General features: G+C 27.8%; 60 protein-coding genes, 1 tRNA gene and 1 other RNA gene (1 of these 62 running past the window's edge). 41 read left to right on the top strand and 21 right to left on the bottom strand.

Annotation, left to right across the window (positions count from 1 at the left end):
* A protein-coding gene (locus tag bpSLO_RS00310; protein ID WP_025407529.1) for a PASTA domain-containing protein crosses the window boundary here: on the top strand, window positions 1-199 show its final stretch. 860 nt of this gene lie to the left of the window's left edge; the window shows 199 of its 1,059 coding nt (coding positions 861-1,059); the start codon falls outside the window, past its left edge; the stop codon is at window positions 197-199.
* Window positions 200-306: 107 nt separating this feature from the next.
* On the opposite strand, the gene bpSLO_RS00305 is transcribed toward bpSLO_RS00310, so the two are convergent.
* The gene (locus tag bpSLO_RS00305; RefSeq protein WP_025375115.1) at window positions 307-1,029 is read right to left on the bottom strand and encodes a 16S rRNA (uracil(1498)-N(3))-methyltransferase; all 723 of its coding nucleotides are present in this window, start codon (window positions 1,027-1,029) and stop codon (window positions 307-309) included.
* 82 nt (window positions 1,030-1,111) lie between these two features.
* Between bpSLO_RS00305 and trxA the strand changes: the two genes are divergently transcribed.
* From trxA to secG, 8 genes are all read left to right on the top strand, one after another.
* On the top strand, window positions 1,112-1,465 hold the full coding sequence (trxA, locus tag bpSLO_RS00300; RefSeq protein WP_025375114.1) for a thioredoxin: 354 nt from the start codon (window positions 1,112-1,114) through the stop codon (window positions 1,463-1,465).
* 88 nt (window positions 1,466-1,553) lie between these two features.
* Window positions 1,554-2,000 carry an rRNA maturation RNase YbeY gene (ybeY, locus tag bpSLO_RS00295; protein ID WP_025375113.1) on the top strand — a complete coding sequence of 149 codons (447 nt, stop codon included), beginning with the start codon at window positions 1,554-1,556 and terminating at the stop codon, window positions 1,998-2,000.
* Complete coding sequence (locus tag bpSLO_RS00290) at window positions 2,000-2,776, top strand: hemolysin family protein (protein ID WP_025375112.1); 777 nt, start codon at window positions 2,000-2,002, stop codon at window positions 2,774-2,776. The genes ybeY and bpSLO_RS00290 overlap by 1 nt, the downstream gene beginning before the upstream one ends.
* Window positions 2,773-4,758, top strand: a complete 1,986-nt coding sequence (locus tag bpSLO_RS00285) for a tetratricopeptide repeat protein (RefSeq protein ID WP_025375111.1) — start codon at window positions 2,773-2,775, stop codon at window positions 4,756-4,758. Before bpSLO_RS00290 ends, bpSLO_RS00285 begins: the two co-directional genes overlap by 4 nt.
* A 73-nt stretch (window positions 4,759-4,831) precedes the next feature.
* Window positions 4,832-5,839 (top strand): type I glyceraldehyde-3-phosphate dehydrogenase, encoded by a 1,008-nt coding sequence (gap, locus tag bpSLO_RS00280; RefSeq protein WP_025375110.1) that lies wholly within the window; start codon window positions 4,832-4,834, stop codon window positions 5,837-5,839.
* Window positions 5,840-5,867: 28 nt separating this feature from the next.
* On the top strand, window positions 5,868-7,046 hold the full coding sequence (locus bpSLO_RS00275) for a phosphoglycerate kinase (protein ID WP_025375109.1): 1,179 nt from the start codon (window positions 5,868-5,870) through the stop codon (window positions 7,044-7,046).
* Between the two features lies 1 nt (window position 7,047).
* Entirely contained in the window at window positions 7,048-7,812 is a 765-nt protein-coding gene (tpiA, locus tag bpSLO_RS00270; protein WP_025407530.1) for a triose-phosphate isomerase, read from the top strand.
* 10 nt (window positions 7,813-7,822) lie between these two features.
* Window positions 7,823-8,185 (top strand): preprotein translocase subunit SecG, encoded by a 363-nt coding sequence (gene secG, locus bpSLO_RS00265; RefSeq protein ID WP_025407531.1) that lies wholly within the window; start codon window positions 7,823-7,825, stop codon window positions 8,183-8,185.
* Window positions 8,186-8,248: 63 nt separating this feature from the next.
* On the opposite strand, the gene ung is transcribed toward secG, so the two are convergent.
* Entirely contained in the window at window positions 8,249-8,920 is a 672-nt protein-coding gene (gene ung, locus bpSLO_RS00260) for a uracil-DNA glycosylase (RefSeq protein ID WP_025375106.1), read from the bottom strand.
* A gap of 79 nt (window positions 8,921-8,999) precedes the next feature.
* Here ung and bpSLO_RS00255 point away from each other — a divergent pair, with 79 nt between their 5' ends.
* Entirely contained in the window at window positions 9,000-9,656 is a 657-nt protein-coding gene (locus bpSLO_RS00255) for a TrmH family RNA methyltransferase (protein ID WP_025375105.1), read from the top strand.
* Here the strand turns inward: bpSLO_RS00255 and bpSLO_RS00250 are convergent.
* Window positions 9,643-10,218: a VUT family protein gene (locus bpSLO_RS00250; RefSeq protein ID WP_246989709.1), complete on the bottom strand. Its 576-nt coding sequence runs from the start codon at window positions 10,216-10,218 to the stop codon at window positions 9,643-9,645. The two genes, bpSLO_RS00255 and bpSLO_RS00250, sit on opposite strands and share 14 nt — an antisense overlap.
* A gap of 159 nt (window positions 10,219-10,377) precedes the next feature.
* Window positions 10,378-11,064, bottom strand: a complete 687-nt coding sequence (locus tag bpSLO_RS00245) for a queuosine precursor transporter (protein ID WP_025375103.1) — start codon at window positions 11,062-11,064, stop codon at window positions 10,378-10,380.
* 155 nt (window positions 11,065-11,219) lie between these two features.
* Here bpSLO_RS00245 and ssrA point away from each other — a divergent pair.
* Window positions 11,220-11,585: a transfer-messenger RNA gene (gene ssrA, locus bpSLO_RS00240) on the top strand.
* A 45-nt stretch (window positions 11,586-11,630) separates the two neighbouring features.
* On the opposite strand, the gene bpSLO_RS00235 is transcribed toward ssrA, so the two are convergent.
* Window positions 11,631-11,703: transfer RNA gene (locus bpSLO_RS00235), tRNA-Gly, on the bottom strand.
* Window positions 11,704-11,858: 155 nt separating this feature from the next.
* Here bpSLO_RS00235 and bpSLO_RS00230 point away from each other — a divergent pair.
* Complete coding sequence (locus tag bpSLO_RS00230; protein ID WP_025375102.1) at window positions 11,859-12,221, top strand: DUF3276 family protein; 363 nt, start codon at window positions 11,859-11,861, stop codon at window positions 12,219-12,221.
* An 8-nt stretch (window positions 12,222-12,229) separates the two neighbouring features.
* Here bpSLO_RS00230 and bpSLO_RS00225 read toward each other — a convergent pair whose 3' ends face one another.
* Entirely contained in the window at window positions 12,230-12,775 is a 546-nt protein-coding gene (locus tag bpSLO_RS00225; protein WP_025407532.1) for a ribonuclease HII, read from the bottom strand.
* A gap of 57 nt (window positions 12,776-12,832) precedes the next feature.
* On the opposite strand from bpSLO_RS00225, the gene bpSLO_RS00220 reads away from it, so the two are divergent.
* The 4 genes from bpSLO_RS00220 to phoU are packed head-to-tail and all read left to right on the top strand — an operon-like array spanning window position 12,833 to window position 17,405.
* Entirely contained in the window at window positions 12,833-15,286 is a 2,454-nt protein-coding gene (locus bpSLO_RS00220; protein ID WP_025407533.1) for an AAA family ATPase, read from the top strand.
* Between the two features lie 27 nt (window positions 15,287-15,313).
* Window positions 15,314-15,700 (top strand): hypothetical protein, encoded by a 387-nt coding sequence (locus bpSLO_RS00215; RefSeq protein WP_025375099.1) that lies wholly within the window; start codon window positions 15,314-15,316, stop codon window positions 15,698-15,700.
* The gene (locus bpSLO_RS00210; RefSeq protein ID WP_025375098.1) at window positions 15,697-16,722 is read left to right on the top strand and encodes a hypothetical protein; all 1,026 of its coding nucleotides are present in this window, start codon (window positions 15,697-15,699) and stop codon (window positions 16,720-16,722) included. The genes bpSLO_RS00215 and bpSLO_RS00210 overlap by 4 nt, the downstream gene beginning before the upstream one ends.
* Window positions 16,723-16,733: 11 nt before the next feature.
* The gene (phoU, locus tag bpSLO_RS00205) at window positions 16,734-17,405 is read left to right on the top strand and encodes a phosphate signaling complex protein PhoU (RefSeq protein ID WP_011772005.1); all 672 of its coding nucleotides are present in this window, start codon (window positions 16,734-16,736) and stop codon (window positions 17,403-17,405) included.
* Between the two features lie 46 nt (window positions 17,406-17,451).
* Here phoU and bpSLO_RS00200 read toward each other — a convergent pair whose 3' ends face one another.
* On the bottom strand, window positions 17,452-18,297 hold the full coding sequence (locus tag bpSLO_RS00200; RefSeq protein ID WP_038452302.1) for a CheR family methyltransferase: 846 nt from the start codon (window positions 18,295-18,297) through the stop codon (window positions 17,452-17,454).
* 183 nt (window positions 18,298-18,480) lie between these two features.
* On the opposite strand from bpSLO_RS00200, the gene bpSLO_RS00195 reads away from it, so the two are divergent.
* From bpSLO_RS00195 to bpSLO_RS00170, 6 genes are all read left to right on the top strand, one after another.
* Window positions 18,481-19,989 carry a peptidylprolyl isomerase gene (locus tag bpSLO_RS00195; RefSeq protein ID WP_246989707.1) on the top strand — a complete coding sequence of 503 codons (1,509 nt, stop codon included), beginning with the start codon at window positions 18,481-18,483 and terminating at the stop codon, window positions 19,987-19,989.
* A 49-nt stretch (window positions 19,990-20,038) separates the two neighbouring features.
* Window positions 20,039-21,490: a pallilysin-related adhesin gene (locus bpSLO_RS00190; RefSeq protein ID WP_025407534.1), complete on the top strand. Its 1,452-nt coding sequence runs from the start codon at window positions 20,039-20,041 to the stop codon at window positions 21,488-21,490.
* Between the two features lie 5 nt (window positions 21,491-21,495).
* Window positions 21,496-22,269, top strand: a complete 774-nt coding sequence (locus bpSLO_RS00185) for a lysophospholipid acyltransferase family protein (RefSeq protein WP_025375094.1) — start codon at window positions 21,496-21,498, stop codon at window positions 22,267-22,269.
* Window positions 22,256-24,052, top strand: a complete 1,797-nt coding sequence (locus bpSLO_RS00180; protein ID WP_025375093.1) for a DNA topoisomerase IV subunit B — start codon at window positions 22,256-22,258, stop codon at window positions 24,050-24,052. Before bpSLO_RS00185 ends, bpSLO_RS00180 begins: the two co-directional genes overlap by 14 nt.
* Entirely contained in the window at window positions 24,052-25,938 is a 1,887-nt protein-coding gene (locus bpSLO_RS00175) for a DNA topoisomerase IV subunit A (RefSeq protein WP_025407535.1), read from the top strand. Before bpSLO_RS00180 ends, bpSLO_RS00175 begins: the two co-directional genes overlap by 1 nt.
* 130 nt (window positions 25,939-26,068) lie before the next feature.
* The gene (locus bpSLO_RS00170) at window positions 26,069-26,593 is read left to right on the top strand and encodes a P13 family porin (RefSeq protein ID WP_246989704.1); all 525 of its coding nucleotides are present in this window, start codon (window positions 26,069-26,071) and stop codon (window positions 26,591-26,593) included.
* A 215-nt stretch (window positions 26,594-26,808) separates the two neighbouring features.
* On the opposite strand, the gene smpB is transcribed toward bpSLO_RS00170, so the two are convergent.
* Window positions 26,809-27,258 carry an SsrA-binding protein SmpB gene (smpB, locus tag bpSLO_RS00165; protein WP_011771997.1) on the bottom strand — a complete coding sequence of 150 codons (450 nt, stop codon included), beginning with the start codon at window positions 27,256-27,258 and terminating at the stop codon, window positions 26,809-26,811.
* A gap of 2 nt (window positions 27,259-27,260) precedes the next feature.
* Window positions 27,261-28,730, bottom strand: coding sequence for an SUMF1/EgtB/PvdO family nonheme iron enzyme (locus bpSLO_RS00160; protein ID WP_025407537.1), 1,470 nt, complete (start codon window positions 28,728-28,730; stop codon window positions 27,261-27,263).
* Window positions 28,731-28,922: 192 nt separating this feature from the next.
* Between bpSLO_RS00160 and lepB (bpSLO_RS00155) the strand changes: the two genes are divergently transcribed.
* Genes lepB (bpSLO_RS00155) through bpSLO_RS00145 form a run of 3 tightly spaced genes read left to right on the top strand, consistent with a single transcriptional unit; the run spans window position 28,923 to window position 30,962 of the window.
* The gene (gene lepB, locus bpSLO_RS00155) at window positions 28,923-29,903 is read left to right on the top strand and encodes a signal peptidase I (RefSeq protein WP_025375089.1); all 981 of its coding nucleotides are present in this window, start codon (window positions 28,923-28,925) and stop codon (window positions 29,901-29,903) included.
* Window positions 29,904-29,905: 2 nt separating this feature from the next.
* The gene (gene lepB, locus bpSLO_RS00150; protein ID WP_025407538.1) at window positions 29,906-30,541 is read left to right on the top strand and encodes a signal peptidase I; all 636 of its coding nucleotides are present in this window, start codon (window positions 29,906-29,908) and stop codon (window positions 30,539-30,541) included.
* Window positions 30,531-30,962 (top strand): DUF188 domain-containing protein, encoded by a 432-nt coding sequence (locus bpSLO_RS00145; protein ID WP_025375087.1) that lies wholly within the window; start codon window positions 30,531-30,533, stop codon window positions 30,960-30,962. The genes lepB (bpSLO_RS00150) and bpSLO_RS00145 overlap by 11 nt, the downstream gene beginning before the upstream one ends.
* Here the strand turns inward: bpSLO_RS00145 and bamB are convergent.
* Together bamB and bpSLO_RS00135 are read right to left on the bottom strand one after the other, a co-directional pair.
* Window positions 30,948-31,979 carry an outer membrane protein assembly factor BamB gene (bamB, locus tag bpSLO_RS00140; RefSeq protein WP_025375086.1) on the bottom strand — a complete coding sequence of 344 codons (1,032 nt, stop codon included), beginning with the start codon at window positions 31,977-31,979 and terminating at the stop codon, window positions 30,948-30,950. The genes bpSLO_RS00145 and bamB overlap by 15 nt on opposite strands.
* A 6-nt stretch (window positions 31,980-31,985) precedes the next feature.
* Complete coding sequence (locus tag bpSLO_RS00135; RefSeq protein ID WP_025375085.1) at window positions 31,986-32,621, bottom strand: BB0027 family outer member beta-barrel protein; 636 nt, start codon at window positions 32,619-32,621, stop codon at window positions 31,986-31,988.
* Window positions 32,622-32,780: 159 nt separating this feature from the next.
* Here bpSLO_RS00135 and bpSLO_RS00130 point away from each other — a divergent pair, with 159 nt between their 5' ends.
* The 9 genes from bpSLO_RS00130 to bpSLO_RS00090 all read left to right on the top strand — a co-directional run bounded on the left by bpSLO_RS00130 (window position 32,781) and on the right by bpSLO_RS00090 (window position 40,935).
* Complete coding sequence (locus bpSLO_RS00130; RefSeq protein WP_025407539.1) at window positions 32,781-33,686, top strand: bifunctional 5,10-methylenetetrahydrofolate dehydrogenase/5,10-methenyltetrahydrofolate cyclohydrolase; 906 nt, start codon at window positions 32,781-32,783, stop codon at window positions 33,684-33,686.
* Window positions 33,687-34,418, top strand: coding sequence for a YebC/PmpR family DNA-binding transcriptional regulator (locus bpSLO_RS00125; RefSeq protein ID WP_025407540.1), 732 nt, complete (start codon window positions 33,687-33,689; stop codon window positions 34,416-34,418). It begins immediately after the preceding gene.
* A gap of 27 nt (window positions 34,419-34,445) precedes the next feature.
* On the top strand, window positions 34,446-34,925 hold the full coding sequence (ruvC, locus tag bpSLO_RS00120; protein WP_038447978.1) for a crossover junction endodeoxyribonuclease RuvC: 480 nt from the start codon (window positions 34,446-34,448) through the stop codon (window positions 34,923-34,925).
* Window positions 34,926-35,003: 78 nt separating this feature from the next.
* Window positions 35,004-35,594 (top strand): Holliday junction branch migration protein RuvA, encoded by a 591-nt coding sequence (gene ruvA, locus bpSLO_RS00115; RefSeq protein ID WP_025375082.1) that lies wholly within the window; start codon window positions 35,004-35,006, stop codon window positions 35,592-35,594.
* A 54-nt stretch (window positions 35,595-35,648) separates the two neighbouring features.
* Window positions 35,649-36,692: a Holliday junction branch migration DNA helicase RuvB gene (gene ruvB / locus bpSLO_RS00110; RefSeq protein ID WP_025375081.1), complete on the top strand. Its 1,044-nt coding sequence runs from the start codon at window positions 35,649-35,651 to the stop codon at window positions 36,690-36,692.
* Window positions 36,682-37,719: a tRNA preQ1(34) S-adenosylmethionine ribosyltransferase-isomerase QueA gene (queA, locus tag bpSLO_RS00105; RefSeq protein WP_025375080.1), complete on the top strand. Its 1,038-nt coding sequence runs from the start codon at window positions 36,682-36,684 to the stop codon at window positions 37,717-37,719. Before ruvB ends, queA begins: the two co-directional genes overlap by 11 nt.
* A gap of 68 nt (window positions 37,720-37,787) precedes the next feature.
* Window positions 37,788-39,452, top strand: a complete 1,665-nt coding sequence (locus bpSLO_RS00100) for a diphosphate--fructose-6-phosphate 1-phosphotransferase (protein ID WP_025407541.1) — start codon at window positions 37,788-37,790, stop codon at window positions 39,450-39,452.
* Window positions 39,453-39,456: 4 nt separating this feature from the next.
* Window positions 39,457-39,954, top strand: coding sequence for a hypothetical protein (locus bpSLO_RS00095; RefSeq protein ID WP_025375078.1), 498 nt, complete (start codon window positions 39,457-39,459; stop codon window positions 39,952-39,954).
* Entirely contained in the window at window positions 39,955-40,935 is a 981-nt protein-coding gene (locus tag bpSLO_RS00090) for an RluA family pseudouridine synthase (RefSeq protein WP_025375077.1), read from the top strand.
* Here bpSLO_RS00090 and bpSLO_RS00085 read toward each other — a convergent pair.
* Window positions 40,932-41,900, bottom strand: a complete 969-nt coding sequence (locus bpSLO_RS00085) for a YitT family protein (protein WP_025375076.1) — start codon at window positions 41,898-41,900, stop codon at window positions 40,932-40,934. The genes bpSLO_RS00090 and bpSLO_RS00085 overlap by 4 nt on opposite strands.
* A gap of 128 nt (window positions 41,901-42,028) precedes the next feature.
* Between bpSLO_RS00085 and bpSLO_RS00080 the strand changes: the two genes are divergently transcribed.
* On the top strand, window positions 42,029-42,418 hold the full coding sequence (locus tag bpSLO_RS00080) for a rhodanese-like domain-containing protein (RefSeq protein WP_025375075.1): 390 nt from the start codon (window positions 42,029-42,031) through the stop codon (window positions 42,416-42,418).
* Complete coding sequence (gene udk / locus bpSLO_RS00075) at window positions 42,411-43,031, top strand: uridine kinase (RefSeq protein ID WP_025375074.1); 621 nt, start codon at window positions 42,411-42,413, stop codon at window positions 43,029-43,031. The genes bpSLO_RS00080 and udk overlap by 8 nt, the downstream gene beginning before the upstream one ends.
* On the opposite strand, the gene priA is transcribed toward udk, so the two are convergent.
* The 7 genes from priA to cdaA are packed head-to-tail and all read right to left on the bottom strand — an operon-like array spanning window position 43,028 to window position 49,306.
* The gene (priA, locus tag bpSLO_RS00070; RefSeq protein ID WP_025407542.1) at window positions 43,028-45,004 is read right to left on the bottom strand and encodes a replication restart helicase PriA; all 1,977 of its coding nucleotides are present in this window, start codon (window positions 45,002-45,004) and stop codon (window positions 43,028-43,030) included. The genes udk and priA overlap by 4 nt on opposite strands.
* Entirely contained in the window at window positions 44,997-45,575 is a 579-nt protein-coding gene (locus tag bpSLO_RS00065) for a hypothetical protein (RefSeq protein WP_025375072.1), read from the bottom strand. Before bpSLO_RS00065 ends, priA begins: the two co-directional genes overlap by 8 nt.
* Window positions 45,568-46,305 (bottom strand): tRNA pseudouridine(38-40) synthase TruA, encoded by a 738-nt coding sequence (truA, locus tag bpSLO_RS00060; protein WP_025375071.1) that lies wholly within the window; start codon window positions 46,303-46,305, stop codon window positions 45,568-45,570. The genes bpSLO_RS00065 and truA overlap by 8 nt, the downstream gene beginning before the upstream one ends.
* Window positions 46,306-47,154 (bottom strand): DUF2225 domain-containing protein, encoded by an 849-nt coding sequence (locus tag bpSLO_RS00055; protein WP_025375070.1) that lies wholly within the window; start codon window positions 47,152-47,154, stop codon window positions 46,306-46,308. It lies immediately after the preceding gene.
* Window positions 47,155-47,157: 3 nt separating this feature from the next.
* Window positions 47,158-47,535 carry a holo-ACP synthase gene (acpS, locus tag bpSLO_RS00050; protein ID WP_025375069.1) on the bottom strand — a complete coding sequence of 126 codons (378 nt, stop codon included), beginning with the start codon at window positions 47,533-47,535 and terminating at the stop codon, window positions 47,158-47,160.
* A 1-nt stretch (window position 47,536) separates the two neighbouring features.
* Window positions 47,537-48,532 carry a CdaR family protein gene (locus tag bpSLO_RS00045; protein WP_025375068.1) on the bottom strand — a complete coding sequence of 332 codons (996 nt, stop codon included), beginning with the start codon at window positions 48,530-48,532 and terminating at the stop codon, window positions 47,537-47,539.
* 3 nt (window positions 48,533-48,535) lie between these two features.
* A complete protein-coding gene (gene cdaA / locus bpSLO_RS00040) occupies window positions 48,536-49,306 on the bottom strand; it encodes a diadenylate cyclase CdaA (protein ID WP_025375067.1) in 771 nt (256 codons plus the stop codon).
* A 78-nt stretch (window positions 49,307-49,384) separates the two neighbouring features.
* On the opposite strand from cdaA, the gene bpSLO_RS00035 reads away from it, so the two are divergent.
* The 3 genes from bpSLO_RS00035 to trpS all read left to right on the top strand — a co-directional run bounded on the left by bpSLO_RS00035 (window position 49,385) and on the right by trpS (window position 52,470).
* A complete protein-coding gene (locus tag bpSLO_RS00035; protein WP_025407543.1) occupies window positions 49,385-50,242 on the top strand; it encodes an HAD family hydrolase in 858 nt (285 codons plus the stop codon).
* 96 nt (window positions 50,243-50,338) lie between these two features.
* Window positions 50,339-51,412, top strand: a complete 1,074-nt coding sequence (locus bpSLO_RS00030) for an AI-2E family transporter (RefSeq protein WP_025407544.1) — start codon at window positions 50,339-50,341, stop codon at window positions 51,410-51,412.
* Window positions 51,413-51,414: 2 nt separating this feature from the next.
* Window positions 51,415-52,470 carry a tryptophan--tRNA ligase gene (trpS, locus tag bpSLO_RS00025; protein ID WP_025407545.1) on the top strand — a complete coding sequence of 352 codons (1,056 nt, stop codon included), beginning with the start codon at window positions 51,415-51,417 and terminating at the stop codon, window positions 52,468-52,470.
* Between the two features lie 70 nt (window positions 52,471-52,540).
* Here trpS and bpSLO_RS00020 read toward each other — a convergent pair whose 3' ends face one another.
* Window positions 52,541-54,334, bottom strand: a complete 1,794-nt coding sequence (locus tag bpSLO_RS00020) for a phosphoglucomutase (RefSeq protein WP_246989698.1) — start codon at window positions 54,332-54,334, stop codon at window positions 52,541-52,543.
* 154 nt (window positions 54,335-54,488) lie between these two features.
* Between bpSLO_RS00020 and bpSLO_RS00015 the strand changes: the two genes are divergently transcribed.
* Window positions 54,489-55,943 carry a UTP--glucose-1-phosphate uridylyltransferase gene (locus bpSLO_RS00015; protein WP_025407546.1) on the top strand — a complete coding sequence of 485 codons (1,455 nt, stop codon included), beginning with the start codon at window positions 54,489-54,491 and terminating at the stop codon, window positions 55,941-55,943.
* Window positions 55,906-56,973 carry a glycoside hydrolase family 3 N-terminal domain-containing protein gene (locus tag bpSLO_RS00010; protein ID WP_025407547.1) on the top strand — a complete coding sequence of 356 codons (1,068 nt, stop codon included), beginning with the start codon at window positions 55,906-55,908 and terminating at the stop codon, window positions 56,971-56,973. Before bpSLO_RS00015 ends, bpSLO_RS00010 begins: the two co-directional genes overlap by 38 nt.
* A 57-nt stretch (window positions 56,974-57,030) precedes the next feature.
* Here the strand turns inward: bpSLO_RS00010 and bpSLO_RS00005 are convergent, their stop codons facing one another.
* Window positions 57,031-57,564 (bottom strand): hypothetical protein, encoded by a 534-nt coding sequence (locus bpSLO_RS00005; RefSeq protein ID WP_246989695.1) that lies wholly within the window; start codon window positions 57,562-57,564, stop codon window positions 57,031-57,033.
* Window positions 57,565-57,671 lie beyond the last annotated feature (107 nt).

The raw sequence follows: 57,671 nt of genomic DNA, 5'->3' as shown, positions 1-57,671 counted from the left end.
TTTGACTTATAAATTGGATATGTACCCATCTAGTGTGGATATAATGGTTAAGATCAAGGATCCTAGTGGAAGTAGTTTTTTGCTTTATTCTTTTAGATCTAAGGGCGGACTTATTAAATTGCCTTATGAGGCATTAAAAGGTTCGATAATTGAACTTTATATTTATGATAGGCTTGTGAATCAAACAGTAGTAAACTGAGTTTGTTTGCTTTATTTATATTTTTTTTCACTTTTAAATTTACTTTAAAAGTGAAATGTTTGATAATGTGATTATTTATTTGATACATATTTAAGATGTTAAGAATATTATTTACTATTCATTTTTGATGTGATAATAACTGATGCTACGATTGTGGCCGTTTCTGTTCTTAAAATATTTGATGAAATGTTATAGGCATTAAAATTAAATTCTTTGATTAAGTTTATTTCTTTTGTTATAAATCCTCTTTCTGGGCCAATAATAACAACCGTATTCTTTGTTTTTATATTTAAGTCAACTAATTTGTTTTTGCTTTCTCTTTCAAGTAATATTTTTGTGGTATTAGATCCCTCATATTCTGTGTTCTTTAAAACTTCTCTTAGATTATTAAGAATTTTGACTTTTGGTATGTAGGTAATTCCACCTTGCATGGCACCTTCTATTAGATATTTTTCATATTCCCTTTCTTTAAAGAGTTTGGAAAATGAATAAGATTTTTCGCTAAGTAAAGCATTAAAAAAAATCAGTTCAGATATTCCGATGCTTCCAAGATGTGTGATTATTCTTTTTGCTGCAATTGGTCGCACTAAACCAATTATTACTTTTAACTTTTTTAGTTTATTTGACTTTGCTATTTTATGATTTTCTCTAAAAAAAAGTTTTATATCTTTTTGATATACGCATGAGTAGATGTGTTCTTCCCCAATAATACCAAATTTAAATGTTTCATTATTTTTAAGTTTTAATATCTCATTAATGTGTTTTACTCTTGAATCATTGAGTATTAATCCGTTTTTAAGTTCATCTGGGTTGATTAATATTAAGTTCATTTCTATATGTAATCCTTTATTAATTATATTGTATATATTGTATTTATGTTATAATGAAAAATCGAGTGATTTAGGAGAAAATATGGCAATTAGTTTAACTAAACAGGAATTTATTGATAAGGTTTTTGATTATAAAAATAATAAAGAGTGGGATTTTAAGGGAAAAAAACCTGCAATAATTGATTTTTATGCTGATTGGTGTGGTCCATGTAAAATGCTTGCTCCGATTTATGATGAACTTTCAAAAGAATATGGAGATAGGATTGATTTTTATAAAATCAATACTGATAAAGAACAGGAAATTTCTATGGCGCTTGGTGTTCAAAGTCTTCCTACTATTATTTTTGTTCCTGTTGGAGAAAAGCCAAAGGTTTCTGTTGGTTTTATTCAAAAAGATTCTTTTGAAGATGCAATTAAAGATTTATTTAAAGTTTAGCATGTGTAAAGAATTTTAATAAAAAATTAAAATCTTGTCTGTTTATATAATATTTTTTTAAGTTATAATTATTCTAGGATATAGTGAATTGATAAAAGAAGAGTTAAACTTATGGGCAGAAGGTGTTGAGTTTAAACATTGGGATGCTTATTATAATTTTATTTTATCTGTTCTAGATTTTCTTTATATTAAAGAATATGAACTTTCTGTTATCTTGTGTAATAATGAGTACATTCAAAAGTTAAATAGTCAATTTAGACAAAAATCCGAACCTACTGATGTTCTCTCTTTTAATTATCTTGAAGAGAGTGGACAAATAGATCATAAAATACAAGGTGATCTTATAATATCTCTTGAATATTTAGAGTTTAGTTCTTTGGAGTTTAATGTTGAACTGTACGATGAGCTTCAAAGGAATACTATACATGGTATTTTACATTTAATAGGATATACTCACAAAACAAATGACTTCCAAAATGAAGAGATGTTAATTATTCAGGAGAAAGTTTTAAGAGAAACCAGAAGGGTATTTTGATGTTCAAGTTTTTGAGTTTTAAAAATAAAAAAATAAGAGATGATGATTGTAAAAATATTGAGGAAAAGTCAAAATTTGAAACATCTTTGCTTAAGAATTTTAATTCTCTAAAGGAAACAATTGTTAAGGAAATTATGATTCCAAGAATAAGTGTGGTTTTTGTTGATTATTCTGGGAGTAAAGATGAAATTTTAAAAGTTGTGACATCTAGCAATCATTCAAGATTTCCCGTTTATAGAGAAACAATAGATGATATTATTGGGATAATTCATACGAAAGATATACTTTTGCATATGTGGAAGAGAGATTTTTATGAAATAGATCTAAGAGATATTATGCGAAAGGTTATGTTTGTTCCTGAGAGTAAGAAGATTGATTCACTTTTAAAAGAGTTCCAGGAAAATCATGTTCATATTGCTATTGTAGTTGATGAATATGGGGGAGTTGCAGGTCTTGTCACTCTTGAAGATATTCTTGAGGAGATTGTAGGAGATATTCAAGATGAGTTTGATAATGAGCTTGATGAAATAGTACCTCTTGATGATGGGAGTTATCTTTGTACCGCTAGAGTTTTGATTGAAGATTTAAATGAAAAGCTTGGATTAAGTCTTCCAGATGGGGACTTTGATACTCTTGGGGGATTTGTTTATGATTTATTCGGAAGGATTCCTTTGAAAAATGAGAAAATAAAATATAATAATTTAACATTTACCATTAAAAATATGCATCAAAGAAACATTAAAGTAATAAAAATTTCCCAGAAGGAAGGTTTATGAATTTGAAGAGATTTTTGACAATGCTTTTAATTTTTAATTTAAATTTTGGGAGTTTAATAGGTGATACTACAACCGCAATCAAATATTATCAAAAGGCACAAACATATTATCTTATGCAAAAATATTATGATGCTATTGACGAACTTCTTGAGGCTGTAAAGATTAATCCTAATTATTATGAGGCATATAAGTTTATTGCAGAAATTTATTATCTATTGAAGATATATAATCAGGCTCAGTTTTTTATAGAGAAAGCCTATAAAATGTCAAATGGTGATACTGAATATAAGATTCTTTATGCGAATATATTGCTTAAAAATAATGGAACAGCACAGGCTAAGAAATTTTATTCGGAAGTTTTAGCAAAGCAAAAAAATAATATTGATGCTTTAGTGGGACTTGCTTCAATTTTTGAGGAAGAAGGATTGCTTATTGCAGCTGCTAATTATTATCTATCTATTCTTGAGTATAATCAGACAAATTATAATGCATTTGAGCGTCTTATGAGCATTTATGAAAAATTAAACATGAATGATAAGGCGCAGCATTTAATAAACAAAGTAAGGGGTAATTTTACTTCTTTGCCAGATTTTCATAAAAGGGTGGCAGAATTTTCTATTAAGACTAATAGTTTAGGAGTTGCTGAGAAATATGCTCAAAATTACTTAATGTTAGTAAGAACTACTTATAGAGATTTTGGACTTGTTGATGCTTATCGTTTACTTGCCCTTGTTTATTTATATCAGTCTAAGTATGAAGATGCAACCGATTTTCTTCAAAAGGCAATACTTGTTGATCAAAATTCTGATGAACTTTATTATTTGCTTGGTTATTCTTATTTGAAGCTTGAAAAAGTTGATAAAGCCGTTTTAAACTTTGAGAGATCTAAGAGTATGAAAAAGGACTTGGAATTTTATGATATAGCTCTTGAAGAAAGTTTTTTTGTATCTAATTTTAGGAGTTCGTTTCAAAAAAATAATGGTGCTAATATAGGAATTTCTAAAAGATATGAAAATGAGGGATTAAAGGCTTTTAAAAATTTAAACTTAGATAGAGCAGTATTTAATGTAAGGAATGCTATTGATATTTATCCTGATAATGATAGTGCTAGGTTTTTACTTGCTAAAATTTATAAATTTATGAAATTAGATGTGATGGCTTATGAGGAACTATATTATTTAATAGAGCATAGAAAGGTTACAGATACTAAAATTTTAGATTTTTATGATGTAGTTGCATTTGAGATTAGAAGTTCTTTATTTTTTAAATATGGTTATAAGACCATTGGTGATTTAAATAGGCTTTATAATAATCAAACAGTTTATAGAGTAGGTATTTTTACTCAAAATGAGAACAAGGTTTTTGGTGCAAATGATTTAATTTTAAAATATGCTGAGAGAATACTTGATCGTAATTTAAATATAGAAGTAGTTAATTATAGATTCGATTATAATAAAGATAAAGATTATTTGGTAAGTAGTTTTTCTGAAGAATTTTCTTATGCAAGGAATAATAATCTTGATTTGTTTTTGATGTTCGATCTTGATGTAGATGTTTTTAAAAATTCGGCTAATTTAAGAGTAGATATTTTTTCAGGTAAGACGGGTGTTAAAGTTAAGTCTTTCGATTATAATTCTGGAGGAGTTCTGTATTTAAGTGATATTTTAAGTTCTTTTTCTAGAGATTTTAATGATTATTTACCTAAAAAGGGAGAGATCCTTCAGATTAAGAGAGATGATGTTCTCATTAATCTTGGACATGTGAATGATGTGAAAAAAGGTGATGTTTTTTTAGTTCTTAAAGAAGGAGCTTTAAAGTATACTAGTGATAGTTCTAGTTTTATTAGCTATAGTAAGTCGGATATTTTAGGTGAAATTTCTATTGAAGAGATTGGTGATTACATTTCCAGAGGGCTTTTAAAAGCACCTACTCTTTTAAGAGATTATATTCAGGAAGGATATACAGTTTTTATAAAAAAATAGTTTGACACTTGTGGTTAATTAATTTATGATTTAATAATTCTAATAGATAATACAAAATAGATGGAGGAGTTGTATGAAGCTAGCTATTAATGGCTTTGGGCGTATAGGTAGAAATGTTTTTAAAATTGCTTTTGAGAGAGGAATTGAAGTTATTGCAATAAATGACTTAACAGATCCTAAAACACTTGCTCATCTTTTAAAATATGATTCAACTTTTGGAATATATAATAAAAAAGTAGAAGCAAGAGATGGAGCAATTATAGTAGATGGAAAAGAAATAAAAATTATTGCTGAACGCGATCCAAAAAACCTTCCTTGGGGCAACCTTGGAGTTGATGTTGTAATTGAATCAACAGGTGTGTTTTCATCAGCAACAAGTGATAGAGGTGGGTATCTTGATCATGTTGAGCATGCCGGTGCTAAAAAAGTAATTTTGACAGTACCTGCTAAGGATGAGATTAAGACAATTGTACTTGGTGTAAATGATCATGAGATTACTTCTGATTTGAAAGCTGTTTCTAATGCTTCATGCACAACAAACTGTCTTGCACCTCTTGCAAAAGTTTTGCATGAGACTTTTGGGATTGAACAAGGTCTTATGACTACTGTTCATGCTTATACAAATGATCAAAAAATCCTTGATTTGCCACATGCTGATCTTAGACGAGCACGAGCTGCGGCTCTTTCAATTATTCCTACTTCAACAGGTGCTGCTAAGGCTGTTGGACTTGTTTTACCTGAACTTAAGGGTAAACTTAATGGTACTTCTATGAGAGTTCCTGTTCCAACAGGTTCTATTGTCGACTTTACAGTGCAACTTAAGAAAAAAGATGTTACAAAAGAAGAGATCAATTCTGTGCTTAAGAAAGCATCAGAGTCTAGAGAACTTAGTGGTATTTTAGGATATACAGAAGATCCAATAGTATCTTCAGATATTAAGGGAAATTCTCATTCTTCAATAGTTGATGGTCTTGAAACAATGGTGTTATTAAATGGTTTTGTAAAAGTACTCTCATGGTATGACAATGAATTTGGGTATTCTACGAGAGTAGTTGACCTTGCACAAAAGTTAGTGAAATAAGAAAAAAATGGTCTTGAGGTAGTTATAAATGTCAATAAAAACGATAAAGGATTGTGACTTTTCAGGCAAGCGTGCTTTAGTAAGATGTGATTTTAATGTTCCCTTGAAAGAAGGGAACATTACTGATGATACCAGAATTAGGGCTGCATTACCTACAATAGAGTATCTTAAGTCTCAAGGAGCCAGTGTTGTTCTTATGAGTCATTTGGGTAGGCCAAAGGGAGAGAAAAATCTTAAATATTCTCTTATGCCTGTTGCTAAAAGGTTATCAGAATTATTGGGACAAGATGTTAAGATGCTACCTGATTGCATCGGTGATGAAGTAGCAAACACTGTTTCTTGTATGAAAAATGGAGATATTGTTTTACTTGAGAATTTAAGATTTTATAAGGAAGAAGAAGAAAATTGTGATGCTTTTGTAAAGAAATTATCTCAAAATGGTGATATTTTTGTAAATGATGCTTTTGGAACTGCTCATAGAGCACATGCTTCTACAGCCGGACTTGCAGCTTATTTACCAGCCGTTGGTGGATTTTTAATGGAAAAAGAAGATGAATTTTTGGGCAAAATTTTAAGAAATCCTGAAAGTCCATTTGTTGCAATAATTGGCGGTTCAAAAGTTTCTTCAAAAATTGCAGTATTGGAATCTCTTTTGCCAAAATCAAATGTAATGGTAATTGGTGGTGGAATGGCATATACCTTTTTAAAGGTAGAAGGGTATTCTATTGGAAAGTCTCTTTTAGAGAATGAATATATTGATGTGGCTTCATCTTTTTTAAAAAAGGCAAAAGAATTAGATGTAAAAGTTATTTTACCACTTGATCATGTTGTTGCAAGTGAATTTAGGGAAGATTCTATTCCCGAGTATGTTGATTCTGTTGATATCCCTAATGATAAGATTGGTATGGATATTGGAGAGAAAACTTTGAGAAAAATTGAAGAAGTTCTTGTTAGTGCAAAGACTGTGATTTGGAATGGGCCTCTTGGGGTCTTTGAATTTAATTCTTTTTCTAAAGGTACAGCAAAGGTTGCAGAATATGTTGCAAGTTGTTCTGGAATCACGGTTGTTGGTGGAGGAGATTCAGTGGCTGCTGTGAATAAATTTAATTTATCTGAAAAGATAACCCATGTTTCAACAGGGGGTGGAGCTTCTCTTGAATATCTTGAGGGAAAAATTTTACCAGGTATAAAAGTGTTGGAGAAGTAAAATGAGAAAGATATTTTTAGCGGGAAACTGGAAAATGCACTATACAAGTATGGAAGCCGCAGGTGTTGCTAAACAAATTGTAGACGGAGTTAAAAATATTAAGGATAATGTTGTGGTTATGATAACACCCACATTTACATCTCTTTGTAAAGTTTGTGAAGTTACAAGAGGAAGTAATGTTCTTCTTGGTGCGCAAAATATGTCTTATGAGGATAGTGGAGCAAGAACAAGTGAAATTTCGCCTTCTATGCTTTTGGAATTTGGGGTCGATTACGTAATACTTGGGCACTCTGAATGTAGAACTTATCTTGGAGATACTGATGAAGTAGTAAATAAAAAAGTTCTTGCAGGACTTAAACATCCATTTAAATATTTGATTCTTTGTATTGGGGAAACTCTTGAGGAGAGAGAGAATAATAAAACTTTGGATGTTGTTTTAAATCAGATTAGAAAAGGATTAATTTCTGTGTCTGAATCTGATCTTAAACGAATAATTTTAGCTTATGAGCCTGTATGGGCAATTGGAACTGGAAAAACAGCAACAAAAGAAGAGGCCCAAGAAATTCACAGAGCAATTAGGCGTGAGATTGAATCATTGTATTCAGCTTCAGCGGCAAGTAACATTATTATTCAGTATGGTGGTTCTGTTAACATTGATAATGTGGAAGACCTTATGGGTGAGAGTGACATTGATGGAGCATTGATTGGTGGTGCATCTTTAAAGGCCGATTCATTTTTGAATATAGTTAATAAGGTGGCCAAATAAGGGGTTTATTTTGGAGTTATTTAGATTTTTAATTTTTGTCTTTTTTATTATTACTTCATTTATGATTATTTTGTTAGTCTTATTTCAAGATGAACAAGGTGATAGTATTGGAGGCGTATTTGGAGGTGGTAGTTCTTCTATTTTTGGAGCAAAATCTTCAAATATTGCGATAAGAATTACAGCATTCTTTATTACGCTTTTCTTTATTTTTGTGATAGCATTGTCTTTTATTAATACCAAAAGAGTTGATAACAGTTTGTTAAAGGACGTTAAGACAAATGAAAAAAGTTCAACATTTTGGAATGATGATACAAATCAAAATGAAGAAAATGAAGATGCTGTTAATGAAGATACTTTAAAGAAAGAAGAATAATAAAATCTAAGTTAGAATGACTTGTCTGATAGGCTATTGAAATTAAATATTAGGCAAGTTAGTCTATTGAAAGTCTATTGAATTTTTATTGTGTTCTTTTAGATATTTTAAAGTTTGACTAAAATGATTTGAGCCTAAAAAACCATTATGTGCAGAATAAGGGGATGGGTGGCTTGTTTCAAGAATTAAATGTTTGGATGCATCTATTAATTCTTTTTTTCCTCTTGCAAAATTACCCCATAACATAAACACAACATTATTTAGATTTTTTGAAATAATTTTTATTACTTCGTTTGTAAAAATTTCCCATCCAATATCCTTGTGAGATGATGGACGTCCTTCTTCTACTGTTAATATTGAATTTAGTAAAAATACGCCTTGTATTGCCCATCGTGTTAGATCTCCATTTGGAATAGTTTTAATTTTTAAACTTCTCTCTATTTCTTTAAAAATATTTTGTAGTGATGGGGGTATTTTGATATCTGAATTAACAGAAAAGGCTAAACCATTAGCTTGTCCTTTTCCATGATATGGATCTTGTCCAAGTATTACTATTTTTATATCTTTGAATGGCAAAGAATCAAATGCATTAAATATTAATTTTGGTGGTGGAAATATTTTGTCCTTTTTAGTTTTATATTCGTTTTTTATGAAATTCACAAGCCTTTTAAAATAGCTTTTGCAAAATTCGCCTTTTAACGTTTCTTTCCAAGATTCTTCTATCTTTACTTCCATTCTTATATTATATAAAAAATAAATTGTTTTTTAATATTTGAATTGGATTTTATTATTTTTTTATATAAAATTGTATTTTGTGAGTAATGATATCTTGAAGAGAATAGAAATTTTGTCTGAATTTATCACGCAAAGAAGGCGAGAGAAAATAGATGAAGTTTTAAGTAATCGCACAAATTATTTGACACTTGTACTTGAAGATATTTTTCAGCCTCAAAATGCAAGTGCAACGATGCGTACGATTGAAATTTTGGGACTTAGTAATATTCATATTATTGAGACCAATAATAAATATACTTTAAATCCAGGTGTTGTTCTTGGAGCTTCAAAATGGATAGATATAATTAAATATAAATGTGTTAAATCTGCATTTGATAATCTGAAGGGTAATGGATATAAAATAGTAGCTACATCGTTAGATAATGAGGCTATATTTCTCGAGGATTTTCCAATTGATTATAAAATGGCAATATTTTTTGGAACAGAATTAACAGGTCTTAGTAATACAGTCTTAGAAAATGCTGATTTGCATTTAAAAATCCCAATGTATGGGTTTACTCAAAGTTATAATCTTTCTGTAGCCGTTTCAATAGTCTTTTATTCATTGATTAGTCGTTTAAGAAAAAGTTCTATTAAATATTTGTTGAATGAAGATGAAAAATTGGTTTTAAAACTTGATTATTATAGAAAAATTGTAAAAAAGTATCAAACTATTGAGAAACTTAAGCTTTTCTAACTTTCAAAGCATTTAAAAAATAATAGATAAAAGTATCAATGATCATGATTGTGATAGTAAAAATCCATGAGCTTTCTACCATGTTGATATTATTGCCAGGATATAATTGTGCTATCATATGCATTGAGATGTTAGCTAATATATAAGCTATACATGCGGAACATAATCTTGACAAATTATGATTTATCAATTTATTGATAATGTTGTTCTTTTGTAATGTAGAATATATTTTTATGTTAACATAATTACATAAATATATAATATATGTTCCAGTGAAAATTATTGCAGTATAGGAAGCGTTGTTAAACAATACTTTTAAATGTATATTAGAAGTGTCAAATTCATTTTGTTGAAAATATAATGTAAAATGAATCATTATTACAAAGGTTATATGTATAAACATGTTTAATGTTGTTGACTCTATTGCTAATTTATCATTGTATTTTTCTGTAATTAGGTTTAATGAGCAAAGAATTGAGAGAAATATTATTCCTACTAGGCTTATTTGCTGTTCGAATATAAATACTTTTTTCAATATAATGAGATTTGAAAGTATTGTCATAATGATGTTAAAACAAACAAGACCCGATTTTCCAAATAGATAGTATAACAATGTTAATTGTAGGTATACAAATACTAGTAAGGTCGTCCATAAAATCATGTCCATCACATCATTAATTATAACATAGATTGATAGGCAATAGTTAAAGGGATATTTCTGTTATATTGAATTTTTTTTGTTTTGATATACACATTTTGCAATGTAAATGAAAGGAGTTCCTAGTATGCCCGCAAATCCTTTAATGAAATATGTGGAAATTACTATATCTAAATAAGCTTCTTTTGGGAATATATTAAAATATGTTGCAATACTTACAAAGATTATTGTATCTATTAGTTCGCTTACTAAAGTTGAGCCGTTGCTTCTTATAAATAAGAATTTTGGGAATTTATCTTTAATAAATTGGTATAGGTATATGTCATTTAGTTGAGATATGATGTATGCGATAATTGATGCAACTAATAGAATTGGAATTGAAGAAAAAATGCTTTCTAGGCTTTTTAAATATATATCGGAACTACTTGTTGAAAAATAAAGTTGAATATTTGTGATGAATGCAAAAGCTATGAAGCTTATAAATCCAATATAAACTGCTTTTTTTGAGATTTTTCGACCATAAAATTCTGATAAAATATCTGTTGCAACATATGATGAAGCATAAATAATATTACCAAGTGTGGCATTAAATCCAAATATTGTGATTTGCTTTAAAACTTGAATATTTGCGATAATTACAGATGATGTTACCCATGCGAACAATCCCTTTTTTCCAAAAAGTTTGTATATAATAATTAAAATTGAATAAGTACAGATTAACATAATGAACCATAAAATTTCGTTATTCAAAAGGACTCCTTGCATCATTTATTATTTTATTTTTTATTACATATATTGTTGAATATATTAGGACCATTATAAGCTTTTAGATGTTGTTTTGCAAATTGGATTGTTTTGCCTTTTTAGGTGCATTTATGTTATACTTTCTCTTTAAAGTATGAACAGGGGATGTTTTGGATTTGACTAAAAACTTTAGTAGCATAAATTGCAAGCAGAGGGAATCTCTTAAAACTTCTTTAATAAATGCAAAAAATAATAACTTTACAAGTTCAAATCTTGTAATGGCTGCTTAAATTAGCAGAGAGTTCTGTTGGATTTTGCTTTGAGATTCAGCTTATACTCTTTCAAGACATCAAAGCTTGCTTAAGAATATTTCAAGTTGATTTTTAGGGACTTTTAAACTTGAGAGTAATTTGGTGGTTTGCTAGTTTATCCAAACCTTATTACTTTTTTTAAAAACACTAGCTAAGCTTGTAGATATTTATGATATTATTTTTAGGACGCGGGTTCAATTCCCGCCATCTCCAATATTGTTATACATTAGAATACACATTTATTTAAAGTATTATTTGAAAAGCGTCCTATCGGAATCGAACCGACATCATTAGCTTGGAAGGCTAAGGTAATTAACCATTATACGAAGGACGCATAAAGAACAGAGTTGATTTTATAAAAAAAATGTACTTTATGTCAATTGATTTTATTATTAATTTTGGCTAGTATTTTTTTTATTTAGTAAGTACAATTATGTTAACTTTTGTGTGGGTTGATATAATATAAAGACTTTTTGTGTGGAGGACTTAATGGGCGAGAGAGGGGAAGTATATTCTGATAAGTTATTTACAAATTCTGATAGAACTTATTTTTTTAATGTCAAAGAAAATAGGAAGGGCGATTATTTTTTGAATATTGTAGAGAGTAAGAGAAATGTTAATGGAGATTTTGAGAGACATTCGGTTTTTGTTTATGAAGAAAATATTGAAGAATTTGAGTCAAATTTATTAAGAGCTATTTCTGTTGTTAAGAAAAAAATTTCTAAGAATTCGGTTACAAGAGGGGAATATCATAATGATTTTGATCGACACAGAGAAAGGAGTAAAAACGGTAATTTTAGTTTTGACAGGAATTATCGTTTTTCAGATAAATCTAGAGATGAGAATAATTAAAATTTTATTTAAATGAGTTGGAAGCTTCTTCTGTGAAGCCTTGAAATTCCATATTTTTTTATTGCGTTTTTATGTTCCTTTGTTGGATATCCTTTGTTTTTTTTAAGTGCATATAAAGGATAAATTTTATCGTATTCATCCATCAATTTATCTCTTTGTACTTTTGCAATGATTGATGCTGCTTTTATCTCATTAATCATAGAATCTCCTTTAATTATTGCTTGGATTTTTTTAGCTTTTATTTTTGGAATAAATTTTCCGTCTACAAGTACCAAATCACAGTCTATATTTAATTTTTCATATGCAATTTGCATTGCAAGGAGCGAAGCATGATGAATATTGATTTTATCAATAATATCATTAGGTACTTCTGCAAATGCATAATATGAATTTTCGAGTATTAATGATGATAGATATTCTCTTTTTGTTTTGTTAAGTTTTTTTGAATCATCTAGTGCATTTAAAAATTTGGGATTTCCTTTAAAAATAACAACTGCACTTAAAACAGGTCCGAAAATACAACCTCTTCCCACTTCATCAATTCCACAAATCATCACTATTGATTATAATATGAAATTGTTCTTAGTAAATTAATTTAATTGGGAGTGGCTTTGTTTTTAGAAAAAATAGGACTTTTCGGTTTTAAATCTTTTGTTAAAATGCAGGAGTTAAAATTAAATAGTAGTTTTAATTTTATTGTTGGGCCTAATGGTTGTGGAAAAAGTAATTTGTTAGATGCAATTCGTTTTTGTATAGGGGAAGATAATTTAAGTGTTTTAAGAGTTAAATATATAACAGATTTAATTTCTGCTACTAAGTCTGGAGAATCTAATTTTGCTGAAGTAACTCTTTTTTTTAATAATGAAGATTTATCTGTGAGTGATTTTAGGGATAGATTTTACATTAGAAGAAGACTTTATAAAGATGGTACAAGTGAATATTTTTTGAATAATGATACTTTAAATCTTAAAAGTTATGAAAGTCTTATCAATAAGTTAAGGCTAAAGAATTCACCTTATATGTTTATTAATCAAGGTAAAATTGAAAAAATTTCTTCAAGTGGAAATATTAATTTAAAATCTTTAATAGAAGAGGCGAGTGGAATAGATATACTGAGAGTTGAAGAAGAACAGGCATATAAGAGATTGGAAAAGTCAAAAGAAAATTTGAATTCTCTTTTGACTTTAAGAGATGAATTGAATGAAAAATATGAAAAGATCAAAAATGATTTTTTTCTTAAGGGTAAGTATCAAAAATTAAAGACGGATTTAGAGATATTGGAGAAGAATTTAAGATTAAAAAAATTATTTAATATTAATTTTGAGTTAAATGAACTTAAGAGCAGATTGGATATTAAGGATATAGATAAGATTTTATCTTTAAATAGCTTTTCTATTGAAAGTGTTAAGGAAAAGTTAGAATTTTATTCTTTTAGAGAAAAAAATGTTATTAAGAATATTGAGGTAATTAAGAAAGAAATTGAAACTTTAAAATCAAAATTGCTTGAAATAGAGATCAAGATTCAAAAATTAGAACATGACAGAAAAGGAAAATTGAACTTGGCAAATATTTTTATGAGCAATAAAGTGCAAATTGAATCGGTAAAGGTTGGCATAAATGAAGAATTAATGGATTTAAATAATTCACTTCAATCTAAGAAGAAAGATTTTTTTGCTGTTACTGATGAAATAAATAGGTATACTAGAAGTTTTTTTGAACTTGTTGATTTAGTTTTATCAATTTCTAAAGAGAGTAACATAGAAGAATTTGAACTGTTAAAGAAAAATATTTTGAATTCTTTAAAATTTTTTGAGGATACTTTAAGTATAAAATATATTAAAGAAATTAGGGAAAATTTACTTAAGTATATAGTTAAAGAAGATAAGCTTTTAAATTTATTAAAGGAAAAAATTGAACCTATCTTTGAGCAGAATGTTGATTTAAGGAAATTTCTGCTTGCAAAAAATAATTCTAAGACTAGTCTTGCAAAGGAAATCACTACTATTGAGGGGCTGGTGTCGAATAAAACGGCCAAATTAAACGAGATATTAGGAGAAATTGAATATACAGAGCTTTCTAGGCTTAAGAATGAGGATGAGATTAAATTGATAGATAGTAATTTAAGATTTTTATTTGAAACTAGGGATGAACTTAGAGAAAGACTTAATAATTTGAACTTAAAATTAGATGAACTAAGTTTGGAGAGAAGTGATATTAATGTTAATTTGGATAAATTTTTAAGTGAAGCTAAGGGTAGTGAATTAGTTTCTAGTAATGAGGTTAATTCTTTAAATTTGTTAGATGCTTTTAAAAATTCATCTTATTATGAATATATGAAAAAACAGGCAGAATATGACATTTTATTTAATTCTAGTTTAGATATTGCAGATGAGATAAAAGATTTTAATCTTGTTAATAATAATTTAGAAAAATTTGAATTTACAGAAGATATGGCCAAAATAGATGTTTTACAAAAAGAAATTAATATGATTGAACATAATAATTATATTTTTTTTAATGTTGAGAGAGAATATAATGAGATAAAAGAAAAGGTTGAGAGAATAAGTTCACAAATAGATGATTTAAATTCAACTAAGGAATCTTTAAATAAGCTGAGAAAAAAAATAAAAAGGGAAATTGATAAAAGATTTAATGATGCTTTTAGTGAGATTAATAATCATTTTATTTATTTTTTTAATCGAATGTTTAAGGGCAATGGAAGTCTTTTTTATGATAAGGATTCAGGTGAGATCGAAATCAAAATAGACTTTAAGGATAAATTAGCAAAGGGAAATAAAATGCTTTCTGGGGGTGAACATTCTTTAATTAGCATAGCATTTTTATTTGCTTTGTATTATTATTCTCCTGCTTCATTTTGTGTTCTTGATGAAATAGATGCTTCTCTTGATTTTGAAAATAGTAATAAACTATCAGTCCTTTTAAAGGAACTTGGTCAGAGAGTTCAATTGTTTGTAATAACTCATAATATGTATATTGCTCAAAGAAGTAAAAATTTAATCGGTATTACTAGTGATAATGGAGAAAGTGTAATATTTAATATATAATTTATTAAGTATATTAGGGAATTTATTATGAGAGAGAAAAAATTTCGTTTTCAACAATATTTTTTAATTTTAATATTTTTATCGATTATTGTTTCTTTTCTTACTTATTTTTATTCATATAGAATGATTGAAAAGACTCGCAGTAATACAGAAGAACATTTAAATCAAAAATTAAAATTACTTAATATAGAAGATTTTTATTTTGATTTAAATTCTAGTCTAAATATGGATGATTTTTTCTTTCCCAAACCTAATCTTCCTGATGGCAAGTTAGGAGATAGTGTAATGCATCATCAGTCAATTAGTGAAGAGCTTCTTAAGAGTCTTTGGGTAAAGTCAGATAATTTGTTTAATATTGATTTAGAGAAAGAAAATGAATCATTAGTTGATAAAATTTTGGAAAATTATAAGTGAGTAAAGAATGTTTTATTTATTGTAATTTTTTATTTTTTATTATTAATATTATACCTTCTTTAGCTTTTGAAAATCGGTATACTACTTATGAGCTTGATTTTAGTAGCGAAAAGCAAGAATTTTTGGTAAATACTAATTCAAAATTTAATTTTTTTTTTAAAGATTCTACTTGGATTTATATTAAAAATGTAAAGAATAATGCCTTCATCAGGCTTTTAGCAGAATCCTATCAAAATGGAGCTATGTTTACTTTTCAAACTTCAAAGAATGTTGGAATTATTATATTGACTTTTAAATATCAAAATGTGAAGGATGCTAGGGAGTTTTCTAAAAATGTGATTTTGAAAATTGCTAAAGGGAAAGAATCTTCCAAGTTGAATGAAATGAATCCCGAAGATAATTTAAGTTTAGATAAGGTTATTAAAACTGATAAGAGTAATAATAATTTAAGCTTAAGAGACATTATGAAGAGAGCTTTAAATTTATCTTACATTAATGACTATAAAGGAGCAATTGCATTACTTAATAAATATGATTTTGATGATAATGAATATACTTTATTAAAAGCCGAGCTTTATTATAAGAGCGGAGATTATCTGAATTCTTACTTAAATTACTTGAATTTAAGAGATGTATACTTTAATAAGATTTTTTTAAATCTGATTGATCTTGGAATTAAATTAAGTAAGGTGGAAAATGTATTAAAAGATGTTAGATTTTTAGTAGAAAATAATATTGATTTTAGTGAGAATACTTATCTTGATATTCTTGAATTTTTGTTAATGAATGGCGAATATGAATTTTTTTTGAATTTAAGTTTGCTATACTATCCAAAGTATTTAAATTCAAGGTTCCCAGATAGATATAACTATTTGTTAGGCAAACTATATGAGACTGAGAGCAAGTATAAAGATTTTATAAAGTCTCTTAGTTATTATAAGAGAGTTATTGATAGCTATCCTTTTAGCAGTTATTATGAGCTTTCTAAATTGAGATTTTTATTTTTAAAACGGTTTTTTTAGGAGAATTTGGTATGATTAGACGTAGACTTACTAAACAACTGGAAGTTATTAAAGATTATCTTTGGGATATGAAGGAGTGTGTTCTTAAAATCATAGAAAACTCGTTAATAGCTTTGGAATCTAGAGATAAAAATTTGGCTAAAAAGATTATCAATGAGGATGAGAAAATGATAGATGATTATCAATATGATATTGAGGATTTATGTGGGCGAATAATTGCTACTGAACATCCTGTCGCTACTGAACTTAGAGAGATTTTGGCAATTATTAAAATAATCAGTTCTCTTGAGCGTATTGCGGATCATTCTACTAAAATTGTAAAGGTTGTACTTCTTTTAGAATCTAATGTAGGTGATTTTTCTTCGGTTGACATTTATCAAAAGCCTTTAAGGGAGATGGCAGACACAGCAAAAGATATGCTTGCAAATATTTTTGATGCGTATTTTGATGGAGATTTTGTTAAAATACTTAAAATAGTAAAGTATGATAATATTATAGATAAATTATTTTCAAAGCAAAAAACAATTGTAATTGATGCGATGAAAAATAATCCAGAGAATTTAGATTATCTTTTAAATATATTATTTTTAAATAGTTTTTTAGAAAGAGTAGGGGATCATGTTGCAACGATAGGTGAGTTACTTTATTTTGTTAAAGTGGGAGAAAAAGTAAATCTGACTTAAAGAAATATGATGTAAGTTATGAAAAAACAATTTTCACTTGTTTTATTCAGTTGATTTTTTTATATGTTGCTGGCATGATGTATTCTAAATTTTTACTGTCTCTAATTGCTTCTGAATGACCAATGAGTAAATAAGAGTCATCTTTTAAATGTTGAGTGAATTTTTCAGCAAGTTTATTTCTAGTTTTTTCATCAAAATAAATCATTACATTTCTGCAAAAGATTAAATCAAATTTTTTCTTGAATGGGAAAATTTCATTCATTAGATTCAATTTTTTAAATAGAATCATTTTTTTTAGTATGTCTTTGACTTCGAATTTGTCATTTGTAAGCTTATTTAAATATTTGATTTTTAGATGATTGGGGAGAGCCTTTACCCGATCTTCAGAATAAATTCCCATTTTAGCTTCATTAAGAACAGTAATGGAAATATCTGTTGCTAATATTTTTGCTTTGCAGTGAATTTTGTTGTTGTTTATGTATTCATTTAATATCATTGCAATTGTGTATGGTTCTTCTCCACTTGAGCATCCAGCTGACCATATTCTAATTTCTTCTTCTCTTGATTGAGCCATTTGCGTAAGCATTTTGGGTAACAATTTCTTCTCAAGAAATTCAAAATGGTTAGGTTCTCTAAAAAAATAAGTGTGATTTGTTGATATTTTATCCACTAGTTCTATTAAAGATATTTGATTGTTTTGTTTTTCTAAGTAATTGATGTATTCTGTAAAATTGCTCAAATTTTTTGCTCTGATTGTTGATGATAATCGACTTTCAATTAACAATTTTTTTTTATCGTTAAGATTAATACCGAAGTTATTATAAATTATTTTGGTAAGCCTATTAAACTCTTCTTGATTTATTTTGATATTAAATTCATTATTCATACACATTGTCTTCTATCATATTTTTCATTATTAAGTTGTAGGGATCTTTTAAATTCCCAAAAACATTTTATGTACATTTATGATACCAAAAATGCTTTTTGATATAAATATTTTAATTGAAATAATATGTTAATTATGCTATTTTAATATCTAAAATGTTATTTTATTTAAATTATAAAGGTTGTTTTTATGCGTAAGAGAGTAAATCAAGCAAAAGAAGTTATATTCAAAGTTGATTTTAATGATAAAAAAGTTGGGATATGGGGGCTTTTAGCACTTATCTTAATTGTGTTTGGATTTATTATTGCCCCCTTAATGCCAGGTTTATTTGATACTACTGATTCATCTAGTTTAAAATTTGGATCTTATAAAGGACAACCAGTTTATTATGAAAAAGACAACAAATTTGCTCAATATGTTAAATCTTACTCAAATTTTTATTCTAAATTGAAAAAAAATAATAGTCTTGATATAGAGTATTTTATTTGGAACTTGGCTTTTATGAAATACATTGAAGATATTGCCTTTGTTGATTTGGCAAAGACTAATAGTTTCTATGTTTCAAAAAATATTTTGAATAAGAATTTAATGAATTCTCCTATGTACTTAGACTCTAGTGGTAATTTTAGTCCCAAGAGATATAATAAAGTTTCTGATTATCAGAAGTTTAAAATTCATAATGAAGCAGTAGACAATTTACTCTCTTCAAACATACAGGTTTTGTTAAGCAGTAGCTTCATATTGCCAGATTCTCTTCTGAATGCTATTAAAAGTATGAATGAAATTAGACGCAATATTGTATATGTTTCACTCTCATACCAGGATTTTCCAAAAGATGAGGTGATCTTTTATGCTGATCAGAATCAAAAATTATTTAAGAGTTTAGATATTGTTTCTATTCGTTTTAAAAATTTAAGCGATGCTGGTGGTGCTTATGAGAAATTGTCTAAAGGTATGCCTTTTGAAGAAGTTGCTAAAATTTATTCCGAAGATGTTACTAATTTTAAAGGTATTGCATCTTCTAAGAAGTATTATTTTGATTTGGATCTTGTCCTTGAGAAAAAGGAAGATCTTGCTGCAATTTTTTCTTTGAAGATGAATGAATTTACTAGTCCTATTAAATCTAAAAATGGAGATGGATATGATATATATAAAGCATTGAGCAATATTGGTGATTTTGATAAAAATTCAGAGCATGATATTAGTTCTGTTAGAAACTATATAGAAACTTATGAACCTAGTGTTATTGAGACTTTTCTTGAAAAAAAGCTTAATGATATTCTGAATGAAGTTAATTTTGATGGACCGCAACAAGTTTTTAAAAAACATAATTTGGTATTGAAAGAAGATGTTGTTAATCTTGCGTATAATATGAATATTTATCCTAGTACTTTACGGGAACTATCAGTTTTCAGTAATAGTAAAGATTTTTATGATGTCATCTTTGATTTGAAAGAAGGTCAGTGGTCTAAGCCCTTTTTAGCAGATCAGCGAGTTTATTTATTTTCTTTCAGTTCAAGTGTTAATGATTCGGTTAATTCTGATAATTTAATTAAAGAAGATCGTATGCTTGATATCCTTTATCAGGCAAATAATAAGTTGGTGTTGGATTATATTTTGAATAAAAATAATTTTAAGGAAAATTTTAATGAAGCATTCTTTTCTTTACAGGATTTTAGTTTAAAGACCAGCAATTAGTATGTTTAGAAATTTAAGTTGTTGTTGGTATAGATAAAAATCATGTGATATGTGTTTTAAAAAATGGATTATATTTCTTTTTGTAACTTTGTTCTCTTGTGTTAAAGGCAGTAAAGATTTTATTGTTTTTAATAAAGAGATGAAAAAAATTAGTGAAATAAGTTATTCTGATACAGATTTAAGTGGAGATACTGGAGAAGATGTCTTTGGTTCTTTGATTGACCTTAAGGGTTACAAAATTTTGTCAGTTCATCAGGAAAATTTAAATTTAGATGTTTATTTTGAACAAGTGGTTTTAGCACAGAATTTTGCAGATCTTAAAACTTATTTATTTATTATTGGTTTTGATCCAAAGAGTCATGAAGCAGTCGTTCTTTTTAAAACCCAAGTAAATATTGATTCTAAAAATTCTTACAATATGTATCTTGAAGATATTACTGGTGATTATAATTTTGATATAGTAATTCAAGGTTTTTTAGATGAAGATTCTGTTTTGTATATCTTTCAAAGAGCAGTTGCTAATGATGTCGCCTCGTATAGACCTATATTTTTTGATAAGGTGAATGGAAGTATTATTATAAATAAGTATGATAGATCTTCAGCTTATGATGATAAAAAGTCAAGGGAGAGTTATTCTATTTCTTTGGAAAGGTATGAGAAGCAGGGTGAGGATATGATAGTAAGTAAAATAGAAAAGTATGAGTATTCTCAATTGCAAGGTAAATATTATCCTTTATCTGCTAGTGAGAAAGTCAGGCGGATAGATAATGATGTATATAAAACTTTCAAAAATTTACCCAAAGAAGAAGTTTATAAATTTTTATATGGTGTTTGGTATGATAGTAATGCACATCAACGTTTAAGGAAATCAAATTTTGAGGATGCTTTATTTTTATCATTCAATAGGCATCTTAATGAAATTAGTATTTTTAAAAACAATTCTCAAGAAATTGCACACATTGAGTATATCTCAAGACCTGCTTATAATACTCTTAATATCAGTACCAAGTCTATTTTTTCAGATTTAATAGTATATAATTTTTGGATTAAAATTATTGATATTGATAATATTGAGATAAAAATTGATACTGGAACAGATGCTTATGATAAATATGGATTCTCAGGTATTTTTAAACGATTTAATGATTCTGTTTTAGTTGAGGATGATAAGGATTCTTTGTTTATTCCAAATGGTAATTATGTGTGTAAGGATATCATTTATGATTTTTCTTATCCTAATCTTACTTATATTGTTGGGGATAACATTTATTATGGAATTTTTAATGTTTTTAGTCTAAATAATGATTTAGTGCTTGAGTATGAAATTAGCATGGATGAAAATAAGATAAGTGAAGCTTTTATTATTGAGTATAGCGAGAGAATAGTTCAGAAACAAAAGTTTTCTACAATTCTCCTTAATCCTATTAAAATTTTAAAAGATGAAGTAAGTTTGGTGAAGGGGCAGAAATTAAAACTTGAAAGGATAGAAAAATTAGGTTAAATTTTATGAAAATATTAAGGAGTATTATTACTTATATTAATTTTTTTTTCTTTATTTTGGTTTTTACTGTTTTATTTCCAGTATTTTTAATTTTTAAGATTTTTAGGTTTGAAAATTATTTTATAAAATTTAGTTTTATGTTAGTTAGATTTGCTATTAAGATCAGTTTGTGGTTTGCTGGAATTAAAGTTATTGTTACAAAGGATGATGATTGTTCTTTACCTGAAGATGGTGTAGTCATTATGGCAAATCATGTTGCTTCAATGGATCCACTTTTTTTAATTTATGTTTTTATGAAACCTTTTGTGATAGTTGCTAAAAAATCTCTTTTAAAAATTCCGTTAATTAATTTTCTATTAATTTCTATGGGATCTATTTTTATAAATAGGAATAGTATAAAATCTTCTGCTATTACTCAAAGGAAAGCAGCTAAAGTTATTCAAGAAGGTGGAGCTATTGGAATTTTTCCTGAAGGGACTAGAAATCGAGGTGGTAGGACAAGAGATTTTAAAAGAGGTTCTGTTAATCTGGCTTTAAGAACAAATTCTCCAATTATTCCTGTGACTTTGTTTAATACACATAAGGTTTTTGTTAAAAATTTGATATTGAATTCAGGATTATCCATATATGTACATGTTCATTCTTTAATAGATGTTTCTAATTTGACAGATGATGATAAGGCGCAACTTCATATTATTGTTAGAGATAAGATAATTAAAAAATTAGAAAAGATGAAAATTCAATATAATGTTGATAGGAATTTAAATGAAGACAAATAGTTATGATGAGAGTAAGATTGTTACCTTATCTTCCCTTGAGCATATTAGGTTGCGGTCTGGAATGTATATTGGGAGATTAGGAGATGGTTCTAATATTGATGATGGTATTTACATTTTAGTTAAAGAGATTATTGATAATTCAATTGATGAATTTATTATGGGACATGGCAAAGAAATTTTGATAAAAAAAGAAAACAATATCATTAGTGTAAGAGATTATGGTCGTGGAATTCCTCTTGGAAAAGTTGTAGAGAGTGTTTCTGTTATTAATACTGGTGCTAAGTATAATGATGATGTTTTCCAATTTTCTGTAGGACTTAATGGAGTTGGAACTAAAGCGGTTAATGCTTTAAGCTCAAAGTTTTTAGTAAGGTCAATAAGAGACGGAAATTTCTTTGAGGCAATTTTTTCAAAAGGGAATTTAATTAATACTACAGAAGGCAAGTCGAATGAACAAAATGGCACTTATATTGAATTTTTAGCTGATACAGAGATTTTTGGTAAATATAAATATAGTGAAGATTTTTTACGGAGAAGATTCTTTCATTATGCTTGTTTAAATAAAGGTTTAAAAATTAATTATAATGATCAGATTTTTCAATCTGATAATGGACTTCTCGATTTTATAAATGCTGAGATTAAAGGTGAAGATTTACTTTATGATTTTGTTTATTATTCTAGTAAGACTTTAGAATTTGCCTTCTCTCATACAAATAATTATGGCGAGACATATTTTTCATTTGTGAATGGACAATATACTAGTGATGGAGGTACCCATCAGACAGGGTTTAGAGAAGGTTTTGCTAGAGCCATTAATGATTTTCTAAAAAAAACATATTCATCTACTGATATTAGAGAAGGACTTATAGCTACGCTTTCAGTTAAGATAAAAGACCCAATATTTGAAAGTCAGACTAAAAATAAGCTTGGTAATATTGAAACTAGAAGCAGTGTTGCTAAAGAAGTACAAAGGATAATTTTGGAAATCCTTTATAAGGATAAGACCCTTGCAAAGGTAATTGAAAACAAAGTTGTTGATAATGAGCGTCTTAGAAAAGAATTAAGTAGTGTACGCAAAGAGGCAAAAGAGAGAGCAAAGAAAATATCTTTTAAAATTCCTAAACTTAAAGATTGTAAATTTCATTTTAATGAAAAGAGTATGCATTCTGATTCGACTATGATCTTCTTGACAGAAGGAGATTCTGCAACGGGGTCAATGGTATCTTGTAGAGATGTATATACGCAGGCTATATTTTCTCTTCGTGGAAAGCCACAAAACATGTTTGAAAAAAATAAGTCTGAAATATATAAAAATGAAGAACTGTATAATATGATGGTGGCTCTTGGTATTGAAGAATCAATTGAAAATTTGAGATATAATAAAATAGTCATTGCTACAGATGCAGATTTTGATGGTTTTCATATTAGAAATTTGCTTTTAACATTTTTCTTGACTTATTTTGAAGATTTAGTTTTGAATGGACATATGTATATTTTAGAGACACCACTCTTTAGAGTAAGGAATAAAAGTTCCACTATTTACTGTTATTTTGAAGAAGAGAAGCAAAAAGCTATTCGTGAACTTAAGAATCCTGAAGTTACAAGATTTAAAGGACTTGGAGAAATTTCTCCAAGTGAGTTTAGGAGTTTTATTGATGTTTCTAATATTAGACTTACAAAAGTAGATCTTGTCAATATTAAAGAAATAAAAGAGCACTTAGGGTTTTATATGGGACCAAATACTCCTGAGAGGCGAAACTTTATTATGGAGAATTTAATTTAATGGATATTAAAACATTACTTAAGGATAATTTTTTACAGTATTCATCTTATGTCATTAAAGATCGTGCAATTGCTAGTGTTATTGATGGATTTAAGCCTGTGCAGAGACGAATCATACATTCTCTTTTTGAGATGAATGATGGCAATTTTCATAAAGTTGCAAATGTTGTTGGAAATACAATGAAATATCATCCCCATGGTGATACTTCAATTTATGAAGCACTTGTTAATATGGCAAATAAGGATTTATTTATTGAAAAGCAAGGAAATTTTGGTAATCTTTTAACAGGAGATCCTGCTTCTGCATCGCGTTACATTGAATGTCGATTAACTCCTCTAGCGTTTGAAGTGCTTTATAGCAAGGAAATAACCTCTTATGAACCTTCTTATGATGGTCGCAATGATGAACCTTTAATTTTTCCTGCTAAAATTCCTGTAATACTTGTTCAGGGAAGTGAAGGAATAGCTGTTGGCATGGCTGCTAAAATTCTTCCTCATAATTTTAATGAGATTTTAAGTGCTGTTAAAAGTGAGTTGCTTGGAGAGTCTTATGAGCTTTATCCTGATTTTCCAACTGGTGGAATAGTCGATGTTAATGAGTATGCTGATGGAAATGGAAAAGTTTTGGTTCGTGCAAGGATTGAACCTACAGATGATAATAAGGCCATTTTAATAAAAGAATTACCATTTGGAGAGACTACTGAGAGTTTGATAGCTTCAATTGAGAGAGCTATTCGGAAAAATTATATTAAAGTCTCAAGTATTAACGATTTTACTACCGAAAATGTGGAGATTGAATTAACCCTTCCAAGAGGAGTTTATGCAAGTGAAGTTATTGAAAAATTGTATCATTATACAAATTGTCAAGTTTCTATTTCTGTTAATTTGCTTTTACTGAGTGATAGATATCCTGTTATCTATACTGTTACAGATATTATCAAGTTTCATGCTGAGCATTTGCAAAAGGTTTTAAAGATGGAACTTGAATTGGAGAGAAATAAAATACTTGAAAAAATCTTTTCTAAGACTTTGGAACAAATGTTTATTGAAAAGAAGATTTATAAAATTCTTGAGACTATTTCTAAAGAATCTGATGTTGTTAATATTGTGTTGAGTGAAATTTTAAAATATAAAGATAGTTTTTTATATAGAGAGATTGTTTTATATGATATTGAAAATTTACTTAAAATTCCTATTAGGAAGATCAGTATGTTTGATATTGATAAGAATAACAAAGATATTCGAACTTTAAGTAAAGAATTAAAAAGAGTAGAGAGTAATATTAAATCAATTAGAGGTTTTTCAATAAATTTTATTGATACTCTACTTGCAAAATATTCCAAAGTTTATCGTAGAAAAACGGAAATATCCCTTATTAAGTCAAAAAATGTTAAAGAAATAGCTACTAAGAATATGAAGGTTTATTTGAACTTAAAGGCAGGATTTGTTGGAACTAGTCTTATTGATGGTGAATTTATTGGTAATGCTAGCTATTATGATAAAATATTGATATTTAAGAAAAATTCTTATGTTTTAAAAAATATTGAAGATAAAACATTTATTGATAAGAATAATGTGAATGTTTTAGTGTATGATATCAATAATTCTAAAGATCAAATATTTTCTATAATTTATCAAAATAAAGCTGATAATTTTTATTATGTTAAGAGGTTTAAGATAGATAAGTTTATTACAGACAAGGTTTATGAGTTTTTAAGTGATGGAGATGAATTTATAGATTTTGCTTTAAATCCAGAATTTGTAGAATTTTCTACTAGTAAAGATATTGTTAAAATGATTAGCATTGATGATTTTATGATTAAATCACGCATTTCTATGGGTAAGAGAATTTCAAGCAGTATTATTAAGAAAGTTAAGTTTAAATGATTCGTATCAAAATTAAAGATTGAACAATTTAATTAATAAGTATATAATGAACATGTAATAAGTATGTAATGAAGTATATGATGCAATATATACTGCAAACATTGAGCAGTTTATATTTGGGAGGTATTTTATGAAAAAAATATTGATTTTAATGTTAGTTTTCTTTTGTGCTTTTGTTAGTTTTGCCCAAAATCATGATGAGCTTGTGGGTAGTGGTGGCAACGTAGAAAAGATGTTACTTTATGAAACTTATAAAAAAGATGCTGTAGTGCCTTGTTTATTGAATCTTTTTGTAGGTTTTGGGATAGGATCTTTAGTACAAGGCGATATTACTGGTGGATTACTGAGTTTAGGTTTTGATGCTGTGAGTATTGGTTTGTTGAGTTATGGTACATATTCTATAATTGAATCTCATTATGAAAAAAAGGAAAAGCCAACAGTACTTGCTTTATCTTTAGCGGCGGTAGGGGGAGCTACTCTAGTTTTAACACGAATTATTGAAGCTGTACTTCCTTTTACATATGCGTCTAGTTATAATAGAAAACTTCAAGAGAATTTGGGAATAACATTGGGAGGATTGCAACCAGAAGTTGATATGAATTTTAATGAAGATGCTAGGTTAATGCTTGAAGTCTCTTTCAGTAAGAGGTATTAATTATAAAAATCAAAATAAAAATTGAGTAATTGTAATATATTAATTGTAATTACTCAATTTATGAGAATTTTGGAAATATTTGTTTTTCATTACCTGTCAAGAATGTGTTTCATTTTTTTAATTTCTAATTCTTTGTTATTGTGTAGTTTTTAAGTAAGTGATTTTTATTTGTGCTTTAAGATATATTATATGGTTTATAAATAATTGTATTTAATTTATCTATATTGTTTGATCTCACGATTCAAATCTTTTTTTATGCTTTTTTGTTTTAACACTTCTCGTTTATCAAATAATTTTTTTCCTTTACATACCCCAAGTTCTACTTTTATTAATGAATTCTTTAGATAAATCGAGATAGGAACTAATGTGTATCCTTCTTTTTCTTTAAATTTTTTTAGTTTTTGTATTTCTTTTTTTGTTAAAAGAAGTTTTCTGCGTCTTATTTCTTCGTGATTGAAGATATTACCTTCTTTATATTTTGCTATATGTAAATTTTCAAGCCATACTTCATCTTTTTTAATGCTGGCAAAGCTATCATTAAATGAAAATTTTTTTAATTTAATGGATTTAACCTCAGTTCCTTTTAAGATGATTCCACAGTTTATTTTATCTTCAATGAAGTAATTGAATCTTGCTTTTTTGTTTTCAAGCAGTAATATACTCACACCTATTCCTTTTCAATAACTAGTCTAAATCCAATATTTGGTGAACACCAATGTTTTAGGAACGAAGCCTGAGTTGAAGGTTTAAGTGTTGAGTTGTTATTATAATTGTATGTTCTAATCTCAGTGATTAGTGAGTTAAAGTTTGAATGCGCATAGTATATATCGTTTTCGTCTTGAAATAATATGGATTCATTGATGTTTGGATTTTGCATTAAATTCCAAAAGCCAACTTTTTTAGATATTTCATTTGTATTTAAACTTTCTATAGCTTTTGGTACTTCTTTTTGATATGCTTCCCATTCTTGAGATATAGGAAGTCTTGCTTTAAATCCTTTAGGTAAATTTGAAGAATACCATTTAGCATATTCTATTGCTGCATGATAAGATATATGAGTAATATCCTCATTTGAAGGCATTTGTTTAAAGGTTTTAAGGTAACTTTCATCTACAAGTTCTTCTTTGATTAAATTATCTTTATTGTTGAGTGTCCATTTTGGATTTTCATTTAAAAATTTTTGATATTCGGTTTTAGTTACATTTCTGTTCTGGATTAAAAATTCTTTTAATTTATATGTAGTCTTGAGTGTGAGATTTTGTGAATATAATTTGTAATTTTGGATACTTTCAATATTTTGTGGAGCTATCTTTTTAAAATTCTTTAGATGTAAATTTATATTTTTAGTTTCGAAGTTTAATACTTTATTTTCATTTTTTAGGTTTTCTATTAGTGTTTTAAACCATATTTCGTTGGATATTTGTTTTTGTTGTTCTTTATCTAAATTTTCAAAAAACCAAATTATTGTCCTATTTTCCAAATTAAAGTTTTGCTGTAGGGATTTCCATATTTCTTTATTGTTATTATTGTTTATTGAATAAATATTTTTGTATGCTATGAGAAAGTCTTTAAACATTGTATTTGAATGTATATGTGGAATGGATGTTTTAAAGAATTTCTTTATATGTTCTGGGCTATTCTGTAAGTCGTTTACAATTAATGAGAATACGGGAATTAATTGTATATTGTCGTTATTACTTTTAATTTTTGTCATAACTGAGAGTTCTTTTTGTCTTTGTACAATGATCTTATCAGGATTTTTTAGTTTTAAATCAATGTTGAATTGATAGCTTGTGAAAAATTTATTTTGTATATCAATTTTTTTTTCATAAGTCTCAAATCCAAACCTTTTAATTTTTAAGGTTCCTTTAGTAACATTTATGTATTTTTTTAGTGGAGTTCTTCCAATGTATTTTTCGTCTAAGTAAACATGTGCATTATTGACATTGGTTTTTATCTTTAAGTATGCTCCAGGATTGTTTAATTTGGTATTTATGATTAAACTAAATACTAATATTAAAGGTAGGATAATTATTGTAAATAAAACGTAAATTTTTGGGGTTATTCCTAATATTGGCCTTAATTTTACTGTAAGTAATTCCTCATTAATATCAAGACCATCATTCTCTTTGAGCATATATGATGATTATAAAAAAGTATGAAAAGAAATTCAATATTGCATGTATTTTTGTTTATATTAGTTAAAGAAAACATAAATATAATTATTTATGATTGATTTCAGATTTTATTTTTTTTAATAAAGCTTTGTGATTATGAAGATATTGATAATTATTTATTTTATGTATAATTTATTTTTGAGGATAAGTGTATGTATTTAGAAAAATTAGATAAGTTTGCTAACTTTTTAGTGGAGATTATTGAAAAATATTTAACTTATAGGAAAAAAAGGAAGTATTTTTATAAACTTAAAGCTAAAAGACGAGGGTTTATGCTTAACTTTTTACTTGAACTTTTGGGTGCTTCAATTTTTGTTTTGGGAATAAATCAATATTTTTTACAAGCATATAGAATCCCATCAGGATCAATGGAGAATACTCTTCAAATTGGAGATTTATTATTTGTGGATAAATTTTCTTATGGACCTGAACTTTTGCCAGGAGTATGTAAAATAAATGGAATAAAAGAACCAAATGAAGCAGAGATTGTAATTTTTGAAAATGTAGAATATGAATCAAAAGGGCTTTTTTTTGATATTTTGCATAGATTACTTTATATGTTGTCTTTTAGTTTTGTTGATCTTGATAGGGATGAAAGTGGAAATCCTAGTGTTAGATTCCTTGTTAAAAGAGCGTTATTTGCGGATGGTAAGCTTGTAAGATTTCGAAATGGGAGAGTGTTTGTTAAGAAGGAAGGAGAAGAAAGTTTTATGGAAGAAAATTCTTATAAAGCTTCATTAGGATATAACTTTGGTATTAAGAAGGTTATAGAAGATGCGGACTATAAGGTTTATGATAATCTTGCTATGTTTATTGCATTAAATCAATTGAGTGTTGATTTAGAGAATATATCTGATTTTTCATTTTTTAATGTTAGGGAAGTTGATAGATTTGAAATTGAAAGATTGGAATATCGTTATTTAGTAGCTTTCATGCCATATGTTGATTATTATATGGAAAAGGCAATAATGAGGGATTATGGAATATATGTGCCTTATGGGTATGTATTGCCTATTGGAGATAATAGAGATAATTCTTATGATGGTAGATTTTTTGGTGTTATAAATAAAAGTAAAATTCTTGGTAGAGCTTTTTTCATGTATTTCCCTTTTTCTAGAATAGGTTTGATTTAAATATGACAGCATATTTAACTTTTGAACAAAGACTTTTGAGAAAAAAGAGAAGACAAAATTTTCTTAAAATTATTCTGTTGTTTTTGGTATTAAATTATTTTTTTACAAAATTTGTCTTACAAATTTTTATTTTTCGAGGTGATGAAATGTTGCCTTTAATAACAAAGAATGATAGTTTGATTTTTATTTCAAAATATATGCGATCTTTTTTTGTTCCTTTGAAAGTGAATGATATTGTGCTTTATGAAGATTTAAATTTAAGGAGAAATTTTGTTTTAAATTTTTTCAGGGATTTATTTTTTTTAAACAAAATTTTTAATACAAGAAGTTATAAAATTGCAAAAATAGTTGCTACTCAGGGAGATTTAGTTTATGTTAAGGGTTTTGATATCTTGGTTCATAGGAGAGATAATAATTCTTATTATTTGAATGGTAATTTTATGAGTGGTTATAGATTAAATGATTTTTTTAACTTTAATGAAGTAATTAAGTGTTTTGCTTTAAAGAAAAATGAATTTTTTCTCTTAAATGAGAATTTGAAAATTTTAAATGATTCTAGAGTATTTGGGCCTGTTGAACAATCCCATATTTTGTCTTTCTTAGTATTAAGGATAATGGATTATAAATTTGTTAAATAAAATTTTTGTTGATGCTGATTCTTGTAATTTACAAGTAATAAAATTTTTACAAAATTTTGTGTCAAATAGAAATGTGAGGCTTATTTTGGTTGCAAACAGGCATTTAAATTTAGAGATGTCAAAAAATACTTCTGTTAAAATTGCAAGAGATGTTGATTCTTTGATTTTAGAATTAATTGATAAGAATAGTATGGTGGTTACCAGAGACATATTATTTGTTAAAAACTTATTGAATTTGCAAATTAAAGTTATGAATGATGAGGGACAAATTTTTGATACAAATAATATAAATTATTTGTATTTTAGATCTAAATTAAATATTAATTTAGGTATTAAAGTTAAAAAATATTTTCATGAAGAAACTAATAAAGTTAGGTATTCAAATTTTGCAATGAATTTTCATCGTTTATTCTTTAATTAGCTTTTTATTTTCAATTTTCCATAATCCTTTTCCTTGGGTTAGTATGTAAATTATTTTATTTGATGTGGGTATAATATCATTAAGTCTTGTTTTACTTAGTTGTGAACCATTATAAGAACCTGGTAATACAGATTGTGAAGGTGGTTGTAGATTAAATGTATTTTTATCTCTTACAAGTTCTATAAATCCATTATTACTGCCTATAAGTATTATTCCATCAACTTCTCTTGCAAAGTATGCAATAAATTCTCCTATGCCATCTCGATTGAATATTGGATCTTGGTAATTATTTGTGCTTGAGTATATTTTGAATTTGTGATCTGATGTATCATGATCTCTTCCAGTAAACACCAAAGTTTCTTTGGTTCCACGGATACTTGTTTCTATTATTGCCATTATTTCATTTGTTGATTTAACATTTATAACTCCGCTACCGTTTAGTTTCCAAATTTTTGCAAATTTTCCTGTAATGGACTGCTGGTCATTTGAAATTTGATAAAATTTATCATTGTTAGTTGTGCTGTTGGGAGTTTGATTATTTCCATGTATATCTAGAATAGTTTGATTTCCATTTTCTCCTAATGTTAGGATGAAAGCAGAAGTAATACCACTTGTTCCTATGGATTTTAAGAATTTAATTGGAATTAGATTTTTTTGAAATAGAAGTTTCCAATTATTGCTTTCAAGAGAGTAGAGTTCTAGTTGCCCATTTTTATTTTGAACTAATAAATATGTTTTGCCTGATATATTTACAAGGTCAATTACAAATTCATAAGAATTACTAAAATTTACTCTTTCAACATTTCCATTTGATTTTTTAAATAAATGCATGGCTGCAACATAAAGAGTATCATTGACCAATGAGATGCCACTTGGACTTGAAGTGTCTAGAATGTTATTATTACTATTTATTTTTTGTAACTTGCTGAGCTGAGAAAAGATAGATTCACTTGAACATGATAAAACTAACATTATTAATATTATTATCATGAAATTTTTGTAACCTTTTTTATCCATATTTACCTACAATTTATTGATATTCACTATTACTGATAGTGATATTAGTAAAAAATGTCCGGTTTTAGCCATATTTCCAAATTCAAACATTGTCCACCATGAAGTTGTAATTCCTAAAGCCCATTGGTAGTTGAAATTCCATAAGATTCCAGAACCAATAGACATTACAGGCATTGCATCAAAAGTTCTTAAATTTGAGATATTATCACTTTTATCTCCGTAGGAGCTTAAAGAAAATCCTATATTTGAAAATATGGGTATCTGAAAGATCTCTCCTATGTCAAAGACATAGGCTGTTAGGAATGTGATAGGCACTGTACTAAATGTCTTACCTATGCCTGAATCAGGATTTAATAGGTTAAATGAATGATTGATATCAAAATTAAACATGTATCTAAGCTCAAAACCTATAGCTAAGTTGCTTAGGATGTGATATTTGTATTTAAGTGCCCCAATTCCTCCTGGGTACAGATTTGAAGAAAAGACTTTTGATAAACTATGGTAGAAAAGGGGAATGCCTAAGCTTAAATCTACTTCTATAATAGAATTTCCGTTTCTATCAATTGAATATGCTTCAATTCTGTTTACATTGGCATGTAATAAGAATAGTAAGGTGAGACCAAGTAAAAAATTCTTTTTCATTATTCTCCATATTTCAAAAACTCTTTATTTAAAAGTTATTATATTGAAAAACATGTTTTATTACAATTAATTTTTGTGTGAATCTGTTTTTATTTATACTTATAATACAAGTATAGTATAATATATAATGTTTTGATCTAAATTGGTGAGGGATCTGAGTTGAGCAATGTTTTTGATGGTAAACTTTTTGCAAGTCAATATTATTTATTACTTAAAGAGTTTTTAATTCATCATGATTTAGTGGATAAAGTTTCTTTAAAAGTGATTTTGGCAAATAATAACCCTGCAAGTAAACTTTACGTTGCTGTTAAGGAAAGAGTATCTAGAGAAATTGGTATTAATTTTCATGTTATTAAGTTAGCTGATAATTCGGGACAAGATAATATTTTGACATTTATCGAGGCTGAAAATATAAATGAATATACTGATGGGATTATTGTTCAGTTGCCCCTTGCTAGTGAAATAGATGTAAATATGGTTTTAAACAGTATAGTGAGTACTAAGGATGTAGATGGACTTTCTGTTATTAACTTGGGCAAGTTAATAGCAGGTGATAGGAGAGGATTTATTCCTTGTACAGCTTTTGCTGTTTTAAAAGTTTTATTTGATAAGGGAATAGAAATTTCTGGTAAGACTGTTGTTGTGATTGGAAGAAGTTCTCTTGTTGGGAGGCCTATTTCTATCTTGCTTTCTTCTAAACCCTATGATGCTACTGTGATTACTTGTCATAGTAAAAGTACTAATTTAGATGTGTATGTAAGACAATCAGATATTATTATTTCTGCTGTTGGAAAACCTAAATTAATAAATGCTAGTATGATTGATAGACATCCTTATGTTATTGATATTGGTATTTCTAGAGTAGAGATTGATGGTAATAATGTTCTTATAGGAGATGTTGATTTTGAATCAGTTAAAGAAAAAGTTAAGTTTATTACGCCTGTAGTAGGTGGAATCGGCCCTGTTACGGTTCTTATGTTGATGTTTAATACAATTAAGGCACATCTAATTAGGCATAATAAGTTTGATATTTTAGAAAAGTTAGAAAAGTTGGTGGAGGTTTGAATGTCTGGTCATAGTAAGTGGTCAACTATAAAGAGAAAAAAAGGTGCTCTTGATGCTAAGAGAAATAAGATTTTTACTAAACTAATTCGTGAGATAAGCATTGCTGCCAAGATGGGAGGAGGTGATATTGAATCTAATTCTAGATTGCGACTTGCTGTTAATAAAGCCAGAGTTTCTAATATGCCTAAGGATAATATTGAAAAGGCAATAAAGAAGGGCATTGGGGATAATACAGGCGCTGAATATTTTGAGCTTACTTATGAGGCTTATGCGCCTCATGGTGTAGCTTTAATAATTAAGTGCTTAACTGATAATAAAAATAGAACGGCAAGTGAAGTAAGGAGTGTCCTCTCAAAAAGTGGTGGTTCTCTTGGGGCCCCAGGTTCTGTATCTTATATGTTTCACAAAAAAGGATTAATTTCTTATAGTTTAGATAAATATCCTGAAGATGAAATAATGGAGCTTGCATTAGAAGCTGGGGCAGAAGATATTTATAGTGAAGGGTCTCAGATAGAAGTGATAACAAGTGCTGAAAAATTTGAAGCTATTTCATCTTTTTTAAGAACTAAGTTTGAGGAAGATATAGCAGAGATTGCTCTTATTCCTGAAAACAAGCTTTCTTTAAATAAAGAACATATGGATAAAGTCCTTGCTCTTATTGAAAAATTAGAAGATTTTGATGATGTTCAAGAAGTTGTACATAATTTAGAAATTATTGATGAGATTAATTAATCATTGAATTTTTTCTGGAAGTTGATTATGAGAATATTAGGTATTGATCCTGGACTTGCAAATGTTGGATGGGGAATTTTAGATAGGAAAGGTAGTAGGTACATGTATGTTCAAGATGGAACTGTCATAACTCATCCTTTTATGTCTTTGAAAGATAGATTAAAAATAATTTCTGATGAAATTATTTTTATTATTGATAATTTTAAACCTGATGTTGCAAGTATTGAGAATATTTATTTTGCTAAAAATAAAAAAACAGCTATAAGTGTGTCTGAAGCTCGAGGAGCTATTATTTTAACTTTTGCTTTGAAAAATTTAGATTTTTATGAGTATACTCCAATACAGGTCAAGAATTCAATTTCTGGTTTTGGTAGAATTGAAAAAGTACAAGTAAAATATATTATTCGTATTTTACTTGGGATGAAACCCGATTTTGTTTTTACTAGTGATCATAGTAGTGATGCATTAGCGCTTGCAATTTGTCATGGTAATTATCATATTTTGTGAAATTTAATGAAAGATATGATAAATAATTTGGATATAAATAAGATAAGCTTGAGTTTTTATGTATTGTAGTTTAAGTCTATGATCAATAAGATTTGTGGTAAAATTGTAGAGAAAAGACAGTCTAGTATTGTCATTGTAGCACTTCCCTTTGAGTTTGAGATTTTAGTTAGTTCTTTTTGTAATGCAGAATTGGGGTTGCAAGAAGATGTTGAAATATTAACTTATCTTCATCTTCGAGAGGATGAAATTAGACTTTTTGGTTTTTTAAATGTATCAGAAAGAGAAGTTTTTGAAAAACTTATTAGTGTTGATGGAATAGGTCCAAAAGCGGCTTTAAGGATATTATCTGGAATAAAATATAATGAATTTAGAGATGCAGTTGAAAGGGAGGATGTTAAGCTTATTTCTAATGTCAAGGGCATTGGAAATAAAATGGCGGGCAAAATCTTTTTAAAACTTAGGGGGAAACTTATTAAAGTTAATGAGGCAAATTCAGGTGTATTGAAATTTAAGGAGCTTGAACAATCAATTGTTAATATGGGCTTTGATAGAAAATTGGTTGCAGCTGCTATTAAGGAAATTATGCTTATTGATGAATTTTTAATGTTGAGAGAAGTTGATCAAGAACAATTTTTGTTTAGAGAAATTTTAAGAAAGCTTTCAGGTTAGATTTTAGATTTTTAGAGGCTTATAGTGAGTATTTATTAAAGAGAGGGTGATTAGATGGATTTTGGAGGAGGACCTAAGTTTTTAAGTTCTGACAAGAATTTTCTGTATGATAGAAATGAGAGTGAACTTAGGCCAAAATCCCTTAAAGATTTTGTAAGACAATCTCATATTAAAGAAAATTTAGATATTTTTATAAAGGCATCTAGAGATAGAAATGAAGCACTTGATCATGTTTTTTTAAGTGGTCCCCCAGGGCTTGGGAAGACTACTCTGGCTAGTATTATTGCTTTTGAAATGAATACTACAATTAAGATGACTTCAGCTCCAGCTCTTGATAAGCCAAAAGATATTGTTGGTATTTTAACGACTCTTGATGATAAGAGTATTTTATTTATTGATGAGATACATAGACTTAAACCTGTAATAGAAGAGATGCTTTATATTGCTATGGAAGATTATAAGATAGACTGGATAATTGGACAAGGTCCTGCTGCAAGGACTGTAAGAATGCCAATTCCTAAATTCACTTTAATTGGCGCTACTACAAAGCCGGGGAAAGTGGCGTCACCGCTTTATGCGAGATTTGGAATTGTATTTAGATTTGATCTTTATAATGAAGATGAACTTGTGAAGATAATACAGAGAAATTCGATTATTTTAAATGTTAAATTGGAGAATAAAGCCGCCTGGCTTCTTGCAAAAAGTTCAAGAGGAACTCCTCGTGTAGCAAATAGGCTTTTAAGACGGATGAGAGATTTTGCACAAGTTGGTGGTTATGGCTTGATTACAGAGGGTATTGTGAGTTCTGGACTTGAAATGTTAAAAATTGATCATAAAGGACTTGATGAACAAGATAGAAATATTTTAAGGAGTTTAATACTGAAATTTAAAGGTGGACCTGTTGGTGTTGAAACTTTAGCAATTTCTGTTGGCGAGACAGCAGATTCTCTTGAGGATTTTTACGAACCCTATCTTATTTTAAAGGGTCTAATTGAGAGAACTAGCAGAGGACGCAAGGCTACTGATTTTGCATATTTTCATCTAAATTTGAATAAAAATAATCATGATGACTTAAATAGTGGAAAAAATGGATACTAAAGAATTTTATTTTAATCTACCATGTAAGTTAATAGCACAGTATCCAAGTGAGCAAAGAGGCTTGTCAAGATTAATGGTGCTAGATTCTGGAAATCAGAAAATTTATCATAATGATTCAATAAACGATATTTTTAAGTACATTAATAGCAATACTTTTTTAGTGTTTAATGATTCAAGGGTTAGGAAATCGAGAATATATGCCAAAACGGAGCATGGAGGTAGTATTGAGTTTTTAATTCTAGATAGATTGGCAGGGGATAAATTTACATCTTTAATTTCTAAGGCTAAAAAACAGAATATTGGCACAGTCTATATGTTTCCTCAAGGTTTATTGGCTCAAATAATTTCAAAGACAGGTAATGAATTTATAATTAAATTTAATAAGTGTGTGAATGAGTCTTATTTTGAACAGCATGGACTTATTCCTTTGCCACCTTATATTAAGAGAAACTATGATAGAGAGGATGAGGAGCGTTATCGAACGATTTATTCAAAGTATATTGGTTCATCAGCATCAGCTACAGCGGGATTACATTTTAGTGAGGAACTGTTTTCTAAATTGGATGAAAATAATATTGAATACGATTTTATTACACTTCATGTTGGGCTTGGTACTTTTCTTCCTGTAAGAACTAAGACAATAGAGGAACATAAAATGCATTTTGAAAGTTTTTCAATAAAAAATTCTGTAGCGCTTAGACTTGAGGAGGCAAAGGCTTTAGGTAAGAAGATTTTGGCTATTGGAACTACTACTCTTAGAGCATTAGAATCTGCTTATGATAAGCAAAAAGGATTTGTGAGAGGTGAGCAAAAAACTAATCTTTTTATTTACCCAGGGAAGGGGTATGAATTTAAGTTTGTTGATATGCTTTTTACAAATTTTCATACACCAGAATCAACTCTTTTAATGTTAGTCTCTTCATTTGGTGGTAAGGATTTTGTATTTAGTGCTTACAGGGAAGCTGTAAAAATGAATTATAAATTTTTCTCTTATGGTGATGCTACTTTATTTTTAAATCATATGTAGATATTCATGGTTAATTATTTTACTATTTATTTAATAATAATTAGATACATCTTGAAAGGAGAAGGTATATGATGTCAGTTTTTCAAAAAGAAAGATATAAATATATTCCAAAACTGCCGAAAATTTTAGAAAATGATTTTCAAAATATTAGTGTGGTTTTTGGTGAAAAAACAGAGGCCCTTGGAGATAGAGATGCTTTAAGAGAAATTTTTAAAAATACTTATGGGCTTCCAGTTGTAAATTTTACCCAAGGTTCTTCAAATGTGGATTTTACAAGGGTTTTAAATGTAGGAGTAATTCTCTCTGGTGGACCTGCTCCTGGAGGGCATAATGTTGTTGCTGGCATTTTTGATGCGATAAAAAAATCTAATCCGAATTCAGAAATTTTTGGGTTCAAAGGTGGACCTTCAGGTTTATTAGATGATAAAAAAATTGAGATTACACAAGATTTAATAGATTCTTATAGAAATACAGGAGGGTTTGATATTGTATCTTCTGGTCGAACTAAAATAGAGACCGATGCTCAGTATGAACAGGTTTTGTCAGTTGTTCTTAAAAATAATCTTAATGCTCTTATTGTTATTGGCGGAGATGATTCAAATACCAATGCGGCTTTATTGGCAGAGTTTTTTAAGAAAAAACATCATGATATTCAAGTTATTGGTGTCCCAAAAACAATTGATGCTGATTTGAGGAATGCACATATTCAGATTTCATTTGGATTTGATTCTGCTACTAAGACTTATTCTGAAATGATAGGCAATTTATGTCGTGATGCTATGTCAACTAGGAAATATTGGCATTTTGTCAAGCTTATGGGAAGAAGTGCATCTCATGTTGCTCTTGAGTGTGCATTAAAGACACATCCTAATATCTGCATTATATCTGAAGAAATTTTAGCAAAGAAGAAAACTTTATCGGAGCTTATAAGAGACATAACTTCTGTTGTAGTAAAACGTTCTTTGAAAGGATATGATTTTGGTGTTGTTGTAGTTCCTGAAGGTGTTATTGAATTCATTCCCGAAGTTAAATCTTTGATGATTGAGTTGTGTAGTATATTTGATAGTAATAAAAGTGAGTTTAAGGGTTTAAATGTTGAAGATATACGAAAAAATTTTATCTCTAAGCTTAGTGGTTATATGAGAGAAGTGTATGTATCTTTGCCTTTATTTATTCAAATTGAACTTGTAAATTCTGTTTTAGAGAGAGATCCCCATGGGAACTTTAATGTATCAAGAGTTCCTACTGAGAAACTATTTATGGAAATGGTTAATATTAGATTAGAAGAGTTGAGAAAGCTTGGTGAATATAGTGGTAAATTTGTTCCTATTGATCATTTTTTTGGCTATGAGGGTAGAAGTGTTGCTCCTTCAAATTTTGATAGTGATTATTGTTATAGTTTGGGATATAATGCTGCAATACTTGTTTTAAATGGCTTAACAGGTTATATGTCTAGTGTTAAAAACTTAAATAAGAATGCTACTGAATGGCTTGCAGGTGGAGTGCCTTTAACAATGATGATGCATATGGAAGAGAGATATGGTGTTGCTAAACCCGTTATTAAGAAGGCTCTTGTTGATTTGAAAGGAGCACCTTTTAATGAGTTTGTGAAGAATCGTGAAGAATGGGCAGTTAATAATCTATATGTTTTCCCAGGACCTATTCAATATTTTGGTGTTTCCGAGCTTGTTGATGAAGTTACTTTAACATTGAAATTAGAATTGGAAAATTAAAGTATTGATGATTAGATTTTTGCTTTTGCTTTTTAATGTTTTTATTCTTTATTCAAATTCTTTGGATTATTCTAAATTTGAGTTGGAATATTTAAATTATAAATTTTCGCTGCGAGATAAAATTTCCTCCAGCGAAAATAATATTGATTTTGGTAGTGAAGTTTTTGTGAGGCTTGAATCTAATGATGATTTTTTTTATAAAGATGTTCAAGAAAATAAAGATTTAAACATAGAAAAAACTATTAATTCTAATTGGGGTAAGAAATTATTTAGGTTTTCAGCAATAAGTGTTGGCACTTTCCCTATAGCGTTATTTGTAGGTTTGTATTGTTTTGATTTGTCTTATTATTTTAATAATATGGATGGAAAAAATTTTCCATATCCTTTCTCAAGTGGTTTTGAGCTTTCAAAAGATGAAACTTTTAAAAAATTTATGATTTCAGCGTCAGCTGGGTTAGCAATATCTTTAATAATTGCCTTGATTGATTGTTTTAGTTATTAGATGAAAAAATTTCAAAAAGAGCTTATTGTAAGGAAAGATTCTAAAAGACTGGATATTTATTTGTCTGAAGATTTGTGTCTTTTTACTAGAAGTCAAATTAAGAAAAGAGAGGTGAAAGCTTTTAAATATCATGATGGTATTTTTGTTGCAATAAAATTATCAAGACCCGTTTTTGTGGATGATAAAATATTAATAGAGTTTAATGAAGAAATTAATTTAAGGGAATATGTAAGACCTTTGAATTTGCCTATTAGTATTCTTTATGAAGATATAAATATCATTGTTGTGGATAAACCTCAAGGTATTTTAAGTCATCCTGGTATATCTAACTTGGAGAATACTGTTGTAAATTTTCTTTTATACCATATCTCGGGCTTAAGGGATAATTTTCAGGAGGATAAAATTAGACCCGGAATTGTGCATCGGTTAGATAAAGAAACGTCTGGTGTGATGATTTGTGCTAAAAATTTGAAAACTTTAAATTTCTTGTCTAGACAGTTTAAGGAAAGATTTGTTAAGAAAGTTTATATTGCAGTTGTTAAAGGCATTTTTAAAATTGATTCTGGTATTATTGAGACTTTTATAGATAGAGATAGACATGATAGAAAAAGATTCAGCGTGCATGAGAATAGGGGAAAGAGGGCATTAACTGAGTATAGAGTATTGGCTAATATAGGCAATTATTCCTTGGTAGCTCTAAAGCCTAAAACAGGACGTACTCATCAATTAAGAGTTCATATGAAGTATTTAAATCATCCAATATTAGGAGATAGTATTTATGCTAGATTGGATAAAGAGTTTAAAGAAATATCTTTGATGCTTCATGCTTTCAAACTTGAAATTAATATTAAAGAAGGTCCTTTGAAAAAATTTATTTCAGCATTTCCACAAAGATTTATTGATTTTTTATCGATATTTTATGATAAAGAAACGTTAAGTATGCTTGTTAATGATTGTATTGTGTTTTTAGATAAGTTTTAAGTTGTAGTATCGTATTTATTTGTAATTTGTGATTCAATAATTTTTTTTCCACCAGTTATTTCATTTGTATTGAGTACTGTAATAAAGCAGTTAGGGTCAACTTTTTGAGAAATATATTTAATTCTGGACATACGCATTGTAGGAACTACTATGAAAACTATAGTTTTATCGTTTCCAGCCCAAGCACCTTTTCCCTCAAGTAGTGTAGCTGCTACTTTTAATTTATTGGTAAGCAAATAAGATATTTCTTTTCCTTTATCTGAGATAATAAGGATTGCTTTTTGATTACCAAATCCTGTACTTGTCTTATCCGTCATTATAGCTGTTACAAATGAAGCAATTAAGGTGTAAAGGGCAATTTCAATATTGAAAAATGCTGCTGCAATTAGTAATACTGCAAGGTTAAAGAGGAAATTTGTAGTTCCAATACTAATTGAATATTTTTCTTTAATTATCATGGAGACAATGTCTGTACCACCTGATGATCCCTTTGCTCTAAAGATTAGACCAAGTCCAAGACCTGATATGAGACCTGCTAAAATTGATACAAGTATCATATCGTTTATTTGCATTTTGTATTGTAAAAATTGTGAATAGTTGACTATTAGTGAGTATAAAGCCATTGCGATCCAGCTTTGAATTACAAATGTTATATTTAAGAACTTGATTCCAATAATGAATAATGGAATGTTTAATATGAATATTGTAAGTCCTAGATTAAAGTTTAAGAGGTAATGCAGCATAAGTGCAATTCCTGCAATGCCACCACTTAAAAGTCCGTGTGGTATGTATAAAATGTTTGTGGATATTGCCATTAAGAGTGAACCAGTTGTTATTTGCAATGTGCTAATTAGTATTAATTTTGGATCTTTGAGGATATTCTTTAGCTGTTTTCTCAGTATTTTTAATATAATGAATTTAATTTTTTGTTTTATTCTAGTCCATTTATTCCTTTTTTTTTTCATTTTTTTGTTACTTACTCTTTAGCATAAAATCATTGATTTACTTGAATTTTATATTAATTTTACTAAAAAACAATTCAATTTGATTGCATTTATTTCTTTTTTTTTGATATTATTGTTTTATAAAAGATATGATGGTTAGTTATATAAAGCTTATATGTTTAATAGTTTTTCTATTTTTTTATATTTGGTTCTTTATTGTTTTAAAGATGAAAAGAACTAACTTGGTTTTACTGGAAAAAATTAAAAATGGTGCAAAAATATTAGATATTAGATCCCCTAAAGAATATAGTAAATCTCATTATGTAAAATCAATCAATATTCCTTTTAAGGATTTGTTTGCTAAAAAAGATAAGTTAGGTAATGTTGAAACCCAAATAATAATTTATGGTAAAAGTTTTAACAAGTCTATTGAAGCTAAGAAAATTTTAAAAGGATTAGGTTTTAATAATGTATTTGTTGCAGGAACTTTAAAAAATATGCCTAAATTGCCTAGTTCTAAAGAAGAGGTTAATGGTTAAGATTATCGGAATAACAGGTGGATCTGGGAGTGGAAAAACTACAGTTGTTAATAAAATTAGTGAAGTTATTCCTGAATTTGTTCTTATATCGCAAGATAATTATTATAAAAGTGTCGGTGATTATGAATATGAGTTTTTAGATGTTAATTTTGATCATCCAGATGCTTTTGATAACAATTTGTTTTATGAGCACTTAAAAAAACTAAAAGAAAATAAGTTAATTCATATGCCTCTTTATGATTTTGTTAATCATAAAAGAAAAGATGAAACCGTTGAAATAGTTCCAACCCCTGTTGTTATTGTTGAAGGTATTATGATTTTTGTTGAAGAGAGAGTGCGCAATTTGATAGATTTAAAGATATATATTGATACGCCTAATGATATTAGATTTATTAGGAGACTTGAACGAGATATATCTAAGAGGGGGCGTACATTGGAATCCGTTATTGAACAGTATTTAAGTACTACTAGGGCAGGATATTATAGGTTTATTGAACCTACTAAGGAATATGCTGACCTTATTATTCCTGAAGGAGGACATAATGATAAAGCTCTTTATGTTCTTTCATCTTTCTTAAAGACTCTTGGGCAAGAGAGTTCAGGGTTTTTTTAAAGCAATGAAATTGGGTAATAATCTATTTCAATGTACGTATCTCTTGTTAATTTTATTTTTTCTTTTGTGTGACGTATTAGCTTTTCAAGTAAATTGAATGATTTTGATAAATATATTATATTATACCTATAGTATTTGGATATTTTTGACATGGGTGCTTTTGATGGGCCTAGATATTCGATCTTATCATTTAATAACTCTTTAGATATTTCAAAAAATTCTAAACATTTATGTCTAGCAGCTTCTTGTTTTTTGCTTCTAACTACTATTCTAATAATTTTTTTAAAAGGAGGGTAATTTAATTCTTTTCGGATTTTTATTTCTTCTTTATAAAATTCTTCATATTTACCCTCATATGCGTATTTTATAGGATAATAGTCCGGATTTTTTGTTTGAATAATAATTGTGTTATCACTTTGGAATCTTGCAGCTCTGCCTAGTACTTGTGAAATTATTGCAAAAATTCTTTCACTGCTTCTAAAATCAGGTAAACCCATTCCAATATCTGCATTAATGATACCTAGTGTTTTAATCTGTTTAAAATTAAAACCTTTTGCAATGATTTGTGTTCCAATTAAGATATCTAATTGTCCATTTTCAAATGCATTTATTGATTGAATAATTTCTTTTTTATTAAGATCGGAGTCTGTTCTTGCTATTCTTGCATTCGGCAAGAATTTTTTTAATTCTGTTTCAATAAATTGAATCCCATATGTTTTGTATATGATGTCTTGTGAGTTGCAATTAGGACAATTGTTTATTATGTTTGTTTTGTAATTACAGTAATGACAGATGAGCTTATTTTCGCTTTTATGGTAAATTAAATTGAAAGAACAATGTGGACAGTAAATTATATATCCACAGATCCTGCATTCAAGTGTTTTTGAATATCCTCTTTTATTGATAAATATTAGTGCTTGTCTTTTATCAATTAAACTTTTTTGTATACTGTAAAGCAATTCTGAAGATATTATTTGGCGTTCTTTTTTCATATCTATTATTTTAAGTTCTTTAAATGTTCTGTCAAAAAATTTATTTTTTAAAACCATTTTTTTTATCTGATTATTTTCCATAGCAAGATATGCTTCAAGTGATGGCGTTGCACTTCCCATTACAAATTTGGCATTAAATGTGCTTTGTAGAAAAAATCCTATGTGTCTTGAATGAAATCTTGGAGTGTTTTCAGATTTATATGTGTATTCATGTTCTTCATCCATTATTATTAACCCTAAATTCTTAAATGGCAACATTAATGCGCTCTTAACACCAATTATAATTAAATTTTCTCCATTCTTGACTTTATGCCATATTAAGGTTTTCGTTGAATTTGATACTTTTGAGTTATATTCATAGACTTTATTTGTTCTTAGATTTGATTTGATCCTTTTAATTATTTGATAGCCCAGAGAAATTTCGGGAATTAAGAAAATTATTTGTTTTTTTTGTTCTAAATAGTTTTCGCATAGTTTGATAAATATTTCTGTTTTTCCAGAGCCGGGGACACCAAATAAGTAAAATGTATTTTGTATGTTTGATTCAATAATTTCTTTATAAATATTATTTTGTTCTTCATTTAATTGAATGGCTAGTTTATAGCTTAAATTTTTATTGTCATTATTTTTTATTTCTTTATTTGAAGTTGAAATTTTAGGTAACCCACAAAATAGAGTTTCTCCAAAACCAGAAAATGTTTTTTGACTAATCCAGTGTGCAAGATTGATGTTATGTTCTATTATTATTGCATTCTCGTCAATGACTTTTATTATATCTTTTATTTCAAACTTGAAATTTTCCTTAAGTTCTTCCTTAGCATATCTTTTAATTATGATTCCAATTGTGTCTTTTCCATTAAAATTTGTTATTACTCTTATTCCTGTTTCTAATTTTAAGTTGTACTTATAAAAAAAAAGTCTATTTACGGGAATATTAAACGCAATTTCATAGTAAAAATTGTGTTTTGAGCTTTTATCCATATTTTATTATACCTTTTATGATTTTTAAGTCTTGCCAGATTTCTTTCTTGAGTGCTGGATTTGTTACTTGATTTGTAGGGAGATATGTAAATACTATTGGAATTCCTTTAAAGTTTAATTCAAATCCTCTCACAATTTGAATTCTTAAGTGTTGGTTTAAGAATAATGCTACTTCTTCACATGCAAGAATTGCTTTAGGTTGTTGGTTGTTAATCTCGAAGGTTAGAGTGTTAGGATTATCTATTATTTTGTAATTTAATATTTTAATACTCTCACACCATTTTTTTACTATTATTTTTGCATTTTGATTTAGATATTTTTTATCTATATATACTATTAATAAACCTTTTTTGTCATTTTTATTTATTTTGTATCCTATTGATTTTATTGATCTATTATTTTCTTTTATATCTTTTTGTTCTGTGTGTTTTAAAATTTTTATGTTTCTAGCTTTGATTATTTGATTTTTAAGTTTCTCAAATTCTTCTTGTTTGCTATAAATATTTTCTGATATATTGTTTTTAAGTCTTCTGAGAAGTATCAATTTTTTAAGCAATTTGCTTTTATTCATAAAAAACCTTATCTAAAAATAAAGCTTTAGCAGGTGCTGTTTTTCTTGTAAGTTTTCTATTTTTTGAGTTTAAAATTTTTTTAAAAGTATCAACAGGTTCATTTTTTATCTCTATATCGATCATTGCTCCTACTATTGATCTTACCATTTTCCATAAAAATGAGGAGCCTATTATTTCAAAGATTATAAATTTATTTTTTTTCTTAAATCTAGCAGAATAAATTTCTTTCAATTTTGAGTTTGTTTGGTCTCTTATGCATGAAAAGGTAGTAAAATCGTGTATACCAATTAGCATTTCAGCCATTTCATTTAGTCTATTAATATTTAATTTTTTCTTTATATAATAAGCCTGATATCCTTCCCAAGGATAGTGGTTTTCATTGTTGAGTATGTAATAGCTATATTTTCTTCCCTTGGCATCAAATCTAGGTTGAAATTTATCTTCTACGTACTTTAATTTTATTATTCTAATATCGTCCTTTAATAGGGAATTGATTGCTGTCTTTAGATTTTTAAGCTTAATATTTATTTTTATATAAAAAGATATTATTTGTCCTCTTGCATGCACTCCTTTATCTGTTCTGCCTGCTGAATGAATTTTAATCTTTGTTTTACTTATTTTCTCTAATACTTTTTCAATTTCTCCTTGAATTGTTGGTTTTTTTGGTTGGATTTGAAATCCATAATATAGCGAACCGTCATATGTTATTTCTGCAAGTACTTTTTTCATTTATTTAAAAGTTTTTATTTCGTTTGAAATTTTAAAATAAACTTCTTTTATTTTATCTAAAAGTATTGAAGGTTTTTCTTTTGATGATTTTCCCATTCCGGTTATTTTAGATAGTAGAGTTTTTATGTCAACTAATTGATTGTATCTGTATTGTTTATCTTCTTTATTACCATAAAAATATTCTAGTAAACTTGAGAGGTATAGAACACTGTCATATCCATAATTTTTATCTGTATCAGGACCAAATACTATTTCAGCGTTAATTGGTTCTGAATTATTTTGCTCTTTTTCGATTGTTAATTTATAAAGATATGCTGCTTTATGATAAAATATTTTTTGCAAATAGTTATAGTTTTGATTTGGATATTCTTTGTCTAGATCTTCAAAGATCCAGGCCGATCTTATTGCACATTTTGCTTGATTGAAAGTTGGATTATGAGTTTTATCCAGATGTTCATAACACATTATGGCAAGTATATAACTAGCAGCTCCTTCTTGAAGTCTTCTTGGTTCATTAAAGTTTAGGTTGTCTTCAAAAATTGATTTTATTTCTTTGCGTTCATCAGTACGGATGATTAGAATTTGTTTTATTTTATTGTTGATAAGTGTTATTGCATTGAACTCATTTGGGAAAGCAGCCAGATAACAATTGGGACATACTGTTATTGAATATATCCTGGGATAAATATTGCCATATTTTTCATTTTTTATATACTCTCTCTTTAAATCAACTTTTAACTCTCCAGCTATTAATCTGCTACTTCCTGTTAATAGTTCTTCTTTCCTAAATTTGTGTTTGCATAAAGGACATTCAATTTCGTATTTTGTAAAATATGATATTTTTTTCATAAATTAATTCTCTACTATTACAAACGCAATAGCATACTCCCTTTCATGTGAAATTGTCAAGTATAATTTTAGATTCATTTGGTTAATCAAAGTTTTAATATCATTGTGTAATTGGAATATTATGTTACCTTTTGGTAAGCTTATAATTTCAATATCTTTAAGTGAATATTTTATTTTGATATTTATTAGTGGGCTTAGCGCTTTGATTAATGATTCTTTTGCTGAAAACTTGCCAGCTAGACTTTCTAAAACCCCTTTTCCTTTCATTTCTGAATTTTCAATTTCTCTTTGTGTAAAAAATCTTTCTAATTTTTTTCTATTTTGTAAAAAACTATTAAATCTTGTAACTTTTATTATATCACATCCTATTGATTTCGTCATTTTATTGCTCTGTTGAGATTACTTCAATCTTTATTGTTTTGGGTTCATATTCATACACTTCTATGCCATGAGTATTATTTTTAAGTATTATATCTGTGTTAATATTATAAATTCCAGGAGTTGCAATTTGACTTAAATCAAGATTGAGATTAATATTTTTGTTAGCTATATGCATTTTAATTATCTTTTCTGAGAGTCCGCTTCTTATCTTAATAAACATCTCATTTTCTGGGTCTAAGATTTTTTCTTTATTTTTTATTTCCAGTCCATTTTTTAGGTTATTGAAAATTAAATTGGGGTTTTTTATTGTTGTATGTATGTATTTTTTACCTAGTGTAATGTTGACTATTACGTGATTTTTGTCAAGCGTTATTAGTGGGTTTGGAGAAATTACTTCCAAATGTTCTGAAATAAATACAGTATTTATATCGAATTCTTTTATTTTGGTTTTGATTGAGTTTATTGTCTTGATTACTTTTTCAGGACCATGTATTTTTAATTTTTCGGGTACTATATTATATTTGGCAATGAAATATTCTCCTTTACCCTCTTTTTCAAGTAATTTAAATTTGGGTTCAACTTTGACTAATTTTGAGATTTTTTTATCAAGGTTTAGTATAATTTTATTTTTTGAAAGCTTATATTCAACAATAGGTATGGAATTAAAGTTTTTGATCTTTATTGGCAGTTCATATTCCCCGGCTTCTTTGATGTTATTAGCTTCAACTAATAAGGTTATTCGGTCAAGGTCTAAATATTTTAAGTCTTTTTTATTGATTTTGACTGTAAGTAACATTTTATTAAAATCAGGTATTTTGCCTAATGTAACTTCATCTTCTAATAAAATATTAAATTTTTTTTCTATTGTGATTGATTCTATACTATTAAAGTAAGATGTCGTGAACATAATAATGGCTATTAGGATAGAAATAGCTTTATTTTGCCAATCTTCAAATAATAATTTTATTATATTCATAAATTTTTTAGTTATAATCATTATTCATTCTATTAATGCAAGATTTAATTTTTTTTTGATTTCATTTAAGCTTAAATTATATTCTAATTTTCCATTTTGTGTGAGAGAAATAGAACCAGTTTCTTCAGATGTTATTATTGTTATTGCATCTGAATTTTCAGAAATTCCAAGCCCTGCTCTGTGTCTTGTTCCAAAGGTTTTGCTGATAGATTCGACATTAGATAGTGGTAGAAAAGAACCAGCATAAACTATTTTATTATTGCTAATTATGACTGCTCCATCATGTAAAGGTGTTTCATAATCAAAAATTGATATTAGTATTTCATTAGATACAATGGAATCTAATTTTATGCCTTTATTTATTATTTGATCTAATTGTATTTTTTTTTCTATGCAGATTAAGCTACCAGATTTATTTTCTGATAAATGCTTAACTGTTTTTATTATCTCAATAATAGTTTTGGTAGTTTCTTCTTTGTTGTTTGCAAGTTTAAAAGATAAATTAAAATTTCCAATTTGCATAATTATTTTTTTTATTTCTTGATGAAATAGTATAAGCATTGCAATTGGCAATATGTTTGCTATGTAATTTAATAGCCAATTTATTGTGTATAAGTTGAAATAATAAGACACGATACCAATGGATGTAATGATGATCATTCCTTTTAGTAAATTTACAGAATAAGAATTAATGACATTTTTATAGATATAATAAACTAAAATGCTGATTAAAGTTACATCTAATACTTTAGAGAAAATATCTTTTATTTGATTTATACTATTTATATCTATCATAATCATTTTTATTCAATATATTTATAGTTATATATATTGTAATACAAGTTAATGTTAATTTAAATTTATTTTTTGTTTATGGGTAAAAAAGAAAAGATTATAGCTTTGATATTTGATTTTGATGACACTTTAATTTATGGTAATATGCAACAGGTACTTTTTGATGAGTATAATGTTGATGCTAGTTTATTTTGGGATGAAGTTAAAAAATTATCTATTACTTATAACAAAAATCATTTTAATATCATTGCTAATGAAATGATATATTTGTCACATTTTTTAACATATGTCAAGGAAGGTATTTTTAAAGGCTTAAATAATAAAATATTATTTGAATTGGGCTCAAAATTGAGATTTTTTGAAGGAGTTCTTTCTTTGTTTAAAGAAATCGATGAAATAAATCGAAGTTTAAAGAAATCAGATACTGTGATAAATATTTATATTGTTTCAAGTGGTTTTAGGCAGATGATTTTGGGCAGTAGTATTGCTCCATATGTTACTAAGGTTTGGGCTTGTGAATTTATAGACACATACCTTATGCCTTTTTATCAGAATTTAGATAATAAGTTTTCAGGAAATGTTGTTTTAAGTAGCGTATGTTATTTTGTAGATCATACAATAAAAACCCGGGTAATTTTTGAGCTAAATAAGGGATCTTATGATAAAATTAATAAGAGGATTCCTAAAGGTAGAAGAGAGATTCCTTTTGAAAATATGTTTTATATTGCAGATGGTTTTAATGATATTCCAGCCTTTGAAATTTTGAATAACAGTTTAAATCATTATAAAAATACATTGACGGTTTATCATGGAAATGATGAAAATGCTAAGAGGCTGGTTAAAGAGAAAAGAGTAGGGGATTTAGCGGAAGCTAATTATAGTAAGGGAACTAAGTTATATAATTGGATAATGGAAAAGATTCATTTAAATATATGAATTGATTTTAAATTTTGACAAATGTTCGTGAGTGAGTCTTGACTCTGTTTTTAAGTATTTTTCATAATTATTAAGATATATTGAAGGAGAAGTGAGATGTCTTTAGAGCTAAAACCAACTGATAGATTAAAGTTTGTTAAATTACAGTCTGTGTTTTATGTTGTAGCTTTGATTGTAATGTTAATTGCTATTTTAAAAATAGCACAAACAATATTTAAACCTTTAGCTATTGCAGTGGTTCTTGGGTTTTTGGTATATCCCATTTATACTTTTCTTAAAAAACTAAAGATTCCAAGAGTTTTAATAGTTTTTATAATTTTTTTTGTTCTTTTTTTATTTTCTTATTTGGTTTTTAGTTTTGTTTATTATAGTGTTACTGTCTTAATTGATCAATTACCTTATTATCAGAAGCAGTTAATTTTTATTATGGTAGATATTCTTGAAAAATATAAGTTAGATAGTTCTATTATTAGCAATATAGATTTTTCTAAATATATTTATCCTTTTTTAACTCGGATATCTAATGAGATTATTGGATTTGCAAGCAGTTTGGTTGTGTTATTTTTATTGTTGTATTTTTTACTATCAGAAATACACATTTTTGATATAAAAGTTAAAAATGCTTTTAAACAATCTGTTTCGAGTATATTTATTGAGGCTTTAAGTACAATAAATAGTCAAATTAGTAAGTATCTGGGAATAAAGCTCTTTGTTAGTTTTCTTACAGGGTTTTTAGTGTTTATAGGTTTAAAGTTGTTTGGACAAGATTTTCCTCGTGTATGGGCCGTGCTTACATTTGTTTTTAATTTTATTCCAAGTATAGGTTCAATTTTGGCAGTTTTTTTTATTATGATAGCTGCTTTAGTACAGTTTTATCCTAATTTAAATTTAGTTTTTTATATATTTATATATAATACATTTGTTCAAATGTTGATTGGGAATATTCTTGAGCCTAAGATGCAAGGACATAGACTTGATCTTTCTCCTTTTTTGCTGCTTTGTTTTCTTTTCTTTTGGGGATGGCTTTGGGGCATTGTGGGACTTTTAATAGCCTATCCTTTTACAGTAATTATAAAAGTAATAGTAGATAATATAGCGTGTTTAAAACCTTTTTCTGTGTTTTTAAGTGGTTCAAAGATCTTAAGTGTTGATAATAATAAGGAGCGTTAAGTTTGCATAGAAAAGTTATGCTTACAGGAGATAGACCTACAGGTTCTCTTCATTTAGGGCATTATATCGGGTCTATTGTTAATAGATTAAAGTATCAGGAGGAATATGAGACTTATATTATTATAGCAGATTTGCATACTCTTACTACAAAACCAGATTTAAAAAGCATTAATGAAATATCTGTTAATGTTAGAGAAATGGTTTTGGATTATTTGGCTTGTGGGATTAATCCTGAAAAAGTTAATATCTATTTGCAATCAGCTATACCTGAGCTTTTAGAATTAAATTTAATATTGTCAATGATTGTGATGGTTAATCGTTTGCAAAGGATTCCTAGTATAAAGGATATGAGTGCTGCTGCTGAACTATCTGAGGTTCCTTATGGACTTTTGGGTTATCCTGTTCTTATGAGTGCGGATATTTTGATGACAAAGGCTAATTTAGTTCCAGTTGGACGTGATAATGAGGCTCATGTTGAACTTACAAGAGAACTTGCTAGGAAATTTAATTATCTTTATGGAGATTTTTTTCCAATTCCTGAAGCTGTCTTTACAGATTCTCAGACTCTTGTGGGAATTTATGGCAAGGCTAAGATGAGTAAAAGTCTTGGTAATGCGATATTTTTAAGTGATGATGAAAAATCATTGCGTAAGAAAGTTATGTCTATGTTTACAGATCCGAAAAGGGTGAGAGCAGATATACCAGGAGAAGTTGATGGTAACCCTGTTTTTATTTATCATGACCTTTTTAATAGTAATGTTGATGAGCTTTGTGAGTTTAAAACTAGGTATAGGAAGGGTACAATTGGAGATGTTGAAGTTAAAGAGAGGCTTTTTGAGGTTTTAAATCAATTTTTAATACCAATTAGAGAGAGAAGAAAATTTTTTGAAGCTAAAAAAGGTTATATTGATGAAATAATATTTGAAGGTACAAGTAAAACTAGAAAAGTTGCAGTAGAAGTTATAAAAAATGCTAAAAATTTAATGGGGATATCAAAGACGTGGCATGGAGTGAGGAAAAATGTAGAGAAAATTTTAAAAAATAATCTAAGTACGTAGGTTGTACCACATCATTAACTATAATAAATCAAGTTGTTTTAAGTTTTGTGTCATCATTTATATATGTTAATTAGATTAAAGAGTTAGCCGAGTGTATTAAATCTGTATGAAAATCTAAGAGAGGATATAGTAAATCATTATGTTCAGATATGACCTCACTTAATACTCTAAATATTGGTTCTGTTTTTGAACCACGGAACCATAAACTAGCAATTATTTCATGTTTATTATTTTTAAATAAAACTTTAAGCCCCCCTGATGAGTCACCTGTTCTAGAGATGTTTTGCTTGATACCCTCATAATTTATAATTTCATAATTATGTATTGGTAATTTGTGTAATACGGTATTATTATTGTTGAATTCTTTTTCTAATAATTTTTCGTAGTTGGTTTTTAGTATTTCTTGATTTTCTACTTTTATTTTAAGCATGGCTTTTTCTGATGATACTTCTACATTGCTATAAAAATTGATTGTCTTTAATATATCCTCAAGAGTGTAGTGTTCATTATATGAATTCTTAGATATTGAGCACCATATTTTGTAAAGATTTTTAATTTTAAGCAATTTTATGATGCTAAAGAGAGTTGTTAGTGGGTCTCTTACTTTTGAAGGGTATGTAATATTTCCTCCATTTGATCCTTCTCCCAAAATTTTTACTATTAATCCTTTTTTACGTAAAAGGTCAGCCATTTCTGTTAAGTTAGCTTCACCAACCTCAACTCTATAAACTTTTGTGTTGTTAAATAACGAGGCTATTTTTTCAATGTTTAGTGAGGTTGCATCATTAACTACGACAGCTAAATTGTCTTTAATTCCCGTATGGTAAAGGTAGCTAAGCTCTGAGAGTACTGAGAGTGCAAATATTTTTTGTGGTGTAATGATACTTGCTTGTTCTTTTTTTAAAATTGCGACCAAATTGCCTCTGTCTCCATCACAATCAGGGACATATCCTAACTTGAAAGAATTGTCATTCTTAAATTTTTGTTCTAATATTTGTTTACACATGTTTAAAGATGCCCCCTCAGGAGTCATCCCATGCTTAAAGATACCAATTTCTGTGTTATAAAATTCCAATTTTATTCCCAAAGATTCAATCATTTCCCTATCAATTGAGTTAATGCGAGAACTACCATTCATCTCTCCTATGATTCCTATAGGTTCTTTTTTGATAGTTTTTTTTAGTATGTCAATATTTTTTTGATTATGTGTGTCTGAATATATTATTTGCTGCATTAATGACTTATATGAGTTATAAGATTGTGTTTTATGTCTAGCCTGTGAGGTGATAATTGCTTCATATGTTTTTAAGTGCAGAGCATTGGTATTAAACTTTTGTAAGCTTGTTATTAGATTGTTTATTAAAGTTTCATTTTCAATGTTGGATCTGATCTGACATATTATTTTCTTTATTTCATTTGAATTTAGCACGCCTCCATCATTTAATCCAATTTTAATGCCATTATATCCTGTAGGATTATGACTGGCAGAAATGTATATAAATCCTTTTGAATTTTGATGTTCTTTTGTATAAGCTAAGATTTCTGGTATTGGGAGTATTCCAAAAAAATTTACACTGTTATTGTTTAAAATTAAGGTTTTAATTATAATCTCTGAGATTATAATTCCAGTTGCTCTTGAATCTAATCCAACATTGATATATTTTTTTGGTTTATCTTTAAAATAATTTGATATTGTAAGGGTTATAAGAGCAACCAATATTTTGTCGTCATCATTGATTTCATATTCTATTGAATTTTCATTTTTTGATTTTGCAAATATCTTTCTAAATCCTGAAGGAGAAAGTATCATTTCATTAATAGCGTCTCTTAGATTTGTCATATTTAATATATACTTTTTTAGCATCTTTTCCCCTTCATTAGTATATTTTAATTTAATATTTGCCTTTATTTATAGTACTATGATTATAGTAACATATTCTATTACAATAAGCATTATTGATGGTGCTTCTTATAATATGTTAATTTTTGTTTACCTTGTCTTCAAATGAGGTTTTGGTATGTATGAAGTAATCGATGAAAATTTTTCTAAAAAAATGCTTGATATGCTTAATATGCATAAACTTAAAACTTTAAGCATATCTGTTAAGAATTTTCCTGATGAGAGTCATGGCAGTATTTTAAGTCTTGCTAATAATTCTGTTAAATTCAAGTTTAAAAAGGAACTTGTTGAACATAATTTGAAAAAATATATTGATGATTTTACAAAGTTTTCGGTTTCATCAGAAAGTAATTTTTATGTTTTTACTGGTGATGATTTGGAGAGACTAGGGTTATTTCTTTATCCTTATCTCTCGTTTGGTATTTTAAATGGGGGTTCTGCGACTAGTTATTTTGATATACTGAAAAATAACGATTTTAATGAGGAATTGTATTCTTTATATGAAGATAAAATACTTGAAGCCAGGAGTTTTTTTGGGCATTTGCCAAAGGGAATAACACCTGCATATGTTAATAGGGATGGTAGTTATGGATTTTCATTTTTAGCATTAAAAATACGACATCTTTTAATGCTTTCTAAGAGATATTGTGAGATTTATGGTAAGAGTGTTAAGCCTTCGATTTTTCAGATGACAAGTTTTAAGACTTATAAACCGATTTCTAAATTTTTAGATAATATTTTTGATGATAATTTGATTAAAGATTTGAATTCTTGTGGTTTTCAAAGGGCAGATATTTTGACAGCGATTCAGCCTTTGGTTTATTGTTATAATAAATTAGATGATGGTCAATATGAATATTTTAGCTATTGTAGTAATGGCAAGAGAACTTTTTTGGCTTTACCCGCTGGTCATGGTCAAAATTTTAAAGTTTTAAGAGATATTTATTTAAAACTTTATAATTCTGGAAAAAAATTTGTGTACATTGGTAATGTTGATAATATTGGTTTTACTGTTAATTTACAGACTCTTGCCATAATGGCTATAACTAATAGTTCTTCTGGCTTTGAATTTAGTATTAAAACCCCACTAGATACAAAGGGTGGGGTTTTAGTCTTGGATGATGATAATAATTTAACATGTGTTGATATTGGTAGTGTTATTTCTAAAGAAGCTGTACTTAAAGCTGAATGTAGAGGTGATAGGATTTTGTTTAATTGTGCTACAGGTCTTTTTAATTTAGAATATTTGATAGAAAATATGGATAAAATAATATCAGATATGCCTATGAGAATTATTGAACAGGATAAAGAGATTGGTAGATATACTGCAATTGAGCAAATAACTTGGGAAGTTATAAGAATATTAGATAATCCATTAATTTTTGAGGTCAATAGAGAAGATAGGTTTCTTCCTGCAAAATTATTTGTTAATACGCTTATTATGAGTAATTACATGAATGATAAAATTTCGGGTACTATTTCTGATATTGCTAGATATTTAAATTATGCTCTTAATAATGCATTGAAGAATAAATATGATTTGGTATTTAGGCAAGGTAAGTGGGATGTTTAGATTTGTGTTATTTGGTCTTTTGTTGTCTAGTTTGGTTTTACTAGGCTCCATTCCTGATATAGATTATGATTATTTTGAAAATGATAAATTTGATCTTGTAGATATTGATGAATTTTTAGGAAGAGTTAATGTTAATAACATTTTGAGGGGACGTTGTTTTTTTATTGGCATTAGGAATGTTGCTAATCCTAGTGCTGTGCAAGCACTAAGTAAAGAAGACCTTGATAAACTAAGAGAGATAAATCCAGTAGGAATTATTTTATTTAGAGAAAATTTTAAGGATGCACAACAAACTAAAGAGTTGATTGAAGAGATAAAGAGACATCTTGGTTCTGACATATTGATTGCTGTTGATGAAGAAGGAGGACTAGTTAGTAGAGCTAGTGAGAATAAAAAATTGGGAGTTTATAATTTTCCTGCTATGGAATCTGTTGGAAAGACCGGAGATTCTCAGCTTGCATATAAGATTGGTGAAATTCTTGGGAAACAGCTTAGACGACTTGGTATTAATGTAAATATGGCACCTGTAGCAGATGCTAAATTTTCTCCAAAGAGCCCTTTAGGTAGCAGAACTTTTGGGTATTCATCTTATAATATTGGTCTTATGGTAGAGGCATTTATTGATGGGATACAAAGGGAAGGTGTGTTTGCTGTGGTTAAACACTTTCCTGGACTTGGAGGCACAAAAGTAGATACCCATAAAGATTTAGCCTTATTACCTTATAGTAAAAATTTTTTAATGGTAAATAATTTTATACCATTTCTTTTTGGAAAGGAAGCAAAATTTATTATGCTTGGGCATGTACTTGTTCCTAAGATTTCCGGAGATGTAAGTAGTATGTCAAAAGATATTGTAGATATTATAAGACATAATCTGAATATCTTTAGTATTATCATGACAGATGCATATGATATGGGTGCAATTGTAAATAATTTTAGTTTGGGGCATGCGATTAAGAAATCACTAAATTCAGGTATTGATGTTGTGCTTATTCCAGAAGGGTTTAAGAAACTTAATGTAGAAGAATGAATATTTTTAATTTTGTATAAAGGAAATTCTTATTAACAATAATCAGTATTGTTATGATTAGATAGGAAAGGTAATAGCTATATCGACTAAAAAATACTCACGTAGAGAAGAAGAAAATGTAGAGAGGATAGAGAATAAATTATTAATTGGAATGTTAAGTTTAACAGAGACAAAAGGTAATACAGGGAAAAGAAAAGCAGAGATATTATTACCAGTAATAATGGAAGTTCTAAGGGCTATAGGTAATTGAGTACCTACTAAGATATTGATAATGAAAGAATATATGTGTATTTGATATTTCAATATATAAAGAGAAATAGATAGAGTAAAATAGACATTTGAGAATGAAGTTGGATCGTATGGATAAAAGTGAATGGGGATGATATTGAAATCAATCCATTCATTGTAAGTTATGGTTATTCCAATGAAAGCGTAATATTTGTAATGTTGATTATAAGAAGTTAAATTTATATAATTGTGTTGAATGATACCTATTTGTAGTGGTTTTATATTTTCATTATTAAATTTTTCACTCCATGCATGGGTATATATTATTAATAAGTGTAGTGATATAAGTATTGAATTTTTCATTGTGTGTGTAAGAAATTGTAACATGTTATTAAGGAATAAAGAACGGTTTTTTCTTATGGATGGAAGGAAGGTAATAATAATATTTTATACTATTAACAATTAAACTA

The sequence above is a fragment of the Borrelia parkeri genome (assembly GCF_023035815.1).
GTDB lineage: Bacteria > Spirochaetota > Spirochaetia > Borreliales > Borreliaceae > Borrelia > Borrelia parkeri.
The sequence above is the reverse complement of the archived record's forward strand: the minus strand, read 5'-3'. Positions and strand labels throughout refer to the sequence as shown.

Excerpts from the sequence above, each read along its gene's own strand:
- bpSLO_RS00305 (WP_025375115.1), bottom strand. The coding sequence starts at position 1,029 with ATGAACTTAATATTAATCAACCCAGATGAACTTAAAAACGGATTAATA.
- trxA (WP_025375114.1), top strand. The coding sequence starts at position 1,112 with ATGGCAATTAGTTTAACTAAACAGGAATTTATTGATAAGGTTTTTGAT.
- bpSLO_RS00290 (WP_025375112.1), top strand. The coding sequence starts at position 2,000 with ATGTTCAAGTTTTTGAGTTTTAAAAATAAAAAAATAAGAGATGATGAT.
- bpSLO_RS00285 (WP_025375111.1), top strand. The coding sequence starts at position 2,773 with ATGAATTTGAAGAGATTTTTGACAATGCTTTTAATTTTTAATTTAAAT.
- gap (WP_025375110.1), top strand. The coding sequence starts at position 4,832 with ATGAAGCTAGCTATTAATGGCTTTGGGCGTATAGGTAGAAATGTTTTT.
- bpSLO_RS00275 (WP_025375109.1), top strand. The coding sequence starts at position 5,868 with ATGTCAATAAAAACGATAAAGGATTGTGACTTTTCAGGCAAGCGTGCT.
- tpiA (WP_025407530.1), top strand. The coding sequence starts at position 7,048 with ATGAGAAAGATATTTTTAGCGGGAAACTGGAAAATGCACTATACAAGT.
- ung (WP_025375106.1), bottom strand. The coding sequence starts at position 8,920 with ATGGAAGTAAAGATAGAAGAATCTTGGAAAGAAACGTTAAAAGGCGAA.
- bpSLO_RS00250 (WP_246989709.1), bottom strand. The coding sequence starts at position 10,218 with ATGACAATACTTTCAAATCTCATTATATTGAAAAAAGTATTTATATTC.
- bpSLO_RS00230 (WP_025375102.1), top strand. The coding sequence starts at position 11,859 with ATGGGCGAGAGAGGGGAAGTATATTCTGATAAGTTATTTACAAATTCT.
- bpSLO_RS00225 (WP_025407532.1), bottom strand. The coding sequence starts at position 12,775 with ATGATTTGTGGAATTGATGAAGTGGGAAGAGGTTGTATTTTCGGACCT.
- bpSLO_RS00215 (WP_025375099.1), top strand. The coding sequence starts at position 15,314 with ATGAGAGAGAAAAAATTTCGTTTTCAACAATATTTTTTAATTTTAATA.
- phoU (WP_011772005.1), top strand. The coding sequence starts at position 16,734 with ATGATTAGACGTAGACTTACTAAACAACTGGAAGTTATTAAAGATTAT.
- bpSLO_RS00200 (WP_038452302.1), bottom strand. The coding sequence starts at position 18,297 with ATGTGTATGAATAATGAATTTAATATCAAAATAAATCAAGAAGAGTTT.
- bpSLO_RS00195 (WP_246989707.1), top strand. The coding sequence starts at position 18,481 with ATGCGTAAGAGAGTAAATCAAGCAAAAGAAGTTATATTCAAAGTTGAT.
- bpSLO_RS00190 (WP_025407534.1), top strand. The coding sequence starts at position 20,039 with ATGTGTTTTAAAAAATGGATTATATTTCTTTTTGTAACTTTGTTCTCT.
- bpSLO_RS00185 (WP_025375094.1), top strand. The coding sequence starts at position 21,496 with ATGAAAATATTAAGGAGTATTATTACTTATATTAATTTTTTTTTCTTT.
- bpSLO_RS00180 (WP_025375093.1), top strand. The coding sequence starts at position 22,256 with ATGAAGACAAATAGTTATGATGAGAGTAAGATTGTTACCTTATCTTCC.
- bpSLO_RS00175 (WP_025407535.1), top strand. The coding sequence starts at position 24,052 with ATGGATATTAAAACATTACTTAAGGATAATTTTTTACAGTATTCATCT.
- bpSLO_RS00170 (WP_246989704.1), top strand. The coding sequence starts at position 26,069 with ATGAAAAAAATATTGATTTTAATGTTAGTTTTCTTTTGTGCTTTTGTT.
- bpSLO_RS00160 (WP_025407537.1), bottom strand. The coding sequence starts at position 28,730 with ATGCTCAAAGAGAATGATGGTCTTGATATTAATGAGGAATTACTTACA.
- lepB (WP_025375089.1), top strand. The coding sequence starts at position 28,923 with ATGTATTTAGAAAAATTAGATAAGTTTGCTAACTTTTTAGTGGAGATT.
- lepB (WP_025407538.1), top strand. The coding sequence starts at position 29,906 with ATGACAGCATATTTAACTTTTGAACAAAGACTTTTGAGAAAAAAGAGA.
- bamB (WP_025375086.1), bottom strand. The coding sequence starts at position 31,979 with ATGGATAAAAAAGGTTACAAAAATTTCATGATAATAATATTAATAATG.
- bpSLO_RS00135 (WP_025375085.1), bottom strand. The coding sequence starts at position 32,621 with ATGAAAAAGAATTTTTTACTTGGTCTCACCTTACTATTCTTATTACAT.
- bpSLO_RS00125 (WP_025407540.1), top strand. The coding sequence starts at position 33,687 with ATGTCTGGTCATAGTAAGTGGTCAACTATAAAGAGAAAAAAAGGTGCT.
- ruvC (WP_038447978.1), top strand. The coding sequence starts at position 34,446 with ATGAGAATATTAGGTATTGATCCTGGACTTGCAAATGTTGGATGGGGA.
- ruvA (WP_025375082.1), top strand. The coding sequence starts at position 35,004 with ATGATCAATAAGATTTGTGGTAAAATTGTAGAGAAAAGACAGTCTAGT.
- ruvB (WP_025375081.1), top strand. The coding sequence starts at position 35,649 with ATGGATTTTGGAGGAGGACCTAAGTTTTTAAGTTCTGACAAGAATTTT.
- queA (WP_025375080.1), top strand. The coding sequence starts at position 36,682 with ATGGATACTAAAGAATTTTATTTTAATCTACCATGTAAGTTAATAGCA.
- bpSLO_RS00100 (WP_025407541.1), top strand. The coding sequence starts at position 37,788 with ATGATGTCAGTTTTTCAAAAAGAAAGATATAAATATATTCCAAAACTG.
- bpSLO_RS00090 (WP_025375077.1), top strand. The coding sequence starts at position 39,955 with ATGAAAAAATTTCAAAAAGAGCTTATTGTAAGGAAAGATTCTAAAAGA.
- bpSLO_RS00085 (WP_025375076.1), bottom strand. The coding sequence starts at position 41,900 with ATGAAAAAAAAAAGGAATAAATGGACTAGAATAAAACAAAAAATTAAA.
- bpSLO_RS00080 (WP_025375075.1), top strand. The coding sequence starts at position 42,029 with ATGATGGTTAGTTATATAAAGCTTATATGTTTAATAGTTTTTCTATTT.
- udk (WP_025375074.1), top strand. The coding sequence starts at position 42,411 with ATGGTTAAGATTATCGGAATAACAGGTGGATCTGGGAGTGGAAAAACT.
- priA (WP_025407542.1), bottom strand. The coding sequence starts at position 45,004 with ATGGATAAAAGCTCAAAACACAATTTTTACTATGAAATTGCGTTTAAT.
- bpSLO_RS00065 (WP_025375072.1), bottom strand. The coding sequence starts at position 45,575 with ATGAATAAAAGCAAATTGCTTAAAAAATTGATACTTCTCAGAAGACTT.
- truA (WP_025375071.1), bottom strand. The coding sequence starts at position 46,305 with ATGAAAAAAGTACTTGCAGAAATAACATATGACGGTTCGCTATATTAT.
- bpSLO_RS00055 (WP_025375070.1), bottom strand. The coding sequence starts at position 47,154 with ATGAAAAAAATATCATATTTTACAAAATACGAAATTGAATGTCCTTTA.
- acpS (WP_025375069.1), bottom strand. The coding sequence starts at position 47,535 with ATGACGAAATCAATAGGATGTGATATAATAAAAGTTACAAGATTTAAT.
- bpSLO_RS00045 (WP_025375068.1), bottom strand. The coding sequence starts at position 48,532 with ATGATTATAACTAAAAAATTTATGAATATAATAAAATTATTATTTGAA.
- cdaA (WP_025375067.1), bottom strand. The coding sequence starts at position 49,306 with ATGATAGATATAAATAGTATAAATCAAATAAAAGATATTTTCTCTAAA.
- bpSLO_RS00035 (WP_025407543.1), top strand. The coding sequence starts at position 49,385 with ATGGGTAAAAAAGAAAAGATTATAGCTTTGATATTTGATTTTGATGAC.
- bpSLO_RS00030 (WP_025407544.1), top strand. The coding sequence starts at position 50,339 with ATGTCTTTAGAGCTAAAACCAACTGATAGATTAAAGTTTGTTAAATTA.
- bpSLO_RS00020 (WP_246989698.1), bottom strand. The coding sequence starts at position 54,334 with ATGCTAAAAAAGTATATATTAAATATGACAAATCTAAGAGACGCTATT.
- bpSLO_RS00015 (WP_025407546.1), top strand. The coding sequence starts at position 54,489 with ATGTATGAAGTAATCGATGAAAATTTTTCTAAAAAAATGCTTGATATG.
- bpSLO_RS00010 (WP_025407547.1), top strand. The coding sequence starts at position 55,906 with ATGATTTGGTATTTAGGCAAGGTAAGTGGGATGTTTAGATTTGTGTTA.
- bpSLO_RS00005 (WP_246989695.1), bottom strand. The coding sequence starts at position 57,564 with ATGAAAAATTCAATACTTATATCACTACACTTATTAATAATATATACC.